Raw genomic sequence first — 41,641 nt, 5'->3', positions numbered from 1 at the left:
GCGCGTCCGCGTGGCCGTGCGCGGCGAGCGTCAGGTAGCCGATCGGCCCGTGGTCGAACACGAGGTGGCAGGCGCGCCCGGCGATGCGCGCGTGGACGGCCGTGTAGCCGCCTTGCCGGAAGGTCTGCCGCCCCTCCGCGACGGGGCTGGGATCGGGCGGCGCGCCGAACACCGCGTCGCGCGGGTGCGGGTCGCGGGCCGGCGGGGCGAGGTCCGGACGGCCGGCGAGGCCGGCGATCGCCGCGGTGACGGAGGCGACGTAGCGGGGCTCGCGGCCGAGCCCGTCGCTGAGGATCCGCCCCTCGTCGTCGTCCCCGATCGCCGGGTTCCGCCCGGCCCCGTCGAGCATCGCCCGCAGGAACCCGGCCCCGGCCGCGAGCCGCGCCAGGAGCGCGGGCGCGAGCGGGCGCCCGGCGTCGCGCGCCAGCACGAAGCCGAGGCCGAGCATCTCCATCGTCCAGGCTTGGTAGGTCAGGGATTGCTCGGCCCCGACGCCGTCCGGCAGGATCTGGCGCTCGCCCTCCCCCTCGAGGATGGCCCGCCCCTCCGCCTCCCAGGACGCGGCCTCGGCGGCGCCCTCCAGCAGGAGCCCGGAGACGAGGAGCCCCAGCCCCTCCGCGATGCGGTGGTTGTTGGCCGAGGAGTGGAGCGAGGGGAAGGCCGCGATGGCCTCCGCATGGGCCGCGACGAGCCTGCGGAAGGCGGCGCGCTCCTCCGGCGGCAACCCTTCCGGCCCGGAAGCGGCCGCCACGAGCAGCAGGCTGACGAGCCGGAGCGTCATCTCGATGCCGGAGAACCAGTGGACGCCGCCATAGGGCGGGTTCACCCGGGAGAAGCTCGTCACGATCGCCCGTGCCGCCTCGCCGGCACGGGCATCCCCCGCGGCGCAGGCGGCGGCGAGCGGGTGGAGCATCTGGAGGCGGGCCGGCTCCCAGACGAACTTGACGTCGCCGGGGCGGCCGCTGCCGTCGGGCGCCTCGACCGTTGCGCGCACGTCGACGCGGTGGGCCGGCACGCCGGCCCCGGGCCAGGCCACGCCCGTCACCGGATCGTGAAACCAGAAGCCCGCACCGGCATCCGGGCCGGTGAAATCGGGTGCCGGCCAGTCGCGGCCGAAATAGTGGAATCGTCCCGCCTCGATCGCGGAAAGGCTGCGGCGCACGCCCGGCAGCCCCGCGGATTCCGCGAGCGCCCGCCGAAGCTCGGGAAAGTCGGGCAGCGGCGCGGGATCGCCCGGCGCGCGCGTCTCCCAGCCGATCGGCCGCCGGGCCCAGGCGCGCCTCCGCGCCGCCTCGCCGACGCGGTGGACGATCTCGGCGGGACCCATGGAGCGCAGGCGGCCGAGATACCACGCCAGCCGCGCGAGGCGGGCGCCGCCCGCGCTTCGGGATGCCCGCGCTGCGTGGCCTTGTGCGCTTGCGCGCGTCTCGGTTGTGCGCGATGCGCTATCAGCCTGGTCCATGCCCTGTCCCGGATTGAGCCGTCAAATTGCGGAGATCGCGTGAACGGGATCGCAAGAGTGTCAAAACAAAACAGTTTTGCCGCCGAAACCCGTGGTTCCCATCTTGCTCTCGCTACAACCGCAAAGATGAGCCGTCCAAGATCGTGCTGAGTCGGGACTGAGCAAGTCCATGAAGATCCTGTCGGTGTTCGGCACGCGCCCCGAGGCGATCAAGATGGCTCCCGTCGTCGCGATGCTTCAGCAGACGCCCGGCATCCTGTCGCGGGTCTGCTCGACGGGACAGCACCGGAGCATGCTCGACAGCGTGCTCTCGACCTTCGACATCCGGCCCGACGACGATCTCGACGTGATGCGGGCCGACCAGAGCCTGACCGACGTGTTCGCCCGGGTGATGACCGGCCTCGACCGCATCCTGGCGGAGTGGAAGCCGGATTACGTCCTCGTGCAGGGCGACACCGCGACGAGCACCGCCGCGGCGATGGCCGCCTTCTTCCGGCGCATCCCGGTCGGCCATGTCGAGGCGGGCCTGCGCACCGGCAACCTCCAGAGCCCCTGGCCCGAGGAGGCGAACCGCCGCGTCACCGCGATCGTGGCCGACCGGCACTACGCCCCGACGAGCCGGGCGCGCGCCGCCCTCCTCAGCGAGGGCTACCCGGCCGACCGCATCCTCGTCACCGGCAATACGGGCATCGACGCGCTCCTGCGCATGGCAGAGTTCGTGCGCCAGCCCGGGGCGATGCGGGACCGCCTCGAGGAGCGCTTCGGCTGGATCGACCCCAAGGCGCGGCTCGTCCTCGTCACCGGGCACCGGCGTGAGAGCTTCGGCGAGGGCTTCCTCAACATCTGCAAGGCGCTCGGCGAGCTCGCGCGCCGGCCGGGGATCCAGGTCGTCTACCCCGTCCATCTCAACCCGAACGTGCGTGGGCCGGTCTTCGAGCATCTCGGCGACAATCCCGGGATCAGGCTGATCGAGCCCCTCGACTACCCCGACTTCGTTTACCTGATGACCCGCGCCGCGCTGATCCTCACCGATTCCGGCGGGGTGCAGGAGGAGGCGCCGGTGCTGCGCAAGCCCGTCCTCGTGATGCGCGACACGAGCGAGCGCGCCGAGGCGGTCGAGGCGGGCGTCGCCCGGCTCGTCGGGACCGAGCCCCGCACCATCGTGGCGAGCGTGACCCGCCTCCTCGACGACGCCTCCGCCTATGCCGCGATGGCGTCCGGCGCGAGCCCGTTCGGCGACGGGCATGCCAGCGCGCGCATCGTCGCCGATCTCGTCAACCAAGCGGAAACCGCTCCGGCATTCCGTCCGAACCTTCGCGTCTCGCGGGAGTTCGTCGCCACGACCCAGCGCATCCAGCGCATCGCCTGACCCCTCCCGACACAGCCATTCTCCAGCCCACCGGAGCCGATCTCCCATGACGCGCACCCGCCAGACCATCTCGGTGATCGGCCTCGGCTATGTCGGCCTGCCGACCGCGGCGACCTTCGCCTCGCGCGGGCTCAGCGTGATCGGCGTCGACATCCGCGCCGACGCGGTCGAGCGCATCCAATCCGGCAAGGCCCACTTCATCGAGCCCGACCTCGACATCGTGCTCCGCGCGGTCGTCACCGCCGGCAACCTGCGGGCGACGACGCAGCCGGAGCCGGCGGACGCCTTCCTGATCGCGGTGCCGACCCCGATCCGCGACGACAGGACCGCGGACCTCACCGCGGTCCGCTCGGCGCTGGCCTCGATCGCGCCCGTCCTGAAGCGGGGCGACCTCATCATCATCGAATCGACCTGCCCCGTCGGCACCACCCAGGGCGCCGCCGAGCAGCTGCGCGGCCTGCGCCCCGACCTCACCTTCCCCGACACGGACCCGGAGAGCTCCGACATCCTGCTCGCCTACAGCCCGGAGCGGATCCTGCCCGGGCACACCCTGCGCGAGCTGATCGAAAATCCGCGCACCTATGGCGGCCTCGACCATCGCAGCGCGCTCGCCGCGCGCGACCTCTACAGCGTGTTCGCGACCGGGCCGCAGCGCCTGACCACGGCGCCGACCGCCGAATTGTCGAAGCTCGTCGAGAACGCCTATCGCGACGTGAACGTGGCCTTCGCCAACGAGCTCTCGCTCGTCTGCGACGCGCTCGGCCTCGACGTCTGGTCGGTGATCCGCCTCGCCAACCTCCACCCGCGCGTGAACATCCTGGCGCCGGGCGCCGGCGTCGGCGGCCATTGCATCCCGGTCGACCCCTGGTTCATCCACGAGGCGCTGCCGCAGCAGACACCGCTCATCCGCGCCTCGCGGGAGGTGAACGACGGCAAGCCGCGCTTCCTCGCCGACAAGATCGCCGGCATCGCCTCGCGCTTCCGGGAGCCGAAGATCGCGCTGCTCGGCCTCACCTACAAGCCGAACGTCGACGACCTGCGCGAGAGCCCGGCCCTGCACATTGCCTGCGACCTCGCCGAGCGCCGCCTCGGCCGGCTGATGATCGTGGAGCCGCACGTGCCCGAGCTGCCCGACAGCCTCGCCGACCGAACCGATGTCGAGCTGATGGCGTTGCAGGACGCCGTCGCCGAGGCCGACGTGGTCGCGATCCTCGTCGCGCATGACCGGTTCCGCAACCTGAACCGCGGGGCGGTGAGCGCGAAGATCGTGGTCGACGCCGTGGGGCTCCTCGCCCAGCCGCTCGAAGCGGCCTGAGAGAGATTGCGAGAGGTTGAGCCGATGCGCGTCGAACTCCTCGGACTGCCGGTCGACATCCTGAGCCACGACGAGACGGTCGGGCGGGCGCTCGCCGCGATGCGGGGCGAGGCGCCCCGCTGCCAGCACGTCGCGCTCAACGTCGCCAAGCTCGTCAATGCCCGCCGCGACCCCGAGCTCGACCGCGACATCCGCGAGAGCGACCTCATCGGCATCGACGGGGCCGGGATCGCGCTGGCGCTGCGCCTCCTCGGCCACCGCAAGGTCTCGCGCGTGGCCGGCATCGACCTCTTCGAGAGCCTCATGGCCCTCTGCGCCGAGCAGGGCCTGCGCCCCTATCTCCTCGGCGCGAAGCCCGATGTCGTCGCCGACACGGCGCGAGCCCTGACGCAGCGCCACCCGGGCCTCGACCTCGCGGGCTACCAGCACGGCTATTTCCGGCCCGAGCAGGAGGCCGAGATCTGCCGGCAGATCGGGGCGAGCGGCGCCCATTGCCTGTTCATCGCGCTGCCGACCCCGCACAAGGAGCGCTTCATGCGCCGGCACCGGGACGCGCTGAACCTGCCCTTCCTGATGGGGGTGGGCGGCTCCTTCGACGTGGTCGCCGGCCGCGTGCAGCGGGCGCCGCGCAGCGTCCAGGCGCTCGGCGCCGAATGGTTCTACCGGCTCGCCCAGGAGCCGCGCCGGCTCGCCGGCCGCTATCTCAAGACCAACGCCGTCTTCGCCGGGCTCCTCCTCGGCGCGGCCGCCCGCCGCCTCGTCGCCCCGCAGGAACCGGGGCCGCTCGGGCGGGGGCGCGAGCGATGACCCGCTCGGCCTACGCGCTCTACTTCCTGGCGAACCTCGCGCCCCGGGCGCTGATGTTCCTGCTGCTCCTCGTCCTCACCCGGCTGATGCCGATGGGCGAGTACGGCCTGTTCGTCCTCGTCGTCACCACCGGCGAGATCTTCGACATGGCCCTGTGCAACTGGGTGCGGGTCTTCGCCCTCCGAAGCGAGGGCGCGAGCGCCACCATGCGCCCGTACCGGCTCGGGCGCCTGCTCGCACTCACCTTCGCGACGACGGGCCTCGCCTTCCTGCTGGCGGGCGCGAGCGGCCTGCTGCGGCACGAGCAATCCCTCGCCTTCGCCGTGTCGGTCGCCGCGATGATCCTCGCCTTCGCGCCCCTGCGGCTCTCGCTGATGCTGCTCCAGGTGCAGCGCAAGCACTCGGCCTACGCCGCCGTCGAGGCTTTGCGCGCGGGCGGCACCTTCGCCGCCACCGGCGCCGCGATGCTGCTCCTGCCGCCGGATTTCCTGAACGCCTCCCTCGCGCTCGCCGCGGCGACGGCGACGGCGGGCCTCGTCGGCCTCTGGCAGGCGCTTGGCCATGTCCCGCGCCCGCGCCGCGCCCGCCGCGGCTACGGGGCCGCCCTCGCCTTCGGGCTGCCGATCGCGGTAGCGCAGGTCCTCGTCTACGCGCTGGGCTATTTCGACCGCTACATCGTGGATTTCCTGCTCGGCCCCCACGCGGTCGCGGTGCTCGCCGCCGCCTACTCGCTCGGCCGCCAGCCGATCGAGCTGTTCATCGGCCCGCTGAACAACTACGCCTTTCCCCACCTCGTGAAGATCTACGAGCACGAGGGCCCGGAGGCCGCCGCGACCGCGCAGGCGGGCCTCCTCGCCACGCTGGTCACGGTCGGCAGCGCCATCGTGATGGGCCTGATCCTGCTGACCGACCCGCTGCTGACGATCGCCCTGCCGGCGGATTACCACGCCGAGGCCGCGCTCCTCCTGCCCTGGATCGCCTTCGGCTCGCTGGCGCTCCTCGTGAAGTACTTCATCTTCGACAACGCCTTCCACCTCGCCAAGCGGACCTGGCTGCAGCCCGTGGCCATGTTGCCGCCCGCGATCTTCGGCCTCGTCGCCTGTTCCCTGCTCGTGCCGCGGTTCGGCATCGTGGGGGCCGGGATCTCCTTCGCCGTGGGCGCCTGCTTCGCGGCCCTGACCACGGCCGTGATCACCTCCCGCATCCTGCCCGTGCGGATGCCCTGGGGCATGCTCGCCCGGATCGTCCTCGCCAATGCCTGCGCCTCCTGCGCGCTCTACACTTTGCGCGGCTTCAGCGAGCCGGCCGGCCCGCTCGTCGTGCTCGTGGCGAGCACCCTGGCCTTCATCGCGGTCTACGCCGCCGCGCTGACCCTGATCGGCGTCTCGTTGCGCCGGACGATCGAGACGCCCTGGGCCTCCGTGGCGCCGCGTCCCCGGGAACCGATGCTGAAGCCGATCCTGCAGAAGCCGTAAGGATCGGGCTAGCGGGCGAGCACCGCCTCGAACAGGTCGAGGTAGCGCGCGACCACGCGGGGCACCGCGTAGGTCGCCGCCCGGGCGATCCGCGGCCCCGGGTCGCCCGGATCGGCGAGCGCCGCCCGCAGGCCGGCCGCCAGCGCCGCCGCGTCGCCGACCGGGACGAGCGTCCCGTAGCGGCCGCGCTCCAGGATCTCGCCCGGGCCGCCGCAATCGGTGGCGACGACGGGAAGGCCCGAGGCGAGCGCCTCGACGACCACGTTGCCGAAGGATTCGCTCGTCGAGGACAGGGCGAGGACGCGCGCCTGCCCGTAGGCCGGCCAGGGCTCGGCGAAGCCCGGCAGGCTCACCCGCCCGGCCACCCCCGCTTCGGCCGCCGTGCGCTCCAGCGAGGGCCGCTCCGGCCCGTCCCCGAGGATCGTCAGGCGCACCGTCTCCGGCAGAAGTGCCAGCGCCCGGATGAGGCTGTCGTAGCCCTTCTCGGGCACGAGCCGCCCCACGGCGAGGATCATGAGGGGGCGCGCCGCGAGGGCGCCCGCATCGGCGGCTGCCTGCGCGCGCTCGACCGGGATCGGATTCGGGATGCAGGCCAGCTTGCCCGAGTCGGCGCGCCACTCCGCGACGAGGCGCTGCCGGAGCCCCTCCGAGACGCAGACCGTGCGGGCGGAGAAGCGCGTCAGCGGCCCGGCCAGGGGGAAGGCCGCGCCGCCGATCCGCCCGCGCACGATGCCGGGATGGCCATGATAGGACAGGACGATGCGCGTCCGGCCCGGCGCCAAGAGCTTGGCGGCCGCGAGCTTCACGCTCGCGGGCGCGTCGATGGCGAGCGCGATGTCGGGCTCGGTCGCCCGCAGGCGCCGCGCGAGGCGGCCGACATTGGCGACGTGGCCGCCCCCGAGGACGACGACCTCGACGCCCGGCGCCACGAAGCCGGCATTGCCCGCGCGCTTCGCGTCGACGATCAGCGTGGTCGCGACGCCGGCTTCGTGGAGGCCGCTCGCGAGCACCGCCGCCACGCGCTCGGCGCCTCCGGTCTGCAGGCAGGGGACGTAGATCGCGACGGAGCGGACCCGCCCCACCTCAGGCGACCCGGCTCTGGGCCTGGCCGGCGCCGAGGCCGGGCTTGAAGGTGCGCAGGAACAGCTCGAGATTCGCGAGCGACCACAGGACCTTCTGATGGTCGCTGCGGCCCTCCAGGTGCTCGGCCACGAGGCGGTCGATCTCGGCCGGGCGGAGGATGCGGCGCGTCTCGGAGGCGCCGGACAGGAGCAGGTCCTCCAGGCGCGCGCGTAAAGGGCCGCGGAACCAGAGTCCGGTCGGCACGGTGAAGCCGACCTTCCTGCGGTTGAGGATCGTGGCCGGCAGCATCCGGGCGGTGGCGGCCCGCAGCACCGCCTTGCCCTTCGGGTGGCCGACGAGGAACCGGTCTGGGAAGCGCGCGACGAGGCGGGCGAGCTCGACATCCATGAAGGGCATGCGGCCCTCGATGCCGGCGGCCATCATCATGCGGTCGCCGCGCTCCAGGAGGTTGTCCGGCAGGTAGGAGGTCTGGTCGTAGAATTGCGTGCGGCGCACGCCGGAGCCCCGCGCGATCGAGAAGGGAAAGTCGTCGATCGCGGCCGGATCGGCCCGGCCGGTCAGAGCCAGGCGCTCCGCCGAGGAGACGCCGCCGAACCAGCGCCGCATCCGCGCCGACCGGTCGCGCTCGGCCAGGGCGTTGGCGAGCACCTTCACGCGGCGCGCGCCGTAGGGCATGGCGCCGACCGCCGGGTGGACGAGCCTGTCGTGCACCACGCCCGGCACCAGCGACTGGTAGAGGGCGAGCCAGCGCTCGGCCCGGTGCTTCGGGTAGCCCGCGAGCAACTCGTCCGAGCCTTCGCCCGTCAGCACCATCTTCACGCTGGCGCTCGCCGCGCGGGCGAGCAGCAGGATCGGGATGTCGGAGGTCTCGGTGACCGGCGCGCCGCGATGGGCGAGCGCGTCGGGCCACGCCTCCGCGAAGTCCTCGGGCGTGATCACGCAGGCGGTGTGGTCGGTGTCGAACAGGTCGGCGACGGCGCGCGCGTGGTCGAGTTCGGAATAGGCGGCCTCGGCGAAGCCGACCGAGAAGGTCCGCAGGCGGCCGCGGGCATGGCGCGCCATCGTGGCGACGACGGCCGAGGACTCGAGGCCGCCGGACAGGAAGGCGCCGAAGGGCGCGTCGCTGCGCATGCGGATGCGCACCGCCTCGTCGAAGGCCGCCTCGAACAGGCGAACGGCCTCGCCGAAATCCGTGACGTCGGGCGCCGTCTCGGCGAAGGGGGGCGTGAAGTAGCGGCGCACGTCGAGCCGCCCCTTCGCCCAGATCCCGAGGCAGCCCGGCGGCAGCTTGCGGATGCCGGAGAAGAAGGTCGCCGGGCCCGGCACGTAGCGGTCGACGAGGTAGGCGTCGAGGGCGTCCCAGTCGAGGGTGCGATCCGTTCCCGGCAGGCCAAGCAGTGCCGGGATCTCGGAGGCGAAGGCGATGCGCCCCGGCGATTCGGCGAGGAAGAGCGGCTTCTTGCCGAAGGCGTCGCGGGCGATGAGCACGCTCTGGCGCGCCCGGTCGAACAGGGCGAAGGCGAACATGCCGCGGAACCGCGCGACGCAATCCTCGCCCCAGGCCCGGTAGGCCTCGATCAGGACCTCGGTGTCGGATTCGGTGCGGAACGCGTGCCCGCGGGCGCGAAGCTCCTCGCGCAGCTCCACGTAATTGTAGATCTCGCCGTTGAAGGTGACGGTGACCGCATCATCGGCCGAGGACATCGGCTGGTGACCGCCGCCGAGATCGATGATCGACAGGCGGCGATGGCCGAAGGCGACCTCGTGCCGGCCGTCCGCCGTCGCGGACCGCCAGAAGCCGGACCCGTCCGGTCCGCGGTGGCGGATGTCCTCGGCGAGCGCCGCCAGCGCGCCCTCTCCGGGGGCGCGCGCCGCCTCGACGATCCAGCCCACGATGCCGCACATGCCCTGCCCGTCCCGAAGTGGGGCGACCCGCTCCCTCAGGCGCGCTCGCCGACCGCAAGTTCCGCCGACGTTGCACCGCGCGTGCCGGCCCTCCCGGCGAGATCCGTGTAGATCCGGCACAGGTCCGTCTCGAACGCCTCGATCGTGAAGGCGTCGAGAAAATGGCGGCGGGCGGCGACCTGCAGGCGGCCGAGCCGCGCGCGGTCGGACAGGCAGCCTGCGATCGCGTCGGCGAAGGCGGCCGGGTCGCGCGGCAGGAGGTGACCGTTGACCCCGTCGACGACGATCTCGGACGTGTTGCTGATGTCGGTCGCCAGGAGCGCCGCGCCCGCGCAGGCTCCCTCGATGAGGCTGAGCGGCAGCGCCTCCACGAGCGAGGGCAGCGCCACGATGTCGGCCCGGCGCATCAGGTCGTGCACGGCGGGCGAGTCGAGCCATCCCGTGAAGCGGATGCGGTCCTCAAGGCCCCGCTCGCGCGCGAGCGATGCGTAGGTCTCGACGTCGCCGTCCCCCGCGATCGTGCAATGCCAGCCGTCGACGCCGCGGGCGGCCAGCAGCGCCAGGGCCTCGATGAGGACGGCCGCGCCCTTGCGCGGGCCGAGCCGGCCGGCGAGCAGGATCTCGACGGGGCCTCCCGCCGCCCCGCCCTTCGGCAGGGGGGCGGCGTCGGCGAAATCGGGGGTGCCGTTGAGGAGGACGCGGATCCGCTCCCGCGCCACGCCGTGGCGGGCGACGAGATCGGCGGTCGGGCGCCCGAGCACGAGGAGGCGGTCGGCGCCCCGGCAGATCGCGAGGAACAGGCGCCCCTCGACGCTCCCGCTCCGGATGCCGGCCTCCGGCACCGCGTCGTGGAGATGGGCGGCCACGCGCGCGCCAAAGAGCTTGGCGAGATGCAGGAGCACGACTTTTCGCCACGCGCTGCCGCGATTGGCGAAGTTGAGGTGCACGATGTGGGGACGAAACCGCGCGAGGCGCCACGCGATGCCGGCGAGATACCTCGGGAAGGCGAGCGGCCAGAGCGCGCCCTCGACCGGCCCGCGGGAGGCGACGAACCGCAGGTCGATGCCCGACCAGCAGAGAGCCTCGCCGATGCGCAGGTAGCTGTAGAGCCGGTCGATGCCGCCCCGCCCGTCCGGACCGGTCGGCGTCACGCAGAGCACGCGCAGAGGACCGGTCGCTTGGCCGGACGGCGGCATGGGAGGGATCTCCGGCTCAGGGGATGCGACGGCCTCAGGGGATGCGACGGCGAGGCAAGACAATCGTCGCGTTCAGCGGACGGAATGTGCTGTCCGCAGGTGCGGAGTGCAGCACTCCAGATTAGAGCACAGCAATCGCCATCTGGCGAGGAAGGTTCGGGATTGTGGATAATCGGCACATCTTAACCTCTTCATGTTTCCCTCGTGTTAGCGGGCGAAACGAGAATGGCGCGTGAGCGTGAGGGAGAGATGGTGACCGCCATCGGCCCGGCCGGTGTCCTGCCCTCGGCAGCGCGGGCGACCCCGCTATTGTCGGCCCTGTTCCTGGCCTTCGCGGTGCTCGTGCTGGCGCGCGTGGCCCTGAACCCGCTGCTCGTCGACCTCGTGATGAGCTACACGGGCGACGGCGGCTCGATCGTCGAGAAGATCCACCCCACCTTCTGGGGCTTCCTCGCGGTCGGGGCGGCGAGCCTCCTCACGCAGCGCATCGACCTGACGGCCTGGGAGCTGCGGGTGGTGCGGGCGCTCCTCGCCTTCTGCGCGGCCTGCACCGGCCTGCTCGCCTTCGCCACGGTGACGGGGCGCAGCGCCTCGGTCGGCTACGTGCTCGACACCTACGTCACCCTGGCGACGCTCGCGCTGATGTTCGTCTTCCCCGCGCCCTGGCGGCGGGGCATCGGGCAAGCCCTCGTCTGCTACCTGCTCGCCTGCGCGGCGCTCGCCATCGTCGAATTCGTGCTCCGGTTCCGGCTGATGCCCTTCGTCGAGAGCGAGGCGGTGTTCCGGCCGACCGGCCTGTCCTCGCACCCGCTCGAGCTCGGCATGTGGTGCGCGGCCGGGATCGGCTTCGCCGCAGCCACACCCTGGTCCCGGCGGCTCCGGTTCGCCGCCTGCGCGCTGCTGCTCGTGGGCTGCGTCGCGTCGGGCGCGCGCACCGCCACGCTGCTCGCGAGCCTCGGCGCCGTCGCCCTCCTCGTCGCCGGCATCGGCGCCGGCCTGCCGGCCGGGCGCCGCCAGGAGCGCCGCGTCCTCGTCATCCTCGGCGTGCTGCTCGTCGGCCCGGTCCTCCTCGGCGCCCTCGTCGCGGCCGGGGCGCTCGACCGGTTCTCGGAGGGCATGGCGGACGGCAATGCGAGGGCGCGCGTCGACGTCTACGGCGTGCTCTCCTACCTCTCGTGGAACGAGCTTCTCCTCGGCGGCGACATCGAGGCCGTGCGCAAGCTCGCCTTCGAGCAGTTCAAGCTGCCCTATATCGAGAGCTCCGTCGTCGTGCTCATCGTCCAGTTCGGGCTCATCGGGGCGGGCTTCTTCGCCCTGATGCTCGGGCGCCTCGTCGTGACGATCCTGCGGGGCGCCCAGGGCAGCGCGATCCTCGGGACGGTGATCTTCTTCGCGGCCGCGCTGAGCAACAACGGCCTGTCGAGCAAGACGCCGTCCGTCTTCCTGATCCTGTCGCTGGCCATCGCCTTCCACCCCGCCGCGGCCCCGCGCCTCCGCCCCGGCGCAGCGGGCTTGCGGCCATGAGGGCGCTTCTCCTCGCCCTCGCCCTCCTCGCGGGCTTCGCGCCGGCCGTTGGCGCGGCCTCTCCCGGCGCGGCCACTCCCGGAACAAGCTTCCGGCGCGGGGTCGGCGTCCACACGATGCTGAACTGGGGCCGCCTCGACCCGGCGGACCGCACGCGCTACGCGGCCGAGCCCTTCTCGGGCGAATCCTACGCGCTGTCGGACGCGGTGATCCGCAACGTCGCCGCCGCGGGCTTCGACTTCGTCCGTCTCACCCTCGATCCCGGCCCCTTCCTCCAGCTCGAAGGAGCCGCGCGCGACGCCCTCGACGCCCGGCTGACGGCGACCGTGCGGCGCTTCCTCTCGGCCGGCCTCGCCGTGGTGGTCGATCTCCACCCGAACACGCAGGTGCCCCGCTACGATCCGGTGAACTGGCTGCGCTCGACGGAGGACCCGATCTTCCTGCGCTACGTCGAGCTCGTCCGCCGCACCGCGCGCCTGCTCGGCGGGCTCGGCAGCGCCGCCGTCGCCTTCGAGCCCATGAACGAGCCGCCCTACGGCTACGATTCCTCGTCGGTCCGGCGCTGGCAGACGATGTGCGAGCGCCTTCACGCCACGATCCGCGGGGAGGCGCCGGACCTCCTCGTCGTGCTGACGGGAGCGCATGGCGGCGACCGGTTCGGGCTCATCGCCCTCGACCCCGCGCCGTTCCGCGGGAGCCGCGTCCTCTACTCCTTCCACTTCTACGAGCCCTACCCGTTCACCCACCAGGGGGTCGTCTCGGACTCCAAGGGCTCCGAGATGTGGCGCTACCTCTCCGAGATGCCCTATCCGGCCCCCAGCGTGCCGGCGCCGATCGTCCTCGACGTGGTGCGCGGCAACGTCGAGGGCGACGCGAGCCTCGATCCCGCCCGGCGCCGCGCGGCCCTGGCGCAGGCCCAGGCGCAGGTGCGCGCCTATCTGGCCGAGGGGTTCGACCGGTCCCGGATCGCGCAGGCCTTCGATAAGGTCGGCGAGTGGGCGCGCCGCAACGCGATTCCCGGCGACCGCATCTTTCTCGGCGAGTTCGGCGCGACCCGGACCTACGGGCCCTATCGCGCCTCCGATCCGCTCTCCTACGAGACGTGGCTGCGCGACATCCGCGACCTCGCCGAGCAGCGCTCGTTCGGCTGGGCCTTCTGGGCGCTCGGCGGCTACGGCGGCATGTCGCTCGTCGCCGAGGATGGCGGCTCGGTCCTCGACCGCACGACCTTGCGCGCCCTCGGCCTCAGGACCGATCCGCAGGCGGGCGCGGGGGCGCCGCGATGACCCGCCCCCCTGCCCCGCCCGGTCGGCCGCCGGGGTCCCGCGCAGGAACCGCGTCCATGCCCTCGACCCGCCCCGAAGGCCGCGACCGCGCCGGCTCGCACGCGGGCGGCGAGACGGGCCTGCGCATCCCGGGGCTCGACGGGTTCCGCGCCGTCAGCATCCTCCTCGTGATGGCCTCGCATTCCGGGCTTCAGAACGTGATCCCGGGCGTGTTCGGGGTGACGATCTTCTTCTTCGTCAGCGGCTTCCTGATCACGAGCCTCCTTCTCGAGGAGCGGTCGCGCACGGGCGGCATCGCGACGGGCGCGTTCTACATGCGCCGCTTCCTGCGGCTCTACCCGCCCCTCGTCGTCTTCATCTCGATCACCGGCGCGGTCTGGGTGGCCGGGGGCCACGCGCTGCACCCGCTCGGGGTGATCGGGGCGCTCGCCTACCTCGCCAACTACCTGTCGATCTTCCACAAGGAGCTGATGCAGGGGCTGGGCGGGCAGCTCTGGTCGCTCGCCGTCGAGGAGCATTTCTACCTCGTCTACCCGCTCCTCCTGCCCCTGCTGCTCCGGCGCCGCGCCCTCGCCATTCCCGGCCTGCTCGCGCTCTGCGCCCTCTCGCTCGTCGTGCGCGTCCTCGTCTGCCTCCGGCATCCCGAGATCGCCACCGCCTATACGGGCATGGCAACCGAGTGCCGGATCGACGCGATCCTGTTCGGGGCGGTGACCGCGCTCGCGTGGCGCTCGCCCTCCGGCGCGCGCTTCGTGGCCGCCGCCACGCGGCCCGCGATCGTCGCCGCGGGTGCCGGCGCGATCCTCGCGAGCTTCCTGATCCGCGACGAACTGTTCCGGAACACGCTGCGCTACACGATCCAGGAGATCGCGCTCGTGCCGCTCGTGCTGGCGGGCACCGTCGCGCCCGGCTGGTCCCGGCTGAAGGCGCTTCTCGACGGGCCCGTCGCCCTCCGCATCGGGCGCCTCAGCTACGCGCTCTACCTCTGGCACCTCGCGGGCCTGGCCGCCGGCGAGGCGCTCCTGCCCGGCGCGGGCTGGCGCTTCGCGGCGGCGATGGCCGTCGGCTGGATGCTCTCCTTCGCCTTCGCCGAACTCTCCTACCGCCTCGTCGAGCGCCCGTTCTTCGCCCTCAGGCGACGTTTCGGCTCGCATGTGAGCGCGCAGGAAAATCCCCTCGATCATTCCGCATCGGAGCCGGCCCTCAACCGGGGGGCCGCGTGACGGATTCGGCTGAGATGGCGGCGGGTGGCGGGCCGAGTTTCGAACGAGGGTTCCCCGATACCGCGGCGGCGGACCGAGGCGGGGGGCACCCGAGGGGACGGACGATGTTGGGTGGCGGGATGGGCGGGGAGGATGCCGGGCACGGGGGCGCGGATCGGAGCGTGGTGCAGGACGAGGCTCCGGGTGAGGCGGCCGACGCGGCACCGGCGGCGCGGCTCGTCATCCGCCTCGATCCCCGCCGGCTCTGGCGCTGGCACCTCTGGCTCCTCGACGAGATCGCGGCGACCGGCCGGTATCGTGTCGCCCTCGACCTGTCGGCGCGGGGCCGCCCCCTCCCCGCCGGGCTGAGCCTCCTTCTCGATCTCGAGCGGCTCGTCTTCCGCCTGCGCGGCGAGCGGGCCGCCGAACCCGTCTCGGCCGACGCGATCCGGCGCGTCTGCCCCCTCGCCTCGCCCGCCGAGGCCGCCGATCTGGTGCTCGACCTGTCCGGTGCTCCGGCGCAGGCGGATCGGCCGAGCTTGCGCCCGCTCTACGACGGCAGCGCCGACGAGGACGTGTTGCTCGACCGCGTGATGCAGCCGGCGCGCCTCAGCCTCTCGATCGACGGTGCCGCCCGCGCCGAGACCGCGCGTCCGGAGATCGCCGGTCGTCCCGTCCTCACGGAGCGGCTCGACAATGCCTTCGGCGTGCTGCTCGGCCTCTGCCTCAGGGCGGTGCGGGAGGGCACGGCGTCCGGCGGGCAACACGATGCGCCCGCCGGGCACGCCGTCGCCCCGGCCGACCTCGCGGCCTTCGCCGCGCGGGCCGTGCGGACCAAGATCGCGCGAACGCTGACGAAGCTCAGCCGCGAGGCGCCGCGCTGGCGGGTCGGCGCCCGCCGCACCCGCGACGCGGATCTCCTCGCCCGGACCCTCAAGCTGCCGGAGGCGGGCTACGCCTTCCTGCCGGATGACGGGCAGCGCTTCTACGCCGATCCCTTCCTGCTCGCCGCCGGGGGGACGACCTACGTGATCATGGAGGAATTCCCGTTCGGCACGCGCAAGGGGCTGATCTCGGTCGGCACCCTCGACGAGGCGGGCCGGATCTCGCAGGTTCGGCCCGTGCTGGAGGAGGCGCACCACCTCTCCTACCCCCACGTGATCGAGCATGCCGGCGCCCATTGGATGGTGCCGGAGAGCTGCAACAGCCGCCAGATCTGCCTCTACCGGGCCGTGCGCGTGCCGGACATCTGGGAGAAGGTCGCCGTGCTGGTGGACGGTGTCGACGCCTCCGACGCGACCCTCCACTGCCAGGACGGCGTCTGGTGGATGTTCGCCGCGGTGCGCGAGCGCCACGGCTCGCGCAACGACACGCTCCGCCTCTACACGGCTCCCGACATTGCCGGCCCCTGGCGGCCCGCCCCGATCGATCCCGCCCTCATCGACGCGACCTCGGCGCGGCCCGCCGGGAATCTCTTCCGCCTCGGCGGGAAGCTGTGGCGGCCGGCGCAGGATTGCTCGCGGAGCTACGGCGGCGCGCTCTCGCTCTGCACCGTCGAGACCCTCTCGGCGGACGCCTATGCGCAGACGCGGGTGACGACGATCGAGCCCCGTGCCCCGGTCGAGGGGCTGGGGTTGCACACCCTCAATTTCGGGCACGGCTACGAGGTGATCGACGTGGTGCGGTGAGCGGCCCGCGCCGTCAGGGGGCCGCCCGCCGCGGCTCCGGCCTTACTGGGCGGGCGTGAAGAATTTCGGGTCGAGGGCCGAAAGCGCGAGGAGCGGCGCGGGCATCGGGATGCCGGCGACCCGCATGGCCCGGGCGGCGTCGCGGCAGGCCGCGATGCTGTTGTCGCGCGCGGCCGCGTCGACCCGCTCGATCATCTCCGGCGTCGGCTTCAGGGGCGGCGGGGCGGCCGGCGCCGCGGGCGCGGCGGCCGCTTGCGGAGCCGTCGCCTTGGCATCGGCCTGCGCGGCGCCCTGCGGGCCGGAGGCGCCGGGCCCGTTCTGGGCCACGGGGCCGCTCATGCCGGATTTCTGCTGCGTCTCGCCCGCGGCTGCCGAGGGGCCCCCGGATTGCTGGCCCGGAGCCGGTGCCTGCACGGCGGATGTCGGCTGGCCCGCCCCGGGCTGGCCCGCACTTGGCTGCCCCGAATTTGGCTGCCCCGCAGCCGGCTGACCGGCCGCCGGCGCGGCCGGCGCCTGCGCGGGTGCGGGCGGATGCACGTAGGCGACGAGTTCCTGGCACAGATTCGCCGGCTTGCCCGACCCGGCCTGCGCCGAGGCGGCTGCGGGCACGAGGATCGCGGCGGCCGCGAGAGTGGCGAGGTGCAGGCCCTTCATCGTCTCCGTCCTTCTTGTTCGTTCCGTGAGGCCGCCAACGCTCAGGAGCGCTTCGGCGCCGTGGTCTCGCCCGCCACCGCGTCGTGCGGACCCGTCGCGTCGCCGGTCCAGCGCGGACCGACGAGGTTCGTGCCGGGCTGCGACACCCGGGCCGACGAGGTCGAGAAAGCCTGCCACGCGAAGCGCTGGCTGCTCGACAGGATGTACGAGGCGGCGATGCCGATCGCCACGGCGCAGATGACGGCGACAGCGAACGCTTTCATGGTGGTCTCCCGTCCCGGCCTCAGGCCGGCATGCGAATGCCCGTCTCGGTTACTCGGCCGGCGCGTGATGGGTCCGCAATTGCGGGCCGCTCGCGGTGCGGGCCTGCTCCTTCTCGACCCAGAGGTCGTGGTGCGCGCGCGCCCAGGCCAGATCGACCTTGCCGCTGCCCATCGCGTCGTAGGCGCCCTCCATGCCGAGCGAGCCGATGTAAATGTGCGCCAGGATCGCCGCGATGAACGCGACCCCGATCAGCGAGTGGATGCCCTGCATGATCTGCATCCCGTTGATGTCGGTCGCCGCGAAGGGGAACAGCATCATCAGGCCCGTGACGCCCATCGCGGTGCCGAAGCCCGCCACCATCCAGAACACGACCTTCTGGCCGGCATTGAAGCGCTCGGCATGGGGGTGGCCCTTGCCGATGAAGCCGCCGCCCGCCTTGATCCATTGCAGGTCGATCCGGTTCGGGATGTTGTCCCGCAGCCAGACGACGAACATGAAGACGATGCCGAGCATGAAGGGCCATGCGAGGTAGACGTGCGCGTACTTCGCCCATTGCGAGAGCGTGGCGAAGGCGTCCGGCCCGATCACCGGCATCAGCAGGCGCTTGCCGAAGATGTAATTCAGGCCCGACAGCGCCAGGATGATGAAGCAGGTCGCCGTCATCCAGTGCGTGAACCGCTCGAACCCGTTGAAGCGCAGGATCTTGCGGCCCGATTCCTCGCTGTGCTCCATGCGGATGCGGCCGCGGGTGAAGTAGAACAGCCCCAGAAGCGCGACCATGCCGAGGATGGCGGCGGCGCCGATCCAGGGCATCCAGGTCTCGTGGAAGCCGCGCCATTCCCGCCCCTGCGGCTGGATCAGGTTCGCCGCCTTCTGGTCCGGGATCGAGATGCGGCCGCCGATCTTCGGACCCTGCTTGAACAGCATGTCCTCGTTGACCGAATCCGCGGTCGGGTTCGGCGCCGTCGTCGGGGTCGTCGTCGGCGGAGCCGATTGCTGCGCGAGCGCCGGCAGAGCGGCGGTGCCCGCGAAGCCCGCGAGCATCGCCGCCGCGACGAATGTCCTGATCCGCGTCGTTTGCCGCCGCATTGCCCTACCCTTCCCTCGTCCTCGCGCTGTGAGACCGGCCGGATCGACCGGTCAGATGGCCACGGTCTCGCGATAGGCCGTCTTCCAGCCCCACGCGCCCGAGCCGTAGCCGCGCTTGATCACGCGCTCCTTGTAGATCTGGGCGATCATCTCGCCGTCGCCGGCCAGCAGCGCCTTGGTCGAGCACATCTCGGCGCAGAGCGGCAGCTTGCCCTCGGCGAGGCGGTTCGAGCCGTACTTCTCGTACTCGATGGTCGAGAGGTCGGGCTCGGGGCCGCCCGCGCAGTAGGTGCACTTGTCCATCTTGCCGCGCGAGCCGAAATTGCCGACGCGCGGATATTGCGGCGCTCCGAAGGGGCAGGCGTAGAAGCAGTAGCCGCAGCCGATGCAGAGGTCCTTGGAGTGCAGCACCACGGCGTCCGCCGTGGTGTAGAAGCAGTTGACGGGGCAGACGGAGGCGCAGGGCGCGTCCGTGCAGTGCATGCAGGCCATCGAGACCGAGCGCTCGCCCGGCTTGCCGTCGTTGAGCGTCACCACGCGGCGGCGGTTGATGCCCCACGGCACTTCGTGCTCGTTCTTGCAGGCGGTGACGCAGGCGTTGCACTCGATGCAGCGGTCCGCGTCGCAGAGAAACTTCATGCGTGCCATGGCGATGTCGTCCTCTTACGCCGCCCGGATCTGACAGAGGGTGGCTTTCGGCTCCTGCATGCCGGTCACAGGATCGAAACCGTAGGTGGTGATGGTGTTCACGCTCTCGCCGAGGACCACCGGGTCGGTGCCCGCCGGGTAGTACTGGCGCATGTCCTTGCCCTGGTACCAGCCGGAGAAGTGGAAGGGCATGAAGGCCACGCCCTTGCCGACGCGGTCCGTCACGAGCGCCTTCACCTTGGTCTGCGTGCCGTCCTCGGGACCCGACACCCAGACCCACTGGCCGTCCTTGATGCCGCGGTCGGCCGCGTCCTTCGTGTTGATCTCGACGAACATCTCCTGCTGGAGCTCGGCGAGCCACGGGTTCGAGCGCGTCTCCTCGCCGCCGCCCTCGTACTCGACGAGCCGGCCCGAGGTCAGGATGATCGGGAAGTTCTTGGCGACCTCCCGGTCCACCGCGGCCTTCTGCACCGAGAAGCCGATGTTGGGCATGCGGAACTGCCGGTCGTCCGGCCGGGTCGGATATTTCGCCACGAGGTCGGGCCGCGGCGTGTAGATCGGCTCGCGGTGCACCGGCACCGGGTCGGGCAGGTTCCAGGCATTCGCCCGGGCCTTGCCGTTGCCGTAGGGCACGACGCCGTGATCGAGGCAGACGCGCTGGATGCCGCCCGACAGGTCGGTCGCCCAGCTCACCGCGTCGATGTTGTTGCCGCCGATCTTGGTGATGATGGCCATCTCCTCGGCCGTCAGGTCCTTGTCCCAGCCGAGCTTCTTGAAGACGCCCATCGTGAACTCGGGATACCCGTCGGTCAGGTCCGAGCCCTTGCTGAAGGAATCCTCGGCGAGCAGCGTCTGGCCGTTGCGCTCCACGCCGAAGCGGGCGCGGAAGCAGCCGCCGCCGTCCTTCACGTGCAGGTTGGTGTTGTAGAGGATGTGGGAGCCGGGGTGGCGGATCTCCGGCTTGCCCCAGCAGGGCCAGGGCAGGCCGTAATAGTCGCCGCCGACCTCCGGATCGTCCTTGGGCGCGCGCAGCGTCACGAGGTCGAACTTGTGCTGGTTCTTCATGTGCGCCTTGAGGCGCTCGGGGCTCTGCCCGCAATAGCCCGTCGACCAGCCGCCGCGGTTGATCTCGCGCAGGACGTCCTCGGCAGACGGAACGCCGTTCTCGACCTTGATGCCCTTGAACATCTTGTCGGCGAAGCCGAGCTTCGTCGCGAGCCGGTAGATGACCTCGTAGTCGGATTTCGACTCGAAGGCCGGCTTGACGATCGTCTCGCCCCACTGGATCGAGCGGTTCGAGGCCGTGCGCGAGCCGTCGCACTCAAGCGTCGTGCAGATGGGCAGCAGGTAGGTGTTGTCCTGCCGCGCATCGAGCGCCGCGAAGGTGGTCGGGTGCGGGTCGGCGACGACGAGCAGCTCGAGCTTGTTCATGCCGGCGATGGCGTCCGGCAGGCGGGTGACGGTGTTGCCGCCGTGGCCGAACACCATCATCGCCTTGATCGGGCTCCTCTGGTCGATCTGGTCGTCGGGCAGGTTCACCGCATCGAACCAGCGCGTCGAGGTGATGCCCGGCGCCTCCATGTTCTCCTTGCGGGTGCGGGCCTTGCGGCCGCCCTTGGCCGGAATCTCATCGAAGCGCGACTGCAGCCACTCGTACTCGACGTCCCAGACGCGGGCCCAGTGCTTCCAGGCGCCCTCGACGAGGCCGTAATAGAGCGGCAGCGTCGTCACATCGAGTCCGAGATCGGTGGCGCCCTGCACGTTGGTGTGGCCGCGGAAGATGTTGGCGCCCGTGCCCGGCTTGCCGACATTGCCGGTGGCGAGGCACAGGATGCAGAAGGCGCGCACGTTCGCGGTGCCGACCGTGTGCTGGGTCGCGCCCATGCACCAGATCAGGGTCGCGGGCTTCTCCTTGGAGAAGATCTCGGCGACGCGGCGGAGCTGCTCGCCCGGCACGCCGGAGACGCGCTCGACCTCGTCCGGCGTCCACTTGGCGACTTCCTTGCGGACGTCGTCCATCGCGTAGACGCGCTGGCGGATGAATTCCTTGTCCTCCCAGCCGTTCTGGAAGATGTGCCAGAGCATGCCCCAGATCACCGGGATGTCGGTGCCGGAGCGGATGCGCACGTACTCGGTGGCGTGCGCGGCGGTGCGGGTGAAGCGCGGATCGATGACGATCATGTTCGCGCGGTTGATCTCCTTGCCCGACAGCACGTGCTGCATGGAGATCGGGTGCGCCTCCGCCGGATTGCCGCCCATGATGATCATGGTCTTGGCATTGCGGATGTCGTTGTAGGAGTTGGTCTGGGCGCCGTAGCCCCAGGTGTTGGCCACGCCCGCCACCGTGGTCGAGTGGCAGATGCGCGCCTGGTGGTCGACCGAGTTCGTGCCCCAGAAGGCGCCGAGCTTGCGGAACAGGTAGGAAGCCTCGTTCGTGAACTTGGCCGAGCCGAGCCAGTAGACGGAATCGGAGCCCGACTTCTCGCGGATGGCCGTGATCTTGTCGCCGATCTCGTCGATCGCCTGCTCCCAGGAGACCTTGGTCCACTGGCCGCCGACGAGCTTCATCGGGTACTTGAGCCGGCGCTCGCCGTGGACGAGCTCGCGGATCGCCGCGCCCTTGGCGCAGTGCGTGCCGCGGTTGATCGGGCTCGCGTAGGACGGCTCCTGGCCGACCCAGACGCCGTTGACCACCTCGGCCGTCACCGTGCAGCCGACCGAGCAGTGGGTGCAGATGTTCTTCTTGATCGTCACCTCGGCCCCGCTCACGGCCGAGCCCGCGGCTTGCGCCCGGCGCACCGCGCCGAGCTGGATCGAGCCCGCGGCGGCGAGGCCGCCCGCCGCGAGGCCGGACTTCCGCAGGAAGGCGCGGCGGTCGAGGACCCCTGCGGCGAGACCGGCGGCGACGGCCTGATGTTTCGTGCGGCTCGCCTCGCCGCTCTTGCGCTTGATCAGCATCGCGATCTCACTTCTTCAGCGTCTCGTAGCCGTTCGTCCGGTAGAAGGCCTTGACGTGGTCGGTCTCCCGATACCGCGCCTTGGTCTCCTCGGACCCTGGATCGTAGGCCTGGGCCTCGTTCGTCGAGATCGGCGACAGCAGGCCCGCCGCCGCGACGGCCGAGCCGCCGCCGAGCGTGCGGAAGAACTGGCGGCGACCGATCTCGCCTTTCTTCTCCTGGGCCATTCTCGTCACTCCCGACTGTCTCTCATCGTCTCATCACTCGCGCAGGCCGGCTCGGTCCCGGCGCGCGCTCAGGCATCCATGGCGAAGGCTTCGGCCTCGATCTCCAGGAAGATCCGGCCGAGCTCGCCCAGAGCCCGGTAGAATTCCGTGTCCGCCTGCTCCGCGAGATCCGCGAAGAGGCGGGGCGCCCACGGCTGCAGGTGGCGCGCGAAGAAACGCGCCTCGGCGCCGGGCTCCGCCTCGACCCGCCCGGAGGCGAGACCCGCCATCACCTCGAGGAGGATCGCGACGTGATCCTCCGGCTCGCTCGTGGACTCGCTCCGCTCGATCCCGAGCGCCGCGAAGTCCTCGCGCACCCGGGCGAGCGGGCGCTCGTTCAGGAAGCCGGTCAGGTAGTAGGAGGCGTAAGGAAGGAGGCGGCCCCGCCCGACCCCGATGAAGGTCTCGAAATGGTCCCGCTCGATCGCCCGCGGATCGGCCTCCCGCGCCGCGGCCCCGAGCCGGCCCAGCGCACGGCCGAGCGTGGTCCCGTCGCCAGAGAGCCCGCCGACCTGCCCCAGCACCCGGGCACAGGGGACGCGGCCGACCAGCGTGGCGAGGAGGTCGTATTGGCGCGAGCGGAGCAGATCGATCTCGTCGACCGTTGCAGCCATGCCGATTCCCCCTTCGGCAACGCCCTGACCCAACGCACCCGACAGCATCTTGCTCCTCAACCCGCAGGCGCTCCCCGCGGACCGAATTCATTGTGCACATTATAAACGCGTTCGAACGGCCCGCAATCTCACTTTTGAGCAGTTCAAATCGGAATCGCACCCCCATGGCGTCGCACCCGCGTGAGAGATTGCGGATTCTGTCTCACAGTCGAGTCTTCGATGGGCTCCGCGGGGGCTTGCGCGTGCTCGGGCAGCAACGTGCGATCGACCGCGTTATCGGATGCAATCGCTGCGGGCGGAGCCGCTTCGCCCTCGGGATCGGGCGCCGAATCATCCATTCCAGGATCGGGCAGCCCGGCCTCGCCGGCCGGCGCCGGTGGCGCGTCGGGCTCGCCATCCGGCCTGTCCCCGAAGATCCGGCCGAGCATGGCCTTCACGTCGTCACTTGGCAGCAGGGGGCCGGTGCCCGGGACGCCGCCCGCGACGTTCCAGTCGTAGGCGTATTCCCGTGCCTCGCTGACGTAGTCGCGGATCGCGGGGTCGAGGGACCACATCCGCCGCAAGGCCGCGTTGCGGAGCAGCGCCGGCACGCCCTTGCGCAGGAACGGCGCGAGGTCCGTGCCGGCCGTCAGCGTGTCGAGCGGGGGCAGCGCGGCGATCTCCTCCTCGGTCAGCGCGGCCTCCTCGGCCGGCGCGGGCGCTGCAGCCGCGTCCGGCGGCGCCCCTTCGGGTCTCGGCACGACGGGCTCGGTGCGCGTCTCCCGCTTGCGACGCGACCAGCGCGCGAGGAAGTCCGCGCCGCTCATTCGGTGCCTCCTCCGCGCTGGCCGCCGACGGCGCCGCGCGCCAGAGCCTCCGGGTCGGCCCGGTCGCGCTTGCGCTTCTCGAAGGTCCGCTCGATGTGGAAGGCCGCCACGAACTCCGCAACGACGGCCTGGATCGCCTCCGGCATCGCCACGGGCTCGACGATCTCGCCGATGCCCTCGGCCATCGCCTCGCCTTCGTAGGGGTCGGCGGTGACCGCGGCGACCTCGTAGGCGTCGCCCGCGACGTGCCGCAGGGCGACCCAGAGCGAGGGCCGCCCGGAGACGAGATTGTCGCGGTAATGCCCGGTCTCGCTGATGTGCAGGCCGACCTCGTGGGCACCCGCATAGAACCTGTCCTCGCCCTCGGCGGAGGCGAGCAGGGTCCAGGGCTCGGTCTCCGGCACGTCCGGCAGGGCGGCGACCGGCACCCACTGATGATCGGCCCAGGGGCTCTTGAGCTTGCGCCGGGCGACGATCACGCCGACGGCGAAACGATCCTTCGGCATCAGGCCTCCTCCCCCATGCCTCAGACGACCGCGCCGGCGAGGGGCAGACCGGCGACCAGATTCTGGGGCTTCAGGGTCACGCGCTTGTCCGGGCTCATGGCGAGCAGAAGATAGATGGGGTGGCCGGCGACGTCCCGCTCCATCCGCGCCGTGTCGGCGATCGTCATGCGGAACAACGCGACGACCCGGGTCAGGGCTTCCGGCTCGACGGCCTCGCCGCGCCAGAGCGCGTTGCCGATCCGGGTCGCCTCCGCGTCGAGGCCGACGAACCAGCGCCAGTCCCGCTCCTCGATCCGGGCGAGCGGCTCGACCTTCGCCTCGAGCGCCAGCAGATGGCGCAGCCACGCCTCGATCGCCCGGGCGAGCCCGTCGCGGCTGCGCGGGTTCTCCGAGATGTTGAGGGCCATGGTGAAGGCGTCGGACCGGCTCCAGTAGGTCCAGGCGTTCTCGTCGGTCATCACGTCGAGCGCGGCCGCCGGCTCGGCGCCGAACATCGCCATCAGCGGCGAGGCCGAGGCGCCGGCCTCCCGCGCCTCGATGATCTCGGCATCGGCCAGCACGGTCGCCTCGCCCGAGAGCGAGACCCGCTGCGGCCGGAAGAAGAGTTCGGCCCCGCGCAGGGTGTAGGGGTCCTCGCAGCCGTCCAGCGCGTTCCTCAGGATGAGGTGGACGAGCTGGTTCAGGAACAGGCCCGGCGTCCCGGCAAGCCCGTTCCGGACAAGGTCGAGATAGGCCGCCTCGATCGAGCGCGCCCTCAGGAGCCTGTCGCGGAAGGCGAGGACCACCTGCCAGTTCTCCACGGCGTCCGCGTCGGCGAGCGAAGCCACCTCCGCGGCCGCCACGGGACGGCGCGGATCGGCGAGGAGGGCGGCGTGCAGCGCCCGCTCCGCCGGGCAGGCCTCCGGCGGCGGCACCAGTTCCGGCCGCGCGAGATAGGCGAGGAGAAGCTCGTCCGTCACGGCGAGGCCGCCGGCCTCCGTGCGGCCGGCGAGATGGTGGCCGCTGGACACCCAGAATTCGGTCATCGCGGATCCGTCCCCATCAGGCGCACGAGGTCGACGCTCTCCTCGGGCTCGTCATCGGCCTCGACGAAGGTGAAGGCGCGCGAATGCGCGTGCAGCCGGTCGGCGCCGGGCACGCCCTCCCGGCGCTGCAGCGTCCGGAAGCGCTCCTTCAGCTCGCCGCCCTCGACGCTGCGGTTGAGCGCGATCACCGTGCCGATGGCGGGCCCGCAGAGGGAGGCCGCCACCGCGATCTCCTCCTCGGCCGCCGCGCGCGCGGCGGCCTCGCTCGGCGCGCCGAGCTTCTCCCGGATGTGGCGCGCGAGGGCGGCGACGGCCGCCTCGCGCTCGGCCTCGCTCGCCTCGCTCACGACGACGAGGGTCGAGAAGCCGAACGAGGCCACGCCGAGAAAGCCGGAGCGGAACGCCGCCCGCTCCTTCGGCGGCAGGGCCTCGGGATCCGCGTCGAAGAACAGGAAGGAGCCGGTGACCGCCCACTCGCCGGGCTCGGCGGGATGCGCGAAGACGAAGGTGTCCGACGGGTCGAGGCGGAGCGTCCGCGGCAGCTTGATCGGGCTCACAGGCGGGGCCTCCCGGTCGCGGGCTCGAGCCAGGTCGGCGTGCGCAGGCCCGCGGCGAGGCCGTCCCGTCGCCAGCCGCCGAGCAAGGCCGGGTCTTCGGTCAGAAGGTCGCCCGCGGGATCGATGCGCTGGTCGGCGCCCGACAGGTTCGGGATCAGTTCCTCGCGGTAGGCGTGCGCGAGCACGCCGAAGCCGCGATCGGACCACGTCTCGAAGGCCCGCATGAGATAGCGCGCGAAGCCCTCGACGAAGACCGCCCGATCCTCGACCTCGAACCCCTCCTCCTCCAGCGAGGTCGTCTCCGGTGTCAGGCCCGGATCGCCCGCGGCGCGCTTCGAGCCGATCAGCATGCAGGAGAAGACGAGCCAGTCCGGGATCGCGTCGTCCGGACAATCCGCCGGCCAGGCGAGGCGCCCGCCGCCGATCCGCGCCTCGTTGAAGAGGATCGCGTCGGGCCACGCGAAGCGCACGGCCCGCTCCGGCGGCGCGTGCGCCCCGACAGCCTCGCCCAGCGCCACCATGCCGGCGAGGAAGGCGCGGCGCGCGCCGGCCAGTGGCTCCTCGGGCGCCAGCACCACGGCGAAGGCCGGGTAATCCCCGTCGAGCGCGTGGACGATGGTGCCGGCGGCCTCGGCGCTCGCGAGCCGGCAGGCCTCGGCGTGGACGCGCTCGGCCGCATCGATGGCGACGTCCGAGAATAGCGGCGGCAGGTCGAGCCCCCTCCCCTGTGACATCGCGGCGTGGTTCGTCATCGTGGCGTCGCGCAAGCCTTGCGCCCATCTGTTCAATCGCAGTTTGGACCTATTCGAGTATAAGAAGCCGCTGCAAGCGCGCGGAGGCCACGGGCCTCCGGATTCGGGGATGACACAGTGTCCGACCGTTCGGTGATCGCCTGTTCCTGCGAGAAGACGATGTCGCTCGATGGGGCTGCGCTCGGCAAGGGCTGCGGCGGCACGCTCGCGACGGCGGATCAGCTCTGCGGGCGCGACCTCGACCGGTATCGGCAGGCCATCGAGGCCGGCGGCCCGGTCACCGTGTCGTGCACGCTCCAGGCGCCGCTCTTCGAGGAGATCGCCGAGGAGTCCGGCGCCGCCGACCGCGTCGCCTTCGCCAACATCCGCGAGATGGCCGGCTGGTCGGCTGAAGGGCCGATCGCCGGCCCGAAGATGGCCGCCCTTCTGGCAGCCGCGGCCGAGCCGCAGCCCGAGGCACCGCTGGTCAGCATGGAGAGCGCGGGCGTCGCCCTCGTCTACGGCCGCGACGAGACGGCGATCGAGGCGGCTCGGCGGCTCGCCGACCACCTCGACATCACCGTGCTCCTGTCCCGGCCGGAATCGGTGGCGCCGCCCCTGCGGGCGGATTTCCCAATCCTTCGCGGCACGATCTCGTCGGCGAAGGGCCACCTCGGCGCCTTCGAGCTGCGGATCGACGATTACGCGCTGCCGGCGCCGTCCTCCCGGGCAGCCCTCGCCTTCGGCGCGGCCCGCAACGGCGCGACCTCGACCTGCGACCTCGTCATCGACCTGACCGGCGGGTTGCCGCTGTTTCCCGCTCACGAGACCCGCAGCGGCTACCTGCGGGCGGACCCGCGCGACCCGAAGGCGGTCGAGGCCCTCCTGTTCGAGGCCTCGCACCTCGTCGGCACCTTCGACAAGGCGCGCTTCATCGACTTCCGGGCCGATCTCTGCGCGCATTCGCGCTCGCGCATCACCGGCTGCACCCGCTGCCTCGAGGTCTGCCCGACCGGGGCCATCAGCCCGAACGGCGACCACGTCGCCATCGACCCCTATATCTGCGCGGGCTGCGGCTCCTGCGCCGCGCTCTGCCCGACAGGCGCGGCCTCCTACGCCCTGCCGCCGGCCGATTCCCTTCTGCGGCGCCTGCGCACCCTGACGAGCGCGTACCGGGCGGCGGGGGGCAGCGAGGCGGTCGTTCTGTTCCACGACGGCGACCATGGCGAGCCTCTGATCCACGCCCTGTCGCGCTACGGGGAGGGCCTGCCCGCCCATGTCCTGCCCGTGCGCGTGAACGAGGTGACGCAGATCGGCCCCGAAGTGTTCGCGGCGCTCTTCGCCTATGGGGCGGTCGGCGCGCGCCTCCTCCTGCGCGCCCGGCCGAAGCACGATATCGCGAGCCTGCACCGCACGCTCGACCTCACGAACAGCGTTCTCCACGCGCTCGGCTACGACCCGGCCGGCGGGGGCCTCGTCTCGACGATCGAGACGGACGATCCGGACACCCTCGGAGAGGCCCTGCGCGCGGTCTCCCTGGGCACGCCCGCGCCGAGGCCAGCGGGCTTCCTGCCGGCCGGCGACAAGCGCGGCGTGCTCCGCACGAGCTTCCGGGAGTTGCAGGTCGCGGCGCCGAGCCCCGTCGACGCGGTGCCGCTCGCGGCCGGTGCGCCCTTCGGCGGGCTCGCGTTCCGCACGGAGGCCTGCACGCTCTGCCTCGCCTGCGTCGGCGCCTGCCCGACGAGTGCTCTCTCGGACAGCGCGGACCGGCCCCTGCTCGCCTTCGAGGAGAGCCTCTGCGTGCAGTGCGGCCTCTGCGCCGCGACCTGCCCGGAGGACGTGATCACGCTCCAGCCCCGGATCGATTTCGCGGCCTGGGCCGAGCCGCGCCGGATCGTGAAGCAGGAGGAGCCCTTCGACTGCATCACCTGCGGCAAGGGCTTCGGCACGCGCAGCACCATCGAGCGGGTGATCGAGAAGCTGCGCGGCAGCCACTGGATGTTCGCCGGGCCCGCCGGCGAGGCCCGGGTCCGCTCGCTGATGATGTGCGAGGATTGCCGCGTGGAGGCCGCGCTCAACGAGGGCTTCGACCCGCATGCCGGGCCCGAGCGCGCCCCGACGCGGACCAGCGAGGATTACCTGCGCGAGCGCGCGGCGCGGGACGGGCAGCCGGTCTAAGGCAGGTCGGCGCCTCAGGGCGCCGCGGTGGCCCGCTCCAGGAAGCGGACCAGCGCCTCTCGGTCGGCCGCGCTGTTGACCGTCTGCTCGGGCATCTTCGTCCCCGGCGTAAAGCGGGCGGGGCCGATCTCGAAGAGCCGCGCGATGGTCTCCGCATTCCAGACGATGTCGAGCTTCTTGAGCGGTTCGGAGAAATTGTAGCCCGCCGCGGTGGCGATGCGCCGGCCGAACACGCCGCTCAGGGTCGGCCCGGCGCGGTTGCCCCCGTCCGGCGTCAGGCTGTGGCAGGCGGCGCAGGCGCGGAACACCTCGGCGCCCCGGTCCCCGGCAAAGGCCGCGAGGTCGTCGTGCGGCCGGGCCATCGCCAAGCCCCCGATCGGCTCGCCGGTCCGCATGTCCCAGCGCCGGATCAGCCGGTCGCCGCCCCCGGTGACGAGTTCGGCATCGGAGCGGAAGGCGAGCGACCAGACCGGCAGGCCGGGCCCCACGAGGTTGAACAGGGGTCTTGCCGCCCGGCGGTCGATCACGGCCACAGCCCCCACGACCGTCGCCGCCGCGATGCGGCCGCCGTCCGGCGAGAGCGCCAGCGCGATGACCGGGCTCGGGCCGATCTCGACCGTGGCGCGCTCCGCCCCGTCCGCCGAGAACAGCCGGACCGTGCTGTCGGCGCCGCCCGCCGCGATCTCCCCGTCGGGCGCGACGACGAGCGCGTTGAGGGGCGTCGGCACGGTGACGATGCGGGGCGGGTCCGAGCCCTCGATCGGCCAGATCCGCAGGGTGGCGTCGTAGCCGGCCGTGGCGAGGCGGCCGTCCTTCGTGAAGGCGACGCCGTTGACGTTGCCCTTGTGGCCCTCGAAGACCTGGGCCGTCCCGCCGCCGAGCGGGCGCAGGCGCGCGGTGCCGTCCCACGAGGCGGAGGCGAGCCGGGTCCCGTCCGGCGAGACGGCGAGCCCGACGACGGGGCCTTGGTGTTCAGCGAAGATCGCGGCGGGTTGGGCCGCTCCGGGCTGCCAGAGGGCGATCGTCCCATCCTCGCCGCCGGTGACGAGACGGCCGTCCGCGAGGGCGAGCACCGCGTTCACCGCACCCTCGTGGAAGCGCATCACCTGCCGCGCCGTGCCCTCCTCGATCGCCCACAGGATCGCGGATTGGTCGAAGCTGCCGGACACCGCGACGCGCCCGTCCTGCGAGACCGCGAGTGCGCGGACCGGGCCGCCGTGCCCGCGCAGCTGCGCCTGGGCGGGCGCTCCGGTGAGGAGCGCGAGAGCGAGGAGGGCTGCGACGCGTCTCACGGTTCCTTCGCGGCGGCTGGCAACGGGGACGGGCGACCATAGACGCGGCCATTCCGGCTGTCTCCCGTGCCGGATCGGCGCAGGGCCTTGATCACGGCGCCGCGATCGGCGACGTGAGGGACCCACAGCCGCAGCCGGGAACAGGACCATGCGCGGGTCGCATCGCGGGGCGGGCGAGTTCGATCGCTCGGGCCGGCCATGACGGAGCGAACGGCCTCCTCGGCCCTGATGCCGCTGTCCGAGGCACTGGGAATCCTGCTGCGCGGCGTCGAGCCGGTCGCGTCGACGACGCTTCCCCTGGCGGACGCGGTCGGCCGCGTCGCCGCCGAGGACGTTCCAGCCGCAGCCGACCGCCCGGCGCGGCGCACCGCTCTGCGCGACGGATGGGCCGTGCGAGCCGACGACGCGGTCGGCGCCTCGGCCTACGCGCCGGTCGCCCTCGCTGCGCCCCCGTCCTGGGTCGAGGCCGGCGAGACCCTGCCGGACGGGACCGACACGGTGCTGCCGCCCGAGGCGATCGAGGCTTCGGGACCCATCGCCGAGATCGTCGCGGACGCGCCGGCCGGTGCGGGGACGCGGCTCGCGGCCGGCGACCTTGCGGCCGGCAGCCTGATCCTCGCGGCCGGCCAACGCATCCGCCCGGTCCACGCGCTGGCAAAGCCCGCCTCCGACCCCGTGAGGGTTCGGCTGCCGCGCGTGGCGATCGTGCTCGCGAGGTCGGGCGCCGAGGCCCGCGCGGCGACGCTCCGCAGCCTCGTCGAGCGGGCCGGCGCCGCCGTGTCGGGGATCGTCGCTCCTGCACGAGGACCCGCGGCTCTCGCCGCCGCGCTGGTGGCGGAGACGGCCGATCTCTGCCTCGTCGTCGGCGGCACCGGCTTCGGCCGGGAGGATCACGCCGCGGCCTCGCTCGCACGGGCGGGCCGCCTTGCCGCGCACGGGCTCGCGCTCCGCCCCGGCGAGAGCGCGGGCTTCGGCCGCGCGGAGGGGCGGCCCGTCCTGCTCCTGCCCGGTGCGCCCGAGGCGATGCTCGCTGCCTTCCTCGTCCTCGCACGCCCGCTCCTGCGCGCCCTCGCCGGCGCGGCGCCCGAGGCTGCGCGCGCCGCGCCTCTCCTGCGCAAGGTCTCCTCCGCGATCGGGCTCTCCGAGATCGTGTTCGTCGCCGAGGGGGCGGGCGGGGTCGATCCGCTCGGCTCGGCCGAGCTTGCCCTGCACCGCCTTCTCCTGGCACGAGGCGCGATCCTGGTCCCGCCCGAGCGGGAGGGCTATCCGGAGGGGACCTCCGTCGAGATCATGCCGCTGTGAGTGACGCGCCGCAGAGCGAGACCCGAGCCGCGTTCCTGGAGCGCCTGTCCCAGGTCGCGCGCCAGGAGCAGTTCCTCAGCGTGCTGTCCCGGGAGGAGGCGGTCGCCCGGTTCCGCGCGGCCGTGCCCCACGCCGCCCTCCCGGCCGAGCGCGTGCCGCTCGCCGAAGCCCTCGGGCGTGTGCTTGCCGAGGACGTCGCCTCCCCGATCGATGTGCCGCCCTTCGATCGCTCCCTCGTCGACGGCTTCGCCGTGCGCGCCGCCGATACCGAGGCGGCGCGGGACGGGAGCCCGGTGCGGCTGCGCCTCAATGCCGAGATCCTGGCCTGCGGCACCGCGCCGAACCTCGCCGTCGCGGCCGGCACGGCAACGCCGATCGCCACCGGCGGCGTCATCCCGCGCGGGGCGGACGCGATCCTGATGGTCGAGACGACGGAGTTCGTCGAGGCCGCGGATGGCCCGTCCATCGAGATCGCCAGGGCCTCGGCCCCCGGCCAATTCGTCGGCTATGCCGGCGCCGACATGGCTCTGGGCGAGACCGTGCTGCGCCGGGGCGTCTCCATGACCGCGCGCGAGATCGGCATGCTCGCCGCCTGCGGGCTCGATCGCGTGCCCGTGGTGCGGCGCCCGCGCGTCGCCGTGCTGTCCACCGGGGACGAGCTGGTGGCGCCCGGCGAGCCCCTGAGACCGGCCGCGATCTACGATTCGAACGGGGCCATCGTCGCGGCCTCCGTGACCGAGAATGGCGGCCTCCCGATGGCGGGCGGCATCGTGCCGGACGACGAGGCGCAGCTCGCGGACGCGATCCGGCGGAGCCTCGATGAGGCCGACCTCGTCGTCCTCTCCGGCGGTACCTCCAAGGGCGCGGGCGACGTCTCGCACCGCATCCTCTCGCGCCTCGGCGAACCCGGCATCCTCGTCCACGGCGTCGCGCTGAAGCCGGGCAAGCCGCTCTGCCTCGCGGCAATCGGCACCAAGGCGATCGTGGTGCTGCCGGGCTTCCCCACCTCCGCGATGTTCACCTTCCACGAATTCGTGGTGCCGCTGGTGCGCGCGCTCGCCGGCTTGGCGCCGCGCGAGGAGGCGAGCGTCTCGGCCCGCGTCCCGCAGCGCGTCCCGTCCGAGCTCGGCCGCATGGAATTCGTGATGGCCTCGCTGGCGCGGGCCGGGGATGGGTTGGTCGCGCTGCCCCTGCCGAAGGGGTCGGGCTCGGTCACCGCCTTCTCGCAGGCCGACGGGTTCTTCCCCGTCGCGGCGAACCGCGCCGGGCTCGAGTCGGGCGAGGCCGTGACCGTGACCCGCCTCGGCGCGGGCGTGAAGCCGCCGGACCTCACCATCGTCGGCAGCCACTGCCTCGGGCTCGACCGCGTCGTCGGCCTCCTCGCGGAGCGGGGCTATCGCGCCCGGACGATCTGGGTCGGCTCGGCCGGAGGGCTCGCGGCTCTGAAGCGGGGCGAGTGCGACCTCGCCGCGCTGCACCTCCTCGATCCCGCGAGCGGCCGCTACAACGCGCCCTTCCTCGCGCCCGGCATGAGCCTCGCGCCGGGCTGGCGGCGGATGCAGGGGGTCTTGTTCCGCGAGGGCGATCCCCGCTTCGCCGGGCTTTCCGCCGAGGTCGCCGTGGCGGCCCTTGCCGAGGACGCCGACGCCGTGATGGTCAACCGCAACACCGGCTCGGGCACGCGCCTCTTGATCGACGGCCTCCTGAAAGGCGCCCGCCCGGCGGGCTACTGGAACCAGCCCCGCTCGCACAACGCCGTCGCGGCGGCGGTGGCGCAGGGCCGGGCCGATTGGGGGGTGGCGATCGAGGGCGTGGCGCGCGCCTACGGCCTCGGCTTCCGGCCCGTGACCGAGGAGCATTACGACCTCGCCTACCGGACGGACCGGGCCGCCGAGCCTGCGCTGGCGGCCTTCCTCGCCCTCCTTGCCGAGCCCGAGACGGGCGCGGCCCTGCGCGATCTCGGCTTCGCGACGGACGGGAGCGCGTGATGGCGGAGCGGGACATGCGCGTGATCGGGCTCGCCGGCTGGAGCGGGGCCGGCAAGACGACGCTCCTGACGAAGCTGATCCCGACCCTGACCGGCCGGGGCCTGCGCGTCGCGACCCTGAAGCACGCCCACCACGCCTTCGAGATCGACCGGCCGGGCAAGGATTCCTTCGTTCACCGCGAGGTCGGGGCGAGCGAGGTCATCATCGCCTCGTCCCGGCGCTGGGCGCAGATCCACGAGCTCGGCGACGCGCCCGAGGCGAGCCTCGCCGCCCTGCTGCGGCGCCTCAGCCCCTGCGACATCGTGCTGGTGGAGGGCTTCAAGCGCGAGAGCCACCCGAAGCTCGAGATCTTCCGGGCGGCGAACGGGCGGGCGCCCCTGCACCCTGGCGATACCCGCATCGTCGCGGTCGCGAGCGACGGACCCTTCCCCGATGCGGGGCGGCCCGTTGCCCGGCTCGACGATGTCGAGGCCATCGCCGACCTCGTCCTGCGGCTGGCGGAGCCGATCGGCAGCGTCCTGGAAAGGCTGGACTCCCATGGCGCAGCTGACTGACGATTGCTTCGCCTTCGGCGGCCCGCTCATGACGATCGAGGACGCCGTCGCCCTCATCGGTGAGCGCCTTCCCGCGATCGAGGCGTCCGAGACGATCCCCCTCGGCCTCGCCGACGGGCGCATCGCCGCCGGGGACGTCACGGCGCGGATCGACCTGCCGCCCTTCCGGAACTCGGCGGTGGACGGCTACGCCGTGCGCTACGACGATCTCGCCCCGGACGGCGAGACGCAACTCCCCTTGCGCGGGCGCCTCGCGGCCGGCGCGTCCGCCGAGGCCGTCAGCGCCGCGGGCGCTGCCGTCCGCATCTTCACGGGGGCGCCGATGCCGGCCGACGCCGACACCGTGTTCATGCAGGAGGATGTCCGGCTCGAGGGGGATGGCGTCGTGCTGCCGGCGGGCCTGAAGCGGGGCGCCAACAGCCGGCCGGCCGGCGAGGATCTGGCCCGGGGTGCCGTCGCGATTCCCGCGGGCAGGCGCCTGACGCCACAGGATCTGGCGCTCGCCGCCGCGACCGGCCATGCCGGGATCCGGGTGCGGCGCCGCCTGAAGGTCGCGCTGTTCTCGACCGGCAACGAGCTGATCGCCCCGGGCGAGGCCCTGGGACCCGGCGCGATCCACGATTCGAACCGGGTCATGCTGGCCGCCCTGCTGACGCGCCTCGGGGTCGAGGTCGATGATCTCGGGATCCTCCGCGACGAGGGCGGGACGTTGATCGCGAACATCGCGCGGGCGGCCGCGGATCACGATCTCATCCTCACCTCGGGCGGCGTCTCGACGGGCGATGAGGACCATGTGAAGGCCGCCGTCGAGGCGGCGGGACGCCTCGTCTTCTGGCGCCTCGCGATCAAGCCGGGCCGGCCCGTGGCGATGGGCGTCGTCGGCGGGACGCCGTTCGTGGGGCTGCCCGGCAACCCGGTCGCCGTCTACGTGACGCTCCTGTTCGTGGTCCGCCCCCTCCTCGCCCGGCTCGGCGGCGCCACCTACGAGCGCCCCCTCGGCCTGCCCGTGCGGGCCGCCTTCGCCTACCGCAAGAAGACGGGCCGGCGGGACTTCGTGCGGGTCAACCTGCGCCGCGCGGCCGATGGGACGGTCGAGGCCGTGAAGTTTCCCCGCGAGGGGGCGGGCGTGATCACCTCGCTGACGGGAAGCGACGGCCTGGCCGAACTCGCGGACGACGCGCGGGGCGTCGCGGAGGGCGACACGATCCTGTTCCACCCGCACGCCGCGCTGCTGTGAGACCGGCCGCGCCCTGATGGCTCAGGCCGGCCCGTAGCCGAGCTCGTCCCCGGCCCGCTCCCGGACCGCCTCGACGAGGGGCGCGAGCGCCGGGTGCTCGAAGCCCGCGCGGGTCGCCAGGAAATACGTCTCCTCGCCGAGCGGCAGGAAGCCGAGGCCGAAGCGGGCGGCGACGGCGCGGGTGCCCATGCCGACATCGGCCGCGCCCGAGGCGATGATCGCGGCGACCGCCTGATGGGTGAATTCCTCCGTCTCGATGCCCCGGATCGCCTCGGCGGGGACAGCCGCCTCGCGGCAGAGCCGCTCGAACCAGAGCCGCGTGCCGGCCCCCCGCTGCCGGTTGACGAAGCGCGCGCCCGTGGCCGCGATGTCGGCGATCCCGGACAGGCCGAGCGGGTTGCCGCGCGCGAGCATCAGCCCCTGCTCGCGCAGGAAGAGGGGCACGATCCTGCGGTCCGGGTCCGCGAAGAGGGCCGCGAAGGGCGAATCCGGACGGGCCTCGCGGGCGCCGAAATGGAAGCCCGCCGCGTCGACGCTGCCGGCCGCGAGCTTCGCCAGGGCCTCGGCGCTGCCCGCGACCGAGGTCTCGATGTCGGGGCGGCCGGCGAGCACGCCCGTGAGGAGCGTGTCGTGGCTCGCGGCGAGGCGCAGGGGCGCGGCGAGCGGGGCGGCGAGCGCGCCGAGCCGCCGGTCGAGGCGCAGCCGGGCCTCCTCGAGCGCCGCCTCGGTCTCGGCGTAGGCGTCGGCGAGCGCGGCGAGGAGCGCGCTGCCGAACGGGGTGAGCAGCGAGCCGTGCCCCTTCGTCTTCACCGCCACGGCCTGCCCGCACGCCGCCTCGATGGTCCCGATCCGTCCCCAGGCGCAGCGATAGGAGATCCCGAGGCGGCGGGCCGCCCCCTGCAGAGACTTCTCCCCGGCGAGCGCGTCGAGCAGCCGAAAGGCTGCCTCCAGCGGGACCGTGCCGTGACCCAGCCCGATCGTCCCGGCGAGATGCAGGGCGGCCGACATATGCAAGCGCTTTCCTATTGAATTCGCGGCGCCACCGTTAGCATGAGGAGGGGAAGCGCGCAGCATCGACGATGTACGAGACCCTGACCGACACCTTCTCGCGTCTCGCGAGCCTCGACCGGGAGGTCGTGGCCATCGCTTGGCTGTCGCTGCGGGTGAGCGTCTCGGCGGTGCTGATCGGCTGCGCGGTCGGCATCCCGCTCGGCGCCCTCGTCGCCGTCGCGCATTTCCCGGGACGCCAGGGCGTCGTCGGCCTGATGAACGCGTCGATGGGCCTGCCGCCGGTCATCGTCGGGCTCGTGATCTACCTGCTGCTCTCGCGCTCCGGCCCCTTCGGGCCCTTCGGGCTGCTGTTCACCCCCGCCGCGATGGTGGCCGCCCAGAGCGTGCTGGTGACGCCGCTCATCGCCGCCCTCACCCGGCAGATCGTCGCCGACGCGGAGGCGCATCTCGGCGAGCAGTTGCGCTCGCTCCGCCTCTCCGCGTGGCGCAGGGCGGGCATCCTGATCTTCGACGTGCGCTTCTCGCTGCTGACGGCGGTGCTCGCCGCCTTCGGGCGGGCGATCTCCGAGATCGGGGCCGTGCTCGTCGTCGGCGGCAACATCGACGGCTTCACCCGGACCATGACGACGGCGATCTCGCTGGAGACCCAGAAGGGCGACCTCGCGCTCGCGCTCGCCCTCGGCCTCGTCCTGATGGCCCTCGTCGTCGCCGTGAACGCGGCGGCCTCCCTCCTGCGGAGCTACGCGGCGAGGGCCTACGGATGAGGGTGTCCGTTCCGATCCGCCTCGACGGGCTCGTCTACCGCGTCGGCGGTCGGACCATCCTCGATTGCCTCGACGCGACGATCGGGGGCGCCGGCATCACCGCCGTGATCGGGCCGAACGGCGCCGGCAAGAGCGTGACGCTGCGCCTGATCGACGGCCTGCTGGCGCCGAGCGCGGGCACGATCCGCATCGGGGCGGACGGTTCGGCGCGGCGCGCCTTCGTCTTCCAGCGCCCGGCCCTGGTGCGCGCGAGCCTGGCCCGCAACATCGGCCTCGCCCTCGACCCGCTGGGCCTCGGCCGGGCGGCGCGGGCGGCGCGCATCGAGGCGGCGCTGGCCCGGGTCGGCCTGCAGGGGCGCGCCGGCGACCCGGCGACGAAGCTGTCCGGTGGCGAGCAGCAGCGCCTCGCCCTCGCCCGTGCCTGGGCGACGCAGCCGCAACTCCTCCTCCTCGACGAGCCCACGGCGAGCCTCGACCCGGCGGCGACCGAGACGATCGAGGCGCTCGTCTCCGAGATGGCCCGAGGCGGCACCAAGGTCGTCCTCGTCTCGCACAATCTCGGGCAGGTCGCGCGGCTCGCCGACGACGTGCTCGTCCTCGCCGCGGGCCGTGCCGTCGAGCACGGGCCGACCCGCCAGGTCCTCTTCTCGCCCCGCACCGCGGAAGCCCGCGCCTACCTCAAGGGAGAACTTCCATGGACATCCTTCGCCGCAGCCTCCTGAGCCTCGGCCTCGCCGCCCTCCTCGCCGGGCCGGGACTTGCCGGGCCGGCATGGGCCGAGCCGCAGACGATCACCGTCGCCTCGACCACGTCGACCGAGCAGTCGGGCCTGTTCAAGCACCTGCTGCCGCGCTTCACCGAGAAGACGGGCATCGGGGTCAAGGTCGTGGCTTTGGGCACCGGACAGGCCCTCGACGTGGGCCGCCGCGGCGACGCGGACGTCGTGTTCGTCCACGACAGGGCGGCGGAGGAGAAGTTCGTCGCGGAGGGCTTCGGCACGAAGCGGCACGCCGTGATGTACAACGACTTCGTCGTCGCCGGGCCGAAGGCGGATCCGGCCGGCGCCAGGGGCGGCGACGTGACCGCTTCCTTCGCCCGGATCGCCGCCGTCAAGGCGCCGTTCGTCTCGCGCGGCGACCGCTCCGGCACCCACGCGGCGGAACTCCGCTACTGGAAGGAGGCCGGCCTCGATCTCGGCGCCGTCAGAGGCGAGTGGTACAAGGATGTCGGCCAGGGCATGGGCCCGGCGCTCAACACCGCCTCGGCCGCGAACGCCTACATCCTCGCCGACCGTGGCACGTGGCTCTCGTTCAGGAATCGCGGCGACCTCGCGATCCTGGTCCAGGGCGACAAGCGCCTGTTCAACCAGTACGGCGTGTTGCTGGTGAACCCCGAGAAGCATCCGCAGGTGAAGGCCAAGGAGGGGCAGGCCTTCGTCGACTGGTTGATCGCCCCGGACGGGCAGCGCGCCATCGCCGATTACAAGATCGAGGGCGAGCAGCTGTTCTTCCCCACTGCCGAGGCCGGCAAATCGTGATCGGCCGGGGCCTGGCCTGATCCCTGCGACGGCCTCCCGCGTCTGCTAGGCTCCGCGCCTGTCCCAGACCCGAACGGGAGGACCCGATGGAGACCGAAGCGGCGCAGAGCGCGCAGACGCCCGACATGCCGGACAACCTCGCCGTCTCGACGGTGCGCACCGTCGAGATGGAAGGGTCGCGGACCCGCTCTGAGCACGATCTCCTCGGCTACGCCGATGTGCCGGCGGACGCGCTCTGGGGCATCCACACCAAGCGCGCGGTGGCGAATTTCCCGATCACCGGCGTGCCGGTCGGGCATTTTCCCGAACTCGTCCGGGCGCTCGCGCTGGTGAAGCAGGCCGCCGCCCGGGCGAACCGGCGGCTCGGCTACCTGCCGCCGGAGAAGGCCGACGCGATCGAGCGCGCCTGCACCCTCGTCGCGACCGACAAGAGCTACGCCGAATCCTTCGTGGTCGACGCCATCCAGGGCGGTGCGGGCACCTCGACCAACATGAACGCGAACGAGGTGATCGCGAACGTGGCCCTCCGGCTGATGGGCCGCCCCCTCGGCGACTACGCGGCGCTCCACCCGAACGACGACGTCAACATGGCGCAGTCGACAAACGACGCCTACCCGACCGCGCTCCGCCTCGCCGTGATCTTCGCCACCGCGCCGCTGGTGCGCGCCCTCGACGACCTCGCCTATGCCTGCAAGGGCAAGGCGGTCGAGTTCGCCGACGTGCTCAAGATGGGCCGCACGCAACTGCAGGACGCCGTGCCGATGACGCTCGGCCAGGAATTCGACAGCTTCCACACCACGATCAAGGAGGATGTGGCGCGCATCACCGAGATCGTCGGGCTCTTCCGCGAGGTCAATCTCGGCGCGACCGCCATCGGCACGGGCATTAACGCCGATCCGCGCTACGCGGCGCTCGCCGTCGAGGAATTGTCGCGCGCCTCCGGCCAGCCCATGATCCTCGCCTCGAACCTGATCGAGGCGACCTCGGATCTCGGCGCCTTCGTGCTGTTCTCGGGCGTGCTGAAGCGCGTCGCCGTGAAGCTCTCGAAGCTCTGCAACGACCTGCGCCTGCTCTCCTCGGGGCCGCGCACGGGACTGGGCGAGATCCGGCTGCCGCCCGTCCAGGCTGGCTCCTCGATCATGCCCGGCAAGGTCAACCCGGTGATCCCCGAGGTGGTCAACCAAGTGGCCTTCCTCGTGATCGGCCAGGACCTCACCGTGACCCTCTGCGCCGAGGGCGGCCAACTCCAGCTCAACGCCTTCGAGCCGACCATCGGCTATTGCGTGCTCTCCTCGATCCGGATGCTGACCTCGGGCGTCGAGACCCTGACGCGGCGCTGCGTCGAGGGCATCGAGGCCGACCGCGAGCGCTGCAGGAGCCTCGTCCACGGCAGCATCGGCCTCGTCACGGCGCTGGTGCCGGCGCTCGGCTACGAGAATTGCTCGCGGGTGGCGCAGCGCGCGCTCGCCGAGAATCGCCCCGTCGCCGACCTTGTGCTGGAGGAAGGGCTCCTCACGGAGGAGCAGCTTCACGAATTGCTGGAGCTCGAGGCGATGACGCGGCCCTCGCGGGGCCGCAAGATCACGAAGCCGGTCTAGGAGGCGCCCGCCCCTCTCCCGGACGGGAGAGGGAGCCTGTTGCGCCCTTCAGTTGCCCGCGCTGCGGAACGTGTCGCAGGCCTTGGTCTGCCCGGTCTTGTAGCCCGTCATGAACCAGCGCATGCGCTGCTCGGACGAGCCGTGCGTGAAGGAATCGGGCACCGCGTAGCCCTGGCTGCGCTCCTGCAGCTTGTCGTCGCCGATCGCGCTCGCCGCCCGCAGGGCCTCCTCGATGTCGCCCTGCTCCAGGGCGTTGAAGCGGTCGTCCGAGTTCTTGGCCCAGACGCCGGCGAGGCAATCGGCCATCAGCTCGACGCGCACCGAGAGGTGGTTCGACTCGACCTTGCCCGAGGCCTGCTGGCGGGCCTGCACCTTGCCGAGGATGCCGAGCACGTCCTGCACGTGATGGCCGACCTCGTGGGCGATCACGTAGGCGTAGGCGAAGTCGCCCTTCACGCCGAACTTCTGGCCCATCTCCTGGAAGAAGGACGTGTCGAGATAGACCTTCTTGTCGAGGGGGCAGTAGAACGGGCCCATCGCCGACTGGGCCGAGCCGCAGCCGCTGCGGGTGCCGCCCTTGTAGAGGACGAGCCGCGTCGGCGGGTAGGATTTCCCGGTCTGGTTCGGCAGCACCGTGCTCCAGACGTCCTCGGTGTTGCCGAGGATCTTGGCCGCGAACTGGCCGCTCTGGTCGGCGGGCGGCGTGCGGCGGCGCTGCTGCGTCTGCGGGTCGGTCTGCTCCTGGGGCTCGCGCCCGCGGGTCATCTGCTCGGCGCCGCCGATCAGGATCGCCGGGTTGATGCCGGTGACCCAGCCGATGATCATCAGGACGACGATCGTGCCGATGCCGAGGCCGCCGGCCCCGCCACCCGGGACTCCGAAACCACCGCCGCCGCCGCCTTCGCCGCGCCGGTCCTCGACGTTGTCGGAACTGCGGAAATCTTCCCAGCGCATGGCCGCACCACCCGTTACAGGTCACCCGCCGGCAACCGCCCATTCAATGGCCGCACCGGAGCTACGGTTCCGCTTGGGCCGGCGGCGCGTCTTGAGGCAAGGGCGCGTCCGATTCAAGCCTTGCCGTCGAGGGCCGCGCGCACCAGCCGGAAGTCGCGCCACGCGAGCCGCTTCTGGACGGGCTGGCGCAGCAGGTAGGCGGGGTGCAGCGTCGCCAGTGCCCGGATCTCCCGGTCTCCGACGCGATAGGGGTAGAAGCGGCCGCGCGCCTTCAGGATGCCGTCCTTCGTGCCCGTCAGGGTCTGCGTCGACGGGCTGCCGAGGCAGACGATCAGGTCCGGGTCGGCGAGCTCGATCTGCCGCTCGATGAAGGGCTTGCAGACCGAGACCTCCTGGGGCGTCGGGTTGCGGTTTCCGGGCGGGCGCCAGGGCACGATGTTGGCGATGTAGGCCGAGGTCCGGTCGAGGCCGATCGCCGCCATCATCCGGTCGAGGAGCTGGCCCGAGCGGCCCATGAAGGGCTTGCCGACGCGGTCCTCGTCGGCGCCGGGCGCCTCGCCGACGAACATCACCCGCGCGGCCGGGTTGCCGTCGGCGAAGACGAGGTTCTTGGCCGTGAACTTGAGCGGGCAGCCGTCGAAGCCGGCGAGCAGGGCTTCCAGCTCCTCCAGCGTCTTCGTCTCGGCGGCCCGTGCGCGGGCATCGCCCGCCGCCTCGCCCGGCTTGGCCGCCGCCGATTGCCCGAAGGTGCGCTGCGGCGCCGGCCGCTCGGGCGGCCGTGCGGGCTCCGCGCGCGC

The 41,641-nt window shown here is 72.4% G+C and carries 37 protein-coding genes; 17 read left to right on the top strand and 20 right to left on the bottom strand.

Annotated features, from left to right (window positions below):
- Positions 1–1,462 (bottom strand): heparinase II/III family protein (locus E1J50_RS13545; protein ID WP_132254370.1); only part of this gene is annotated, 1,462 nt, incomplete at its 3' end.
- A 169-nt stretch (positions 1,463–1,631) separates the two neighbouring features.
- On the opposite strand from E1J50_RS13545, the gene wecB reads away from it, so the two are divergent.
- The 4 genes from wecB to E1J50_RS13525 are packed head-to-tail and all read left to right on the top strand — an operon-like array spanning position 1,632 to position 6,428.
- Complete coding sequence (wecB, locus tag E1J50_RS13540) at positions 1,632–2,831, top strand: non-hydrolyzing UDP-N-acetylglucosamine 2-epimerase (protein WP_132254369.1); 1,200 nt, start codon at positions 1,632–1,634, stop codon at positions 2,829–2,831.
- A 46-nt stretch (positions 2,832–2,877) separates the two neighbouring features.
- Positions 2,878–4,146 carry a UDP-N-acetyl-D-mannosamine dehydrogenase gene (gene wecC, locus E1J50_RS13535; RefSeq protein ID WP_132254368.1) on the top strand — a complete coding sequence of 423 codons (1,269 nt, stop codon included), beginning with the start codon at positions 2,878–2,880 and terminating at the stop codon, positions 4,144–4,146.
- A gap of 24 nt (positions 4,147–4,170) precedes the next feature.
- Entirely contained in the window at positions 4,171–4,953 is a 783-nt protein-coding gene (locus E1J50_RS13530) for a WecB/TagA/CpsF family glycosyltransferase (RefSeq protein ID WP_132254367.1), read from the top strand.
- Complete coding sequence (locus E1J50_RS13525) at positions 4,950–6,428, top strand: lipopolysaccharide biosynthesis protein (protein ID WP_132254366.1); 1,479 nt, start codon at positions 4,950–4,952, stop codon at positions 6,426–6,428. Before E1J50_RS13530 ends, E1J50_RS13525 begins: the two co-directional genes overlap by 4 nt.
- Before the next feature lie 8 nt (positions 6,429–6,436).
- Here E1J50_RS13525 and E1J50_RS13520 read toward each other — a convergent pair whose 3' ends face one another.
- Genes E1J50_RS13520 through E1J50_RS13510 form a run of 3 tightly spaced genes read right to left on the bottom strand, consistent with a single transcriptional unit; the run spans position 6,437 to position 10,612 of the window.
- Positions 6,437–7,510, bottom strand: coding sequence for a glycosyltransferase (locus E1J50_RS13520; protein WP_165937857.1), 1,074 nt, complete (start codon positions 7,508–7,510; stop codon positions 6,437–6,439).
- Position 7,511: 1 nt separating this feature from the next.
- Positions 7,512–9,416 (bottom strand): asparagine synthase (glutamine-hydrolyzing), encoded by a 1,905-nt coding sequence (gene asnB, locus E1J50_RS13515; RefSeq protein WP_132254364.1) that lies wholly within the window; start codon positions 9,414–9,416, stop codon positions 7,512–7,514.
- Between the two features lie 35 nt (positions 9,417–9,451).
- Positions 9,452–10,612, bottom strand: coding sequence for a glycosyltransferase family 4 protein (locus E1J50_RS13510; RefSeq protein ID WP_132254363.1), 1,161 nt, complete (start codon positions 10,610–10,612; stop codon positions 9,452–9,454).
- A 249-nt stretch (positions 10,613–10,861) separates the two neighbouring features.
- On the opposite strand from E1J50_RS13510, the gene E1J50_RS13505 reads away from it, so the two are divergent.
- From E1J50_RS13505 to E1J50_RS13490, 4 genes are all read left to right on the top strand, one after another.
- On the top strand, positions 10,862–12,136 hold the full coding sequence (locus E1J50_RS13505) for a VpsF family polysaccharide biosynthesis protein (protein ID WP_132254362.1): 1,275 nt from the start codon (positions 10,862–10,864) through the stop codon (positions 12,134–12,136).
- On the top strand, positions 12,133–13,422 hold the full coding sequence (locus tag E1J50_RS13500) for a glycoside hydrolase family 5 protein (RefSeq protein WP_132254361.1): 1,290 nt from the start codon (positions 12,133–12,135) through the stop codon (positions 13,420–13,422). The genes E1J50_RS13505 and E1J50_RS13500 overlap by 4 nt, the downstream gene beginning before the upstream one ends.
- 56 nt (positions 13,423–13,478) lie before the next feature.
- A complete protein-coding gene (locus E1J50_RS13495; protein WP_165937856.1) occupies positions 13,479–14,645 on the top strand; it encodes an acyltransferase family protein in 1,167 nt (388 codons plus the stop codon).
- A gap of 104 nt (positions 14,646–14,749) precedes the next feature.
- Positions 14,750–16,312, top strand: a complete 1,563-nt coding sequence (locus E1J50_RS13490) for a glucosamine inositolphosphorylceramide transferase family protein (protein ID WP_132254359.1) — start codon at positions 14,750–14,752, stop codon at positions 16,310–16,312.
- Between the two features lie 42 nt (positions 16,313–16,354).
- On the opposite strand, the gene E1J50_RS13485 is transcribed toward E1J50_RS13490, so the two are convergent.
- The 12 genes from E1J50_RS13485 to E1J50_RS13430 form a co-directional block, all read right to left on the bottom strand.
- On the bottom strand, positions 16,355–16,966 hold the full coding sequence (locus tag E1J50_RS13485) for a hypothetical protein (protein WP_132254358.1): 612 nt from the start codon (positions 16,964–16,966) through the stop codon (positions 16,355–16,357).
- A 41-nt stretch (positions 16,967–17,007) separates the two neighbouring features.
- Positions 17,008–17,229, bottom strand: a complete 222-nt coding sequence (locus E1J50_RS13480) for a hypothetical protein (protein ID WP_132254357.1) — start codon at positions 17,227–17,229, stop codon at positions 17,008–17,010.
- Between the two features lie 49 nt (positions 17,230–17,278).
- Positions 17,279–18,319 (bottom strand): formate dehydrogenase subunit gamma, encoded by a 1,041-nt coding sequence (locus tag E1J50_RS13475; protein ID WP_132254356.1) that lies wholly within the window; start codon positions 18,317–18,319, stop codon positions 17,279–17,281.
- 51 nt (positions 18,320–18,370) lie between these two features.
- Positions 18,371–18,967, bottom strand: coding sequence for a formate dehydrogenase FDH3 subunit beta (fdh3B, locus tag E1J50_RS13470; protein ID WP_109891549.1), 597 nt, complete (start codon positions 18,965–18,967; stop codon positions 18,371–18,373).
- A 15-nt stretch (positions 18,968–18,982) separates the two neighbouring features.
- Positions 18,983–21,925, bottom strand: a complete 2,943-nt coding sequence (locus tag E1J50_RS13465) for a formate dehydrogenase subunit alpha (RefSeq protein WP_132254355.1) — start codon at positions 21,923–21,925, stop codon at positions 18,983–18,985.
- Between the two features lie 7 nt (positions 21,926–21,932).
- Positions 21,933–22,151 (bottom strand): formate dehydrogenase, encoded by a 219-nt coding sequence (locus E1J50_RS13460; protein WP_109891547.1) that lies wholly within the window; start codon positions 22,149–22,151, stop codon positions 21,933–21,935.
- A 68-nt stretch (positions 22,152–22,219) separates the two neighbouring features.
- Positions 22,220–22,804: a TorD/DmsD family molecular chaperone gene (locus tag E1J50_RS13455; RefSeq protein WP_132254354.1), complete on the bottom strand. Its 585-nt coding sequence runs from the start codon at positions 22,802–22,804 to the stop codon at positions 22,220–22,222.
- Positions 22,805–22,947: 143 nt separating this feature from the next.
- A complete protein-coding gene (locus E1J50_RS13450) occupies positions 22,948–23,610 on the bottom strand; it encodes a DUF3306 domain-containing protein (RefSeq protein ID WP_132254353.1) in 663 nt (220 codons plus the stop codon).
- Positions 23,607–24,116 (bottom strand): DUF3305 domain-containing protein, encoded by a 510-nt coding sequence (locus E1J50_RS13445; protein WP_132254352.1) that lies wholly within the window; start codon positions 24,114–24,116, stop codon positions 23,607–23,609. Before E1J50_RS13445 ends, E1J50_RS13450 begins: the two co-directional genes overlap by 4 nt.
- 20 nt (positions 24,117–24,136) lie before the next feature.
- Positions 24,137–25,141: a DUF6352 family protein gene (locus tag E1J50_RS13440; protein ID WP_132254351.1), complete on the bottom strand. Its 1,005-nt coding sequence runs from the start codon at positions 25,139–25,141 to the stop codon at positions 24,137–24,139.
- Entirely contained in the window at positions 25,138–25,698 is a 561-nt protein-coding gene (locus tag E1J50_RS13435; protein ID WP_132254350.1) for a DUF6505 family protein, read from the bottom strand. Before E1J50_RS13435 ends, E1J50_RS13440 begins: the two co-directional genes overlap by 4 nt.
- Entirely contained in the window at positions 25,695–26,450 is a 756-nt protein-coding gene (locus tag E1J50_RS13430; protein ID WP_132254349.1) for a biotin/lipoate--protein ligase family protein, read from the bottom strand. Before E1J50_RS13430 ends, E1J50_RS13435 begins: the two co-directional genes overlap by 4 nt.
- Before the next feature lie 159 nt (positions 26,451–26,609).
- Here E1J50_RS13430 and E1J50_RS13425 point away from each other — a divergent pair, with 159 nt between their 5' ends.
- Positions 26,610–28,607 carry a 4Fe-4S binding protein gene (locus E1J50_RS13425; RefSeq protein WP_132254372.1) on the top strand — a complete coding sequence of 666 codons (1,998 nt, stop codon included), beginning with the start codon at positions 26,610–26,612 and terminating at the stop codon, positions 28,605–28,607.
- A 14-nt stretch (positions 28,608–28,621) separates the two neighbouring features.
- Here E1J50_RS13425 and E1J50_RS13420 read toward each other — a convergent pair whose 3' ends face one another.
- Positions 28,622–29,899 carry a c-type cytochrome gene (locus E1J50_RS13420; RefSeq protein WP_245516566.1) on the bottom strand — a complete coding sequence of 426 codons (1,278 nt, stop codon included), beginning with the start codon at positions 29,897–29,899 and terminating at the stop codon, positions 28,622–28,624.
- Between the two features lie 198 nt (positions 29,900–30,097).
- Here E1J50_RS13420 and E1J50_RS13415 point away from each other — a divergent pair, with 198 nt between their 5' ends.
- The 4 genes from E1J50_RS13415 to E1J50_RS13400 are packed head-to-tail and all read left to right on the top strand — an operon-like array spanning position 30,098 to position 34,980.
- Positions 30,098–31,201, top strand: coding sequence for a molybdopterin-binding protein (locus tag E1J50_RS13415; RefSeq protein WP_132254347.1), 1,104 nt, complete (start codon positions 30,098–30,100; stop codon positions 31,199–31,201).
- The gene (locus E1J50_RS13410; RefSeq protein WP_132254346.1) at positions 31,198–33,189 is read left to right on the top strand and encodes a molybdopterin biosynthesis protein; all 1,992 of its coding nucleotides are present in this window, start codon (positions 31,198–31,200) and stop codon (positions 33,187–33,189) included. Before E1J50_RS13415 ends, E1J50_RS13410 begins: the two co-directional genes overlap by 4 nt.
- A gap of 14 nt (positions 33,190–33,203) precedes the next feature.
- Complete coding sequence (gene mobB / locus E1J50_RS13405) at positions 33,204–33,743, top strand: molybdopterin-guanine dinucleotide biosynthesis protein B (protein ID WP_132254371.1); 540 nt, start codon at positions 33,204–33,206, stop codon at positions 33,741–33,743.
- Positions 33,727–34,980, top strand: coding sequence for a molybdopterin molybdotransferase MoeA (locus E1J50_RS13400; protein ID WP_132254345.1), 1,254 nt, complete (start codon positions 33,727–33,729; stop codon positions 34,978–34,980). Before mobB ends, E1J50_RS13400 begins: the two co-directional genes overlap by 17 nt.
- 21 nt (positions 34,981–35,001) lie before the next feature.
- On the opposite strand, the gene E1J50_RS13395 is transcribed toward E1J50_RS13400, so the two are convergent.
- Positions 35,002–35,988 (bottom strand): helix-turn-helix transcriptional regulator, encoded by a 987-nt coding sequence (locus tag E1J50_RS13395; RefSeq protein WP_132254344.1) that lies wholly within the window; start codon positions 35,986–35,988, stop codon positions 35,002–35,004.
- A 71-nt stretch (positions 35,989–36,059) separates the two neighbouring features.
- Between E1J50_RS13395 and E1J50_RS13390 the strand changes: the two genes are divergently transcribed.
- The 4 genes from E1J50_RS13390 to E1J50_RS13375 all read left to right on the top strand — a co-directional run bounded on the left by E1J50_RS13390 (position 36,060) and on the right by E1J50_RS13375 (position 39,890).
- A complete protein-coding gene (locus E1J50_RS13390; RefSeq protein WP_132254343.1) occupies positions 36,060–36,755 on the top strand; it encodes an ABC transporter permease in 696 nt (231 codons plus the stop codon).
- Positions 36,752–37,477, top strand: coding sequence for an ATP-binding cassette domain-containing protein (locus E1J50_RS13385; protein WP_132254342.1), 726 nt, complete (start codon positions 36,752–36,754; stop codon positions 37,475–37,477). The genes E1J50_RS13390 and E1J50_RS13385 overlap by 4 nt, the downstream gene beginning before the upstream one ends.
- Complete coding sequence (locus E1J50_RS13380) at positions 37,450–38,292, top strand: ABC transporter substrate-binding protein (protein WP_132254341.1); 843 nt, start codon at positions 37,450–37,452, stop codon at positions 38,290–38,292. Before E1J50_RS13385 ends, E1J50_RS13380 begins: the two co-directional genes overlap by 28 nt.
- An 86-nt stretch (positions 38,293–38,378) precedes the next feature.
- Positions 38,379–39,890, top strand: coding sequence for an aspartate ammonia-lyase (locus E1J50_RS13375; protein WP_132254340.1), 1,512 nt, complete (start codon positions 38,379–38,381; stop codon positions 39,888–39,890).
- Positions 39,891–39,938: 48 nt separating this feature from the next.
- Here E1J50_RS13375 and ypfJ read toward each other — a convergent pair whose 3' ends face one another.
- Both ypfJ and E1J50_RS13365 read right to left on the bottom strand, forming a co-directional pair.
- Positions 39,939–40,844 (bottom strand): KPN_02809 family neutral zinc metallopeptidase, encoded by a 906-nt coding sequence (gene ypfJ, locus E1J50_RS13370; RefSeq protein ID WP_132254339.1) that lies wholly within the window; start codon positions 40,842–40,844, stop codon positions 39,939–39,941.
- Between the two features lie 113 nt (positions 40,845–40,957).
- Positions 40,958–41,641: uracil-DNA glycosylase (locus E1J50_RS13365; RefSeq protein WP_132254338.1), on the bottom strand; the 684-nt coding region annotated here is incomplete at its 5' end.

The sequence above is a fragment of the Methylobacterium segetis genome (assembly GCF_004348265.1).
Lineage (GTDB): Bacteria > Pseudomonadota > Alphaproteobacteria > Rhizobiales > Beijerinckiaceae > Methylobacterium > Methylobacterium segetis.
Note: the sequence above shows the minus strand (reverse complement) of the source record. Positions and strands in the feature narration are given on the sequence as shown.

Coding starts and splice junctions, on each gene's coding strand:
- E1J50_RS13390 (WP_132254343.1), top strand. CDS start 36,060: ATGTACGAGACCCTGACCGACACCTTCTCGCGTCTCGCGAGCCTCGAC.
- E1J50_RS13500 (WP_132254361.1), top strand. CDS start 12,133: ATGAGGGCGCTTCTCCTCGCCCTCGCCCTCCTCGCGGGCTTCGCGCCG.
- E1J50_RS13450 (WP_132254353.1), bottom strand. CDS start 23,610: ATGAGCGGCGCGGACTTCCTCGCGCGCTGGTCGCGTCGCAAGCGGGAG.
- E1J50_RS13415 (WP_132254347.1), top strand. CDS start 30,098: ATGACGGAGCGAACGGCCTCCTCGGCCCTGATGCCGCTGTCCGAGGCA.
- E1J50_RS13380 (WP_132254341.1), top strand. CDS start 37,450: ATGGACATCCTTCGCCGCAGCCTCCTGAGCCTCGGCCTCGCCGCCCTC.
- E1J50_RS13425 (WP_132254372.1), top strand. CDS start 26,610: ATGTCGCTCGATGGGGCTGCGCTCGGCAAGGGCTGCGGCGGCACGCTC.
- E1J50_RS13400 (WP_132254345.1), top strand. CDS start 33,727: ATGGCGCAGCTGACTGACGATTGCTTCGCCTTCGGCGGCCCGCTCATG.
- E1J50_RS13485 (WP_132254358.1), bottom strand. CDS start 16,966: ATGAAGGGCCTGCACCTCGCCACTCTCGCGGCCGCCGCGATCCTCGTG.
- E1J50_RS13480 (WP_132254357.1), bottom strand. CDS start 17,229: ATGAAAGCGTTCGCTGTCGCCGTCATCTGCGCCGTGGCGATCGGCATC.
- E1J50_RS13530 (WP_132254367.1), top strand. CDS start 4,171: ATGCGCGTCGAACTCCTCGGACTGCCGGTCGACATCCTGAGCCACGAC.
- E1J50_RS13505 (WP_132254362.1), top strand. CDS start 10,862: ATGGTGACCGCCATCGGCCCGGCCGGTGTCCTGCCCTCGGCAGCGCGG.
- E1J50_RS13495 (WP_165937856.1), top strand. CDS start 13,479: ATGCCCTCGACCCGCCCCGAAGGCCGCGACCGCGCCGGCTCGCACGCG.
- E1J50_RS13460 (WP_109891547.1), bottom strand. CDS start 22,151: ATGGCCCAGGAGAAGAAAGGCGAGATCGGTCGCCGCCAGTTCTTCCGC.
- E1J50_RS13455 (WP_132254354.1), bottom strand. CDS start 22,804: ATGGCTGCAACGGTCGACGAGATCGATCTGCTCCGCTCGCGCCAATAC.
- E1J50_RS13510 (WP_132254363.1), bottom strand. CDS start 10,612: ATGCCGCCGTCCGGCCAAGCGACCGGTCCTCTGCGCGTGCTCTGCGTG.
- E1J50_RS13440 (WP_132254351.1), bottom strand. CDS start 25,141: ATGACCGAATTCTGGGTGTCCAGCGGCCACCATCTCGCCGGCCGCACG.
- E1J50_RS13475 (WP_132254356.1), bottom strand. CDS start 18,319: ATGCGGCGGCAAACGACGCGGATCAGGACATTCGTCGCGGCGGCGATG.
- wecC (WP_132254368.1), top strand. CDS start 2,878: ATGACGCGCACCCGCCAGACCATCTCGGTGATCGGCCTCGGCTATGTC.
- mobB (WP_132254371.1), top strand. CDS start 33,204: ATGCGCGTGATCGGGCTCGCCGGCTGGAGCGGGGCCGGCAAGACGACG.
- E1J50_RS13490 (WP_132254359.1), top strand. CDS start 14,750: ATGTTGGGTGGCGGGATGGGCGGGGAGGATGCCGGGCACGGGGGCGCG.
- E1J50_RS13385 (WP_132254342.1), top strand. CDS start 36,752: ATGAGGGTGTCCGTTCCGATCCGCCTCGACGGGCTCGTCTACCGCGTC.
- E1J50_RS13445 (WP_132254352.1), bottom strand. CDS start 24,116: ATGCCGAAGGATCGTTTCGCCGTCGGCGTGATCGTCGCCCGGCGCAAG.
- E1J50_RS13395 (WP_132254344.1), bottom strand. CDS start 35,988: ATGTCGGCCGCCCTGCATCTCGCCGGGACGATCGGGCTGGGTCACGGC.
- asnB (WP_132254364.1), bottom strand. CDS start 9,416: ATGTGCGGCATCGTGGGCTGGATCGTCGAGGCGGCGCGCGCCCCCGGA.
- wecB (WP_132254369.1), top strand. CDS start 1,632: ATGAAGATCCTGTCGGTGTTCGGCACGCGCCCCGAGGCGATCAAGATG.
- ypfJ (WP_132254339.1), bottom strand. CDS start 40,844: ATGCGCTGGGAAGATTTCCGCAGTTCCGACAACGTCGAGGACCGGCGC.
- E1J50_RS13430 (WP_132254349.1), bottom strand. CDS start 26,450: ATGACGAACCACGCCGCGATGTCACAGGGGAGGGGGCTCGACCTGCCG.
- fdh3B (WP_109891549.1), bottom strand. CDS start 18,967: ATGGCACGCATGAAGTTTCTCTGCGACGCGGACCGCTGCATCGAGTGC.
- E1J50_RS13465 (WP_132254355.1), bottom strand. CDS start 21,925: ATGCTGATCAAGCGCAAGAGCGGCGAGGCGAGCCGCACGAAACATCAG.
- E1J50_RS13525 (WP_132254366.1), top strand. CDS start 4,950: ATGACCCGCTCGGCCTACGCGCTCTACTTCCTGGCGAACCTCGCGCCC.
- E1J50_RS13375 (WP_132254340.1), top strand. CDS start 38,379: ATGGAGACCGAAGCGGCGCAGAGCGCGCAGACGCCCGACATGCCGGAC.